Origin of the sequence: Pseudomonas sp. NMI542_15, from assembly GCF_021283425.1 — a bacterium.
Classification (GTDB): domain Bacteria; phylum Pseudomonadota; class Gammaproteobacteria; order Pseudomonadales; family Pseudomonadaceae; genus Aquipseudomonas; species Aquipseudomonas fortuita.
Map to the genome: position 1 here is coordinate 1 of NZ_JAJSRO010000029.1, position 57,472 is coordinate 57,472.

The 57,472-nt window shown below is 62.3% G+C and carries 48 protein-coding genes, 1 tRNA gene and 1 pseudogene (1 of these 50 cut by a window edge); 20 read left to right on the forward strand and 30 right to left on the reverse strand.

Features of this window, described 5'->3' with window-relative positions; all coding sequences use genetic code 11:
- From LU684_RS27220 to LU684_RS27265, 10 genes are all read right to left on the reverse strand, one after another.
- Window positions 1-532 (reverse strand): hypothetical protein (locus LU684_RS27220; protein ID WP_232895244.1); only part of this gene is annotated, 532 nt, incomplete at its 3' end.
- A gap of 159 nt (window positions 533-691) precedes the next feature.
- Window positions 692-2,530, reverse strand: coding sequence for a S9 family peptidase (locus tag LU684_RS27225; protein ID WP_232895245.1), 1,839 nt, complete (start codon window positions 2,528-2,530; stop codon window positions 692-694).
- Window positions 2,496-3,656: a pyrroloquinoline quinone biosynthesis protein PqqE gene (gene pqqE, locus LU684_RS27230; protein WP_023047100.1), complete on the reverse strand. Its 1,161-nt coding sequence runs from the start codon at window positions 3,654-3,656 to the stop codon at window positions 2,496-2,498. The genes LU684_RS27225 and pqqE overlap by 35 nt, the downstream gene beginning before the upstream one ends.
- Window positions 3,628-3,903 (reverse strand): pyrroloquinoline quinone biosynthesis peptide chaperone PqqD, encoded by a 276-nt coding sequence (gene pqqD / locus LU684_RS27235; protein ID WP_232895246.1) that lies wholly within the window; start codon window positions 3,901-3,903, stop codon window positions 3,628-3,630. Before pqqD ends, pqqE begins: the two co-directional genes overlap by 29 nt.
- A complete protein-coding gene (gene pqqC / locus LU684_RS27240) occupies window positions 3,900-4,655 on the reverse strand; it encodes a pyrroloquinoline-quinone synthase PqqC (RefSeq protein WP_012270176.1) in 756 nt (251 codons plus the stop codon). Before pqqC ends, pqqD begins: the two co-directional genes overlap by 4 nt.
- 73 nt (window positions 4,656-4,728) lie before the next feature.
- Entirely contained in the window at window positions 4,729-5,640 is a 912-nt protein-coding gene (pqqB, locus tag LU684_RS27245; protein ID WP_232895247.1) for a pyrroloquinoline quinone biosynthesis protein PqqB, read from the reverse strand.
- 79 nt (window positions 5,641-5,719) lie between these two features.
- Entirely contained in the window at window positions 5,720-5,791 is a 72-nt protein-coding gene (gene pqqA / locus LU684_RS27250; RefSeq protein WP_008365141.1) for a pyrroloquinoline quinone precursor peptide PqqA, read from the reverse strand.
- 171 nt (window positions 5,792-5,962) lie between these two features.
- Window positions 5,963-8,251: a pyrroloquinoline quinone biosynthesis protein PqqF gene (gene pqqF / locus LU684_RS27255; RefSeq protein ID WP_232895249.1), complete on the reverse strand. Its 2,289-nt coding sequence runs from the start codon at window positions 8,249-8,251 to the stop codon at window positions 5,963-5,965.
- Window positions 8,252-8,308: 57 nt separating this feature from the next.
- Complete coding sequence (locus LU684_RS27260) at window positions 8,309-9,103, reverse strand: carbon-nitrogen hydrolase family protein (RefSeq protein WP_232895250.1); 795 nt, start codon at window positions 9,101-9,103, stop codon at window positions 8,309-8,311.
- Window positions 9,104-9,117: 14 nt separating this feature from the next.
- Window positions 9,118-10,800, reverse strand: a complete 1,683-nt coding sequence (locus LU684_RS27265) for a flavin monoamine oxidase family protein (protein ID WP_060517982.1) — start codon at window positions 10,798-10,800, stop codon at window positions 9,118-9,120.
- Between the two features lie 635 nt (window positions 10,801-11,435).
- Here LU684_RS27265 and LU684_RS27270 point away from each other — a divergent pair.
- Window positions 11,436-11,726 (forward strand): hypothetical protein, encoded by a 291-nt coding sequence (locus LU684_RS27270; protein ID WP_016484596.1) that lies wholly within the window; start codon window positions 11,436-11,438, stop codon window positions 11,724-11,726.
- 4 nt (window positions 11,727-11,730) lie between these two features.
- On the opposite strand, the gene LU684_RS27275 is transcribed toward LU684_RS27270, so the two are convergent.
- Window positions 11,731-12,192 carry an Lrp/AsnC family transcriptional regulator gene (locus tag LU684_RS27275; protein ID WP_016484597.1) on the reverse strand — a complete coding sequence of 154 codons (462 nt, stop codon included), beginning with the start codon at window positions 12,190-12,192 and terminating at the stop codon, window positions 11,731-11,733.
- 174 nt (window positions 12,193-12,366) lie between these two features.
- On the opposite strand from LU684_RS27275, the pseudogene LU684_RS27280 reads away from it, so the two are divergent.
- Window positions 12,367-12,548 (forward strand): annotated as a pseudogene (locus tag LU684_RS27280) (serine acetyltransferase); the annotation flags it as partial.
- A 92-nt stretch (window positions 12,549-12,640) separates the two neighbouring features.
- On the opposite strand, the gene LU684_RS27285 reads toward LU684_RS27280, so the two are convergent.
- The 5 genes from LU684_RS27285 to rpsU all read right to left on the reverse strand — a co-directional run bounded on the left by LU684_RS27285 (window position 12,641) and on the right by rpsU (window position 21,129).
- Window positions 12,641-12,717 (reverse strand) — tRNA-Ile (locus LU684_RS27285).
- A gap of 16 nt (window positions 12,718-12,733) precedes the next feature.
- Window positions 12,734-16,477, reverse strand: coding sequence for a bifunctional diguanylate cyclase/phosphodiesterase (locus tag LU684_RS27290; protein ID WP_145913442.1), 3,744 nt, complete (start codon window positions 16,475-16,477; stop codon window positions 12,734-12,736).
- Between the two features lie 229 nt (window positions 16,478-16,706).
- Complete coding sequence (rpoD, locus tag LU684_RS27295; RefSeq protein WP_016484599.1) at window positions 16,707-18,557, reverse strand: RNA polymerase sigma factor RpoD; 1,851 nt, start codon at window positions 18,555-18,557, stop codon at window positions 16,707-16,709.
- A gap of 67 nt (window positions 18,558-18,624) precedes the next feature.
- The gene (dnaG, locus tag LU684_RS27300) at window positions 18,625-20,610 is read right to left on the reverse strand and encodes a DNA primase (protein ID WP_016484600.1); all 1,986 of its coding nucleotides are present in this window, start codon (window positions 20,608-20,610) and stop codon (window positions 18,625-18,627) included.
- 303 nt (window positions 20,611-20,913) lie between these two features.
- Complete coding sequence (gene rpsU / locus LU684_RS27305) at window positions 20,914-21,129, reverse strand: 30S ribosomal protein S21 (RefSeq protein WP_003255575.1); 216 nt, start codon at window positions 21,127-21,129, stop codon at window positions 20,914-20,916.
- 204 nt (window positions 21,130-21,333) lie between these two features.
- On the opposite strand from rpsU, the gene tsaD reads away from it, so the two are divergent.
- Window positions 21,334-22,359 carry a tRNA (adenosine(37)-N6)-threonylcarbamoyltransferase complex transferase subunit TsaD gene (gene tsaD, locus LU684_RS27310; RefSeq protein ID WP_016484601.1) on the forward strand — a complete coding sequence of 342 codons (1,026 nt, stop codon included), beginning with the start codon at window positions 21,334-21,336 and terminating at the stop codon, window positions 22,357-22,359.
- A gap of 17 nt (window positions 22,360-22,376) precedes the next feature.
- Here the strand turns inward: tsaD and plsY are convergent, their stop codons facing one another.
- On the reverse strand, window positions 22,377-22,946 hold the full coding sequence (gene plsY / locus LU684_RS27315; RefSeq protein ID WP_016484602.1) for a glycerol-3-phosphate 1-O-acyltransferase PlsY: 570 nt from the start codon (window positions 22,944-22,946) through the stop codon (window positions 22,377-22,379).
- A 74-nt stretch (window positions 22,947-23,020) separates the two neighbouring features.
- Between plsY and folB the strand changes: the two genes are divergently transcribed.
- A complete protein-coding gene (gene folB / locus LU684_RS27320) occupies window positions 23,021-23,377 on the forward strand; it encodes a dihydroneopterin aldolase (protein ID WP_016484603.1) in 357 nt (118 codons plus the stop codon).
- Window positions 23,368-23,877 (forward strand): 2-amino-4-hydroxy-6-hydroxymethyldihydropteridine diphosphokinase, encoded by a 510-nt coding sequence (gene folK, locus LU684_RS27325; protein ID WP_016484604.1) that lies wholly within the window; start codon window positions 23,368-23,370, stop codon window positions 23,875-23,877. The genes folB and folK overlap by 10 nt, the downstream gene beginning before the upstream one ends.
- Before the next feature lie 39 nt (window positions 23,878-23,916).
- Here the strand turns inward: folK and LU684_RS27330 are convergent, their stop codons facing one another.
- The 11 genes from LU684_RS27330 to LU684_RS27380 all read right to left on the reverse strand — a co-directional run bounded on the left by LU684_RS27330 (window position 23,917) and on the right by LU684_RS27380 (window position 37,956).
- Complete coding sequence (locus LU684_RS27330; RefSeq protein ID WP_016484605.1) at window positions 23,917-25,023, reverse strand: multifunctional CCA addition/repair protein; 1,107 nt, start codon at window positions 25,021-25,023, stop codon at window positions 23,917-23,919.
- 55 nt (window positions 25,024-25,078) lie between these two features.
- Window positions 25,079-26,647 (reverse strand): SpoVR family protein, encoded by a 1,569-nt coding sequence (locus LU684_RS27335; protein ID WP_016484606.1) that lies wholly within the window; start codon window positions 26,645-26,647, stop codon window positions 25,079-25,081.
- Window positions 26,644-27,918, reverse strand: coding sequence for a YeaH/YhbH family protein (locus LU684_RS27340; protein ID WP_016484607.1), 1,275 nt, complete (start codon window positions 27,916-27,918; stop codon window positions 26,644-26,646). Before LU684_RS27340 ends, LU684_RS27335 begins: the two co-directional genes overlap by 4 nt.
- A gap of 141 nt (window positions 27,919-28,059) precedes the next feature.
- A complete protein-coding gene (locus LU684_RS27345; protein WP_016484608.1) occupies window positions 28,060-29,982 on the reverse strand; it encodes a PrkA family serine protein kinase in 1,923 nt (640 codons plus the stop codon).
- 284 nt (window positions 29,983-30,266) lie between these two features.
- Entirely contained in the window at window positions 30,267-30,599 is a 333-nt protein-coding gene (gene glpE, locus LU684_RS27350; protein WP_049273771.1) for a thiosulfate sulfurtransferase GlpE, read from the reverse strand.
- Between the two features lie 5 nt (window positions 30,600-30,604).
- Window positions 30,605-31,480, reverse strand: a complete 876-nt coding sequence (locus LU684_RS27355) for a symmetrical bis(5'-nucleosyl)-tetraphosphatase (protein ID WP_016484610.1) — start codon at window positions 31,478-31,480, stop codon at window positions 30,605-30,607.
- Window positions 31,480-31,860, reverse strand: coding sequence for a Co2+/Mg2+ efflux protein ApaG (gene apaG / locus LU684_RS27360; protein ID WP_016484611.1), 381 nt, complete (start codon window positions 31,858-31,860; stop codon window positions 31,480-31,482). Before apaG ends, LU684_RS27355 begins: the two co-directional genes overlap by 1 nt.
- Window positions 31,861-32,065: 205 nt before the next feature.
- Window positions 32,066-32,866 carry a 16S rRNA (adenine(1518)-N(6)/adenine(1519)-N(6))-dimethyltransferase RsmA gene (gene rsmA / locus LU684_RS27365; protein WP_016484612.1) on the reverse strand — a complete coding sequence of 267 codons (801 nt, stop codon included), beginning with the start codon at window positions 32,864-32,866 and terminating at the stop codon, window positions 32,066-32,068.
- The gene (gene pdxA / locus LU684_RS27370; protein ID WP_016484613.1) at window positions 32,863-33,852 is read right to left on the reverse strand and encodes a 4-hydroxythreonine-4-phosphate dehydrogenase PdxA; all 990 of its coding nucleotides are present in this window, start codon (window positions 33,850-33,852) and stop codon (window positions 32,863-32,865) included. The genes rsmA and pdxA overlap by 4 nt, the downstream gene beginning before the upstream one ends.
- Window positions 33,849-35,168, reverse strand: a complete 1,320-nt coding sequence (gene surA, locus LU684_RS27375; protein ID WP_033731906.1) for a peptidylprolyl isomerase SurA — start codon at window positions 35,166-35,168, stop codon at window positions 33,849-33,851. The genes pdxA and surA overlap by 4 nt, the downstream gene beginning before the upstream one ends.
- Window positions 35,149-37,956, reverse strand: a complete 2,808-nt coding sequence (locus LU684_RS27380) for an LPS-assembly protein LptD (protein ID WP_060517971.1) — start codon at window positions 37,954-37,956, stop codon at window positions 35,149-35,151. The genes surA and LU684_RS27380 overlap by 20 nt, the downstream gene beginning before the upstream one ends.
- A gap of 130 nt (window positions 37,957-38,086) precedes the next feature.
- On the opposite strand from LU684_RS27380, the gene LU684_RS27385 reads away from it, so the two are divergent.
- The 3 genes from LU684_RS27385 to LU684_RS27395 are packed head-to-tail and all read left to right on the forward strand — an operon-like array spanning window position 38,087 to window position 40,543.
- Window positions 38,087-39,106, forward strand: a complete 1,020-nt coding sequence (locus LU684_RS27385) for an aminoglycoside phosphotransferase family protein (RefSeq protein WP_016484616.1) — start codon at window positions 38,087-38,089, stop codon at window positions 39,104-39,106.
- Window positions 39,103-39,774, forward strand: coding sequence for an N-acetylmuramate alpha-1-phosphate uridylyltransferase MurU (gene murU / locus LU684_RS27390; RefSeq protein WP_232895251.1), 672 nt, complete (start codon window positions 39,103-39,105; stop codon window positions 39,772-39,774). Before LU684_RS27385 ends, murU begins: the two co-directional genes overlap by 4 nt.
- Before the next feature lies 1 nt (window position 39,775).
- On the forward strand, window positions 39,776-40,543 hold the full coding sequence (locus tag LU684_RS27395; protein ID WP_016484618.1) for a TerB family tellurite resistance protein: 768 nt from the start codon (window positions 39,776-39,778) through the stop codon (window positions 40,541-40,543).
- 134 nt (window positions 40,544-40,677) lie between these two features.
- On the opposite strand, the gene LU684_RS27400 is transcribed toward LU684_RS27395, so the two are convergent.
- Window positions 40,678-41,673, reverse strand: a complete 996-nt coding sequence (locus LU684_RS27400) for an alpha/beta hydrolase family protein (protein WP_016484619.1) — start codon at window positions 41,671-41,673, stop codon at window positions 40,678-40,680.
- A 95-nt stretch (window positions 41,674-41,768) separates the two neighbouring features.
- Here LU684_RS27400 and LU684_RS27405 point away from each other — a divergent pair, with 95 nt between their 5' ends.
- From LU684_RS27405 to trpE, 9 genes are all read left to right on the forward strand, one after another.
- Window positions 41,769-44,156, forward strand: a complete 2,388-nt coding sequence (locus LU684_RS27405; RefSeq protein WP_023048198.1) for a PAS domain-containing sensor histidine kinase — start codon at window positions 41,769-41,771, stop codon at window positions 44,154-44,156.
- Between the two features lie 7 nt (window positions 44,157-44,163).
- On the forward strand, window positions 44,164-44,796 hold the full coding sequence (locus LU684_RS27410) for a response regulator (protein WP_172455960.1): 633 nt from the start codon (window positions 44,164-44,166) through the stop codon (window positions 44,794-44,796).
- 295 nt (window positions 44,797-45,091) lie between these two features.
- Window positions 45,092-46,216, forward strand: a complete 1,125-nt coding sequence (locus LU684_RS27415) for an ABC transporter ATP-binding protein (protein ID WP_016484622.1) — start codon at window positions 45,092-45,094, stop codon at window positions 46,214-46,216.
- A gap of 40 nt (window positions 46,217-46,256) precedes the next feature.
- A complete protein-coding gene (locus LU684_RS27420) occupies window positions 46,257-47,291 on the forward strand; it encodes an ABC transporter substrate-binding protein (protein ID WP_016484623.1) in 1,035 nt (344 codons plus the stop codon).
- Window positions 47,292-47,493: 202 nt separating this feature from the next.
- Entirely contained in the window at window positions 47,494-48,741 is a 1,248-nt protein-coding gene (locus tag LU684_RS27425) for an ABC transporter permease (protein ID WP_016484624.1), read from the forward strand.
- 11 nt (window positions 48,742-48,752) lie between these two features.
- A complete protein-coding gene (locus LU684_RS27430) occupies window positions 48,753-49,580 on the forward strand; it encodes an ABC transporter permease (RefSeq protein ID WP_003260880.1) in 828 nt (275 codons plus the stop codon).
- Between the two features lie 240 nt (window positions 49,581-49,820).
- Entirely contained in the window at window positions 49,821-50,495 is a 675-nt protein-coding gene (gene rpe / locus LU684_RS27435; RefSeq protein WP_016484625.1) for a ribulose-phosphate 3-epimerase, read from the forward strand.
- Entirely contained in the window at window positions 50,492-51,310 is an 819-nt protein-coding gene (locus tag LU684_RS27440; protein ID WP_016484626.1) for a phosphoglycolate phosphatase, read from the forward strand. Before rpe ends, LU684_RS27440 begins: the two co-directional genes overlap by 4 nt.
- A gap of 69 nt (window positions 51,311-51,379) precedes the next feature.
- Complete coding sequence (gene trpE / locus LU684_RS27445) at window positions 51,380-52,861, forward strand: anthranilate synthase component I (RefSeq protein ID WP_016484627.1); 1,482 nt, start codon at window positions 51,380-51,382, stop codon at window positions 52,859-52,861.
- A 32-nt stretch (window positions 52,862-52,893) separates the two neighbouring features.
- Here the strand turns inward: trpE and estP are convergent, their stop codons facing one another.
- Window positions 52,894-54,783 (reverse strand): esterase EstP, encoded by a 1,890-nt coding sequence (gene estP, locus LU684_RS27450; RefSeq protein ID WP_232895252.1) that lies wholly within the window; start codon window positions 54,781-54,783, stop codon window positions 52,894-52,896.
- Window positions 54,784-55,151: 368 nt separating this feature from the next.
- Between estP and LU684_RS27455 the strand changes: the two genes are divergently transcribed.
- The 3 genes in view from LU684_RS27455 to trpC are tightly spaced (at most 9 nt apart) and all read left to right on the forward strand, a layout consistent with a single transcriptional unit that may run on beyond the window.
- Window positions 55,152-55,745, forward strand: coding sequence for an aminodeoxychorismate/anthranilate synthase component II (locus LU684_RS27455; RefSeq protein WP_016484629.1), 594 nt, complete (start codon window positions 55,152-55,154; stop codon window positions 55,743-55,745).
- 9 nt (window positions 55,746-55,754) lie between these two features.
- Window positions 55,755-56,804, forward strand: coding sequence for an anthranilate phosphoribosyltransferase (gene trpD / locus LU684_RS27460; protein ID WP_023048031.1), 1,050 nt, complete (start codon window positions 55,755-55,757; stop codon window positions 56,802-56,804).
- A protein-coding gene (trpC, locus tag LU684_RS27465; RefSeq protein WP_016484631.1) for an indole-3-glycerol phosphate synthase TrpC crosses the window boundary here: on the forward strand, window positions 56,801-57,472 show its 5' portion. 162 nt of this gene lie beyond the right edge of the window; 672 of the gene's 834 nt are visible here — the first part of the coding sequence; its start codon is at window positions 56,801-56,803; the stop codon falls past the right edge of the window. The genes trpD and trpC overlap by 4 nt, the downstream gene beginning before the upstream one ends.

The following is a 57,472-nucleotide window of genomic DNA, read 5'->3' on the forward strand; positions in this document are numbered from 1 at the left end:
TTCGATGGTCAAGTGGGTGTAGTGAGTAGTCATGCAGCACCTTACCTCGGGTGTTGCACTTGGTCACTGAGACCGCCAAGTCGTAAATCTGATTTTCTTCCCAGCCTTCATAGACCTCGTAGGGTGCCACATTCACTTTGATGGAGTTTGACTCGCACCGGTAATTGGTCGGGTGGGCGGGTTTGTCAAACAGCCAGACTTTCCCTCGCTCGGTATCGTGGACTACCTTGAGGCTGGCACCCGTGTCCGCATCGCCTGTTTCGACCATTCTGAACAGGTCATTGGGTGATTTCTGCTCATCTTCCTGGGTGCGGTCGAGGGGTGTGGTTGACCCGACCCACATCAGAAAGTTGTCAGGGACACTGGGTGGGCAGCGCTCCTCTTTAACTTCCGGCTGGTTCTTTTCAAGGATTGCACCTTGGGTTTTATACGGTGATAACCATTGCAGCCATAGCGCCCATGCCCGCATTACAAAAGGCTTATGGCCATTTTTTTGATCTTTGAGGAGTGCTTCGTGTTCGTCTTTTTCCATCATGGCGGCCCATTGTCAATTTACAATAGCCGCCGCCCTGATAGCGCATCCATTCAGATTCAAGGGCGGCGCGAATACCGCGACGTTAGGGCCTGAACCAAGACACGTCTACTGACAGAATTGCCAGGTAATCGTGGGTTTGCCGAATGCAAAGCACACTTAAACTTTATTGTGTTGAGGGTTGATCACGTTGCTAAAGAACAGCCACTCCTGTTCCAGCGCATGCGCCAGGTTACTTGCCTGCCGGAAGCCGTGCCGTTCGAGTGCATAGAAATGCCCCTCTGCCTGAACACCCTTGGCCTGGAGTGCTGCGAGCATTTTTCGGGTCTGCTCCGGTACCACTACCGCATCCAGTTCACCCTGGAAGAAAATCACTGGCGCCCTGATGCTGTCTGCATGCAGAAGAGGGGTGCGTTGGCGATAGCGTTCGGCATCCTGCTGCGGGTCGCCGATCAGCCAGTCCAGGTAATCCCCTTCGAACTTGTGGGTAGCACGGCCCAGGGCAACCGGGTCGCTGACCCCATAGAGGCTGGCGCCGGCGCGGAACACGTCATGGAACGCCAAGGCGCACAGGGTGGTGTAGCCCCCAGCACTGCCGCCGCGGATGAACGCCTTGTGCTGGTCGACCAAGCCCTGAGCAGCCAGGTATTCGACCGCCGCGCAAGCATCGGCCACATCGCTCTCACCCCAGCGCAGGTGCAGTGCCTGGCGGTAGTCACGGCCATAGCCGGTGCTGCCCCGGTAGTTCAGGTCGGCCACGGCAAAGCCGCGTTGAGTCCAGTACTGGATGCGTGGGTCCAGCACGGGATAGCAGGCTGACGTCGGCCCGCCATGGATGAACACCACCAGCGGTGCAGCGCCCTGCGACTGTGATGGCGGGTAGAAGAAACCATGCGCCTGCTCGCCTTCACTGCCGTAGTGGAAAGACTGCGGCAGGCTGATCTGTTCCGCCGGCAGTATTTCGGCACCACCGGCCAGCACGCGTACCTCGTGGTTGCGGCGGTCAATGGCAATCACTGCCGGCGGGCTGATGGGCGAGGCGGCGATGGCATACAGGTGTTCGCTGTCCATGGCCAGGCTGCGAAAGCGTGTGTAGGCACTGGCGTAACGCGCCATGCGGCCATCTTCAGCACGCAGCCCCAATTGCCCGAAGCCGTCTTTGAACCAGCTGGCCAGGTAGCTTTGCGGCCCCAGCGCCAACCAGGTGCAGGTGCCCATTTGCCAAGGCGCTGCCGCGTGGTCGGCAAGCTCCGCAGGCAACACCTGCCAGTGGCCATCGACTTCGCCCCAGGGCTGCCAGAAGCCGTTGCGGTCGGACAGACAGTAGAGACGGCCTTCGTCATCGAAGCGCGGCTGCTGCAGCGATTCGTCATCGCCGGCCACGCACTGCGCGGGCCCCCAATGGCCACTGCTGTCGCGGACGCGGCACATCAGCCGGGTGACGGTCCAAGGCTGTGCCGGGCGGTCCCATTCGACCCATGCCAGTCGTTGGCCATCGGCACTCACAGTGGGTGAGGCATAGAAATCGGCGCCCTCGGCCAACACCTCGCGGCTGCTGTCACCCAACGCAACCAGACGATGCTCCACCTGCTCGGCATGGCGTTCCTCGACGGCCAGCACCTGGCCACCGTGCCACTGCACATCGCCGTAGCGGCAGCTGCCGTCCTGGGTGAGCGCACGCGGTGGCAAATCGTCCAGCGGCTGGGTGTAGACCTGCTGGTCCTTTTCGTTGACGAACACCAGCCCGTCGCCACCCAGGCAGAAGCTGCCCCCGCCATACTCGTAGACCCGGCTGCGCACGCTGAAGCCATCCGGGGTCAGGCATCTAGCCTGGTGGTACAGCCAGTGCCAGATACGGCAAGCACCATCGGCCGGGCGAAATTCAATCCAGAACAGCCCGTCGGCACTGACTTTGAGTTCCGTGAAGTCGGTGCCGGCGGCAACCGCCTGGGCCGCGCTGAATTCAGCCGCGGGCGATGACACGGGAGTTTCGATCATTGCGGAAGGTCATCTGTTCAATGGCGAGCTGGGCGGTTTCCGCCTCCTCGCGGGCCTTGAGGATGATGCCGTGGTCGGCCGACTTGGCGCACACAGGGTCGGCGTTGCTGGCATCGCCGGTCAGCATGAAGGCCTGGCAGCGACAGCCGCCGAAGTCCTTTTCTTTTTCGTCGCAGGAGCGGCATGGTTCGCGCATCCACTCATAACCACGGAAGCGGTTGAAGCCAAACGACTCATACCAGATATGGTGCAGGTCGTGGTCGCGTACATTGGGGAACTGCACCGGCAGTTGGCGGGCGCCGTGGCAGGGCAGCGCGGTGCCGTCCGGGGTGATGGTGAGGAACAGGTTGCCCCAGCCATTCATGCAGGCCTTGGGGCGCTCTTCGTAGTAATCCGGGGTGACGAAAATCAGCTTGCACGGGCTGCCCTCGGCTTTGAGCTTGTCCCGGTACTCATTGGTGATGCGTTCGGCCCGCTCCAGCTGTGCGCGGGTCGGCAGCAGCCCCAGGCGGTTGAGGTGCGCCCAGCCGTAGAACTGGCAGGTGGCAAGCTCGACGAAGTCGGCTTCCAGGGCAATGCACAGCTCGATGATGCGGTCGATCTTGTCGATGTTGTGCCGATGGGTGACAAAGTTGAGCACCATCGGGTAGCCGTGGGCCTTTACCGCACGGGCCATCTCCAGCTTTTGCGCAAAGGCCTTCTTCGAACCGGCCAGCAGGTTGTTGACCTGCTCGTCGCTGGCCTGGAAGCTGATCTGGATATGGTCCAGGCCGGCCTTCTTGAAGTCGGCGATGCGCGCTTCGGTCAGGCCGATACCCGAGGTGATCAGGTTGGTGTAGTAACCCAGGCGGCGGGCTTCGCCGATCAAGTCGGCTAGGTCCTGGCGCACCAGCGGTTCACCGCCGGAAAAACCGATTTGCGCGGCGCCCATTTCCCGCGCTTCGGCCATCACCTTGAACCACTGTTCGGTGCTCAGCTCCTGGCCCTGGGCGGCGAAGTCCAGCGGGTTGGAGCAGTACGGGCACTGCAGTGGGCAGCGGTAGGTGAGCTCGGCCAGCAACCACAGCGGCAGCCCGACCTCGGGCGTGGGCGGTAACTCAGGCGAGGACGATCCAGTGTTCGGCACGGGCCACCTCCATGAACTGCTCGATGTCTTCGGCTACGTCCGGAGCATCGGGGAATTGCTGTTCGAGTTCGCTGATGATTGCTGCCACGTCACGCTGGCCGTCGATCAGGCCACCGATCAGGCTGGCGCTTTCGTTGAGCTTGATCATGCCCTCGGGGTAAAGCAACACATGGCCCTTTTGCGCTGGCTCGTACTGGAAGCGGTAGCCAGGGCGCCAGTTCGGCACCTGCTTGCGATCAAAATTCATAGGGTGATCCCCTTGTGCCACACCCGGTCCTGGGTGACGGAGTGATAAGGCGGGCGGTTCAGCTCGTAGGCCATGCTCATGGCGTCGAGCATGCTCCAGAGGATATCCAGCTTGAACTGCAGGATCTCCAGCATACGCTCCTGGCCCGCGCGGGTGGTGTAGTGCTGCAGGGTAATCGCCAGGCCGTGCTCCACGTCACGGCGGGCCTGGCCCAGGCGGGTGCGGAAGTACTCGTAGCCGGCCGGGTCGATCCACGGGTAGTGCTGCGGCCAGCTGTCCAGGCGCGACTGGTGGATTTGCGGGGCGAACAGTTCAGTCAGCGAGCTGCTGGCTGCTTCCTGCCAGCTGGCGCGGCGGGCGAAGTTGACGTAGGCGTCCACGGCAAAGCGTACGCCTGGCAGTACCAGCTCCTGGGAGCGTAACTGGTCCGGGTCGAGGCCGACGGCCTGGCCCAGGCGCAGCCAGGCTTCGATGCCACCGTCCTCGCCGGGTGCGCCGTCGTGGTCGAGCAGGCGCTGGATCCACTCGCGGCGTACTTCGCGGTCCGGGCAGTTGGCCAGGATCGCGGCATCCTTCATCGGGATGTTGACCTGGTAGTAGAAGCGGTTGGCTACCCAGCCCTGGATCTGCTCGCGGGTGGCGCGCCCCTGGTACATCGCCACGTGGTACGGGTGATGAATGTGGTAATAGGCGCCCTTGGCGCGCAGGGCCTGCTCGAATTCGGCAGGTGACATTGGCAGTGCGTCGCTCATTCGGCTGGCTCCTGTAAAGCTGAGTCTCGGCTCGATCCCACAGGGGAACTAAGTTGCTTGTGCGAGCTGTTTGTTACAACTCGATGCTCATGCCATCGAAGGCAACTTCGACGCCCCGGCGCAGGACTTCGGCGCGCTGGGGTGAGTCTTCGTCGAGAATCGGGTTGGTGTTGTTGATGTGGATAAGTACCTTGCGCTGGCGCGGGAAGCCGTCGAGGACTTCCAGCATGCCACCGGCCCCGTTCTGCGCCAGGTGACCCATTTCGCGGCCGGTGCGGGTGCCCACACCGCGGCGCTGCATCTCGTCGTCTTCCCACAGGGTGCCGTCGACCAGCAGGCAGTCGGCACCGTGCATCATCGTCAGCAGCTTGTCGTCTACCTGCCCCAGGCCTGGGGCATAGAACAGCTTGCCGCCGGTGCGAGTGTCCTCGACCAGCAGGCCCAGGTTATCGCCCGGGTGCGGGTCGAAGCGGTGTGGTGAGTAGGGCGGCGCGGCGCTGCGCAGGGGGAACGGAGTGAAGCGCAGGTTGGGGCAGGCGTCGATCACGAAGCTGCCTTCCAGCTCGATGCGGTTCCACTGCAGGCCACCGTTCCAGTGGCTGAGCATGTTGAACAGCGGGAAACCGGTGGTCAGGTCCTGGTGGACCATGTCGGTGCACCACACCTGGTGTGGGCAGCCCTCACGCAGGCTCAGCAGGCCGGTGGTGTGGTCGATCTGGCTGTCCAGCAGGACGATGGCGTTGATGCCGGTGTCGCGCAGGGCCCGGGCCGGCTGCATTGGCGCAAAGCCTTGCAGTTGGGCGCGGATGTCGGGCGAGGCATTGCATAACACCCAGTGCACGCCGTCGTCGGACAGGGCGATGGATGATTGAGTGCGCGCCGTTGCCCGCAGGGTGCCGTCACGGTAGCCCTTGCAGTTGACGCAGTTGCAGTTCCACTGCGGGAACCCACCACCGGCGGCGGAGCCGAGAACCTGGATGTACATGGCCACTCTCTATGCAGAAAACCGTATCGTAAAAACGAAAACGCCCCGGCGGGCCGAGGCGTTGAGGCGCAAGCCTGGCTTAGCGGCTTGCGAAGTACATGGTGACTTCGAAACCGATACGCAGGTCAGTGTAAGCAGGTTTGGTCCACATGGAATTACTCCTTCCGAATGAGGGTTGGGTTGCTCAGCTACTACTTGGGTACCGCCATGGCTCGGCAGTTCCCTGAAACTGGGATTGCGCTATCTTACAAGAAAAATTTGTACTGAAAGGTTAATTATTCGAAAAGCGCCGTTGCGATTGGCGTAACAATCGAGAGGTTGTTCACGGCCATTCGAGGGCTGGCGCGGCAGCGTTGGCCAAGCAGAGCCAAGGGCAATCCTTATCGAGCAAGGTGCCCAGCAGCTGGTCCAGATCCGTCTGCCGCGTCTTCAAGATAGCCTTGCGCAGCTCATCCAGCCTGCCAGGTTGTGTAGCCAGGTGTGTCTGCCATGCCCATTCGGCGACGTCGGCGTTGGCCATGGCGGGCTCGTCGAATTGCCCGGCCAAGGCCAGGCGAGCGCCCGGATCCAGCGTTATGCCTTGGCGCAGGAGGGTAAACAGGTGGTCGAGGATCTGCGCCTGGCGGGTATGCGGCGACTGCACGCCAAACAGCAGGCCGCCGACGCCCTCGACCTGACGAAAGGTACTGAATACCGCGTAGCCCAGTTGCAGCTCTACCCGCAGCCTTTGGTAAACCGGGCCTTGCAGCAGTTGTGCGAGCAGCCGCCCGCTGGCTTCGCTGGCCGCAGGTAGCGGGCAGAACAGCAGCAGGGCGTGTTCACTTCCCGGTACTTCTGCGTGCTGCCAACGGTGTCTGGCCCATTTCGGCAAGGGGCCAGGCAGCGAGCCTTGCCCAGGGCACTGCTGCAACGCGGTGCCCAAGGCGCCCAGAGCGACATCGTCGAACCCTGTGGCAAGGCCATGCCAGTGTGTGTGCTGCCACAGGCTGTCGAGTTGCGGCTGTGCCGGCGTGCAGGCAGGCATACTGGCGGGGTGGGCGCCCAGTACCGCATCGGGCAGTTGCTTGAGCAAGGCCCTGATGGGGATCAGTGGCGGTGCCGTTGCCGCGTAGGGCCGCCAGCAGTTTTCTCCTGGCATGAGCATGAGTGCCAGGGCCTGCTCCACAGCCCGAAGCACTGCTGCTGGTTGCCCTGCGCAGCGCAATTGCCAGTATTCGCCAACAGCACTGAACAGCAGTTGCACCGAGGCGCGCTCGCAACGCTCCTGCAATGGGGCCAGCGCTTGTTCCAGCACCGCCTGCATGCGCTGGCGCAAGGGCGAAGGCACGTGCCAGCGCAGGTACAGCGCAGCGCACTGACGAGTACCAGGCAGCACGTCGCTGGTTTTCAGGGCCGGCGGTAGAGGTTGCGCTGGGGCATTGGGCACATCTGCCATGAGCAAGGGGTCGACCGGGGGCAGCTGCCATTGCCCGTGCGCTTGGCTCGGCAGGCCCTTCAGCAGTGCACTGAGGGCCAGCAGACCTTGCGCGTCCAGTTTGGCGAACGGCTGGCCCGTGCTGTCCCGGCGGGCCAGCTCAAGCGCGCCGGCGCTGCGTGCGCGGCTGCGCTGCAGCAGGCCGAATGCGTGGTTGATCTGCTCAAGGTCGGCCTGGCGGATGAAGCCGAACCAACCTTGCAGCAGGGCATCTGCTTCCTCCTGGTTGGCGCTTGCGCTCAGTTGCAAGTCAATGCGCCAAAGTAACTGCCCGGCGAAGTTGTACAGCATCTCGGCCTTGAAGCTTTGCAGCCAGCCACGTTGGCGCAGCGCATCCAGCCAGGAACCTGGGCGGTTGTCACCGAGGCAGCTGATCAGTAATTCCAGCGCCTGCTCGGCACCTGCCGGGAGCTGTTCATGGGTAAAGACCAGGCGCGCGCGCGTTGGCGACAATGACGGTGGCAGCGTTTGTGGCACCGGCGTGCCCGTTGCGAACAGGCTGGCATGCTGCCTGCCCAGCTGCTCCAGCTCATCCAGAGACTGTGGGCCACACAGGCTCAAGGTTATCTGGCCGCCTTGGTAATACCGTTGGTGAAAACCTTCGAGGGCTTGCTGGAAGGCAGGGTTCTGCAAGGCCAGGGTGTGCCGGTTACCGGCGTGAAAAGCGCCTAGCGGATGGCCCTGCGACACCGATTGCAGCAAGGCGAACTGCTGCTGAGCCTGCGGGTCGCGCGACCAGGCAATGAACTCGGCGTGGATCACTTCGCGTTCACGGCGTTGGCGCTCGATGCCCAGGTCGGGCTCGGCCAGCATCTGGCACAGGCGCTCAAGCCCTCCGGCCAAGGCATTGGTCGGGACTTCGAAGAAAAAGTCTGTGGCGCGCTCCCGGGTGCTGGCGTTGACCTGGCCGCCGAGAGCCTGGACGTAGCGCATCAGGCCGTCGTCCAAGGGGAACCGCGCGGTGCCGAGGAAGAAAAGGTGTTCGAGGAAGTGGGCCAGGCCGGGCCACCTGGCGGGCGCGTCGTGGCTGCCCGCGTGCACCCGCAATGCGGCAGCCGAGCGCTTCAGGCGCGGGGCGTGGCGCAGGGTCAGCTGCAGGCCGTTGGCGAGGGTGAGATGGCGAGTGGTGTCAGGCATGGGAACTCCGGTAACTGGGGTCCATGCTAACCCATTTGTTTGCAGGCCCGGCCCCAGTCAGCTTTTACGCAAGTGCAGTTCCTGGCGCAGGTCTGTCAGGTAAGGAAACGCCTCCCGCCCCTGCACCACCCGTTCATGCTCCAGCTCCGCCAGCAGCAGGCCTTCATCCCGCCCGGCCATGGCCAGCAGGCTGCCATCCGGGCCGATGATGCTGCTCTGCCCGCAATACTGGATCGGGTCTTCCGAGCCGCAATAGTTGGCATACACCAGGTAGCACTGGTTTTCCTGCGCCCGCGCCCTCACGGTCACCTGGCAGATGAAGTCGTACGGGGTCATGTTCGCCGTCGGCACCAGGATCAGTTCGGCACCGTCCAGCGCCACGCGTCGGGCGTTCTCCGGGAACTCGATGTCGTAACAGATCAGCAGCCCGACTTTCCAGCCGTCCAGTTCCACCACCGGGAAGTGGTCGGGGCCTGCGCTGAACATCGAGCGGTCCAGATCCCCGAACAGATGGGTCTTGCGGTAGTTGCTCAGGCTGCGGCCGTGCGCATCAATCAACTGCACACTGTTGTAGATCGCACCATCATCGCCGCGCTCGGGATAGCCGTAGACAATAGCGATACGGTGCGCCTGGGCAATCTCCACCACGCCCATCGCCGCCGGTCCATCGCTGGCTTCGGCCAGCCGCTCTACCTGGGCCAGGCCGATGTTGTAGCCGGTCAGGAACATTTCCGGGCACACCAGCAGTTGCGCGCCGCGCTCGGCAGCCAGCTGGGCCTGGTGGTGCAGCCGTTGCAGGTTACCGGGCACGTCCAGTGGCTTGGGAGCGCCCTGGAACAGAGCAATGCGCATGGTGCCTCCTTGTGTCAGTCTGCCAGGGCGATCGGGCCGATCTCGTCAAACACATCGCCCGGGCCGGGGTTGTCCGGGTGGGTCTGGCCACCGAAGTGGTTCATGATACCCCACACCGCATTCAGCGATGTCTGCACCGCGCCTTCCACCCACGCCGGGGTCCACGACACGTCGTCACCGGCGATGAACATGCCGCGCTGCTCGGCAGGCATGTCTTGCTGCATGAAGTGCGCGTACATGCGCTGGTTGTAGCGGTAGTGGCCCGGCAGTGCGCCTTTGAAGGCGCCGAGGAAGTGCGGGTCTGCCTCCCAGGAAATAGTGATTGGGTCGCCGATGATGTGCCCGGCGATATCGGTCTTGGGGTAGATCTTCTTCAGCGCATCCAGGGCCAGCTGGACGCGCTTTTCCACGGGGTGCGGCAACATTTTCAGCGCGTCGCTCATCCAGGCGTAGGACAGGCAGATCACACCCGGCTTGTCGTCGCCGTTGTCGAACAGGTAGGTGCCGCGGGTGAGGCGATCGGTGAGGGTCATGCTCATCAGGTCGCGGCCGGTTTGCGGGTCCTTGTCCTTCCAGAACGGCCGGTCGACCATGACGAAGGTCTTCGACGACTGCATGTAGCGGGTGCGGTCCAGCGCCATCCACATCTTTTGCGAAAACAGCGATTCCTCGCAGTCGATCTGGGTGGTCAGCAGCCAGGTCTGGCAGGTGGCGAGCACGGCGCCGTAGTGGCGGGTGTCGCCCCAGTTGTCGGTGACCGCCAGGCGGCCATCAGCGGCACGGGCAATGCGCTTGACCCCGGTGCGCGGCGCACCGCCGTGCAGGCCACTCAGGCTGGTGCCCTCCGGCCAGTGGGCGCAGCGCTCAGGCACATGGCGCCAGATACCTTGCGGCACCTGCTCCACTCCGCCCACGACCAGGTGTTGGTGATCGTCGCAGTTGGTCATCACCACGCGGAAAATTTCCAGCATCGAGTTGGGGAAGTCCGAGTCCCACCCGCCGGTGCCGAAGCCGACCTGGCCAAACACTTCGCGATGCTGGAAGCTCAGTTTGGCGAACGAGCGCGAGGTGGCGACAAAGTCGTAGAAGGTGCGGTCATCCCACAGTGGGACCAGCTTGTTCCACAGTTCCTTCAGGCGCGGTACATCCCGGTCGCGGATGGCCTGCTGGATGTCGGCGAACTGGGCGCCGCTTTCCAGCGCATCGGCCCAGGCGTCGGCTACTTCGTGGAACAGCTTGGGCAGGTCGGTGGTTTTTTCGGCGTAGTAGGTCTGGCCTTCCAGGTCGATCACTGTGCTGCCCGAGGCCGGGGTCAGCGGGTTGGGGAAGGGCTTGGTTTCCAGGCCCAGCTTGTCCACGTAGTGGTAAAAGGCAGTGGACGACACCGGAAAGCGCATGCCACCGAGTTCGGCGATGATCCCGTCGGTGCCGTTGAAGGCTTGCGAACGCAGCCTGCCACCCAGCTTGGAGGCCTCGTACACCACCGGCTTCAAGCCCAGTTTCATCAGCTCATAGGCCGCCACCAGGCCGGCGATACCAGCACCCACGATTGCCACTTCCTCACCGTGACGCTCAGCTGGGATGCTGCCCAGGCCTGCGGGGTGTTCCAGCCAGTCGTCGAAAGCGAAGGGGAAGTCCGGGCCGAAGATGGTGATCGGCTTCTTGCCGTCGGCGGGGTGGCGGTTTTTCTTGTTCATGAAGTGACCTTGCCAGAGAGGCTGCGCGGGTGGCGGAGCCTGAGTATAGGAGATGGCTGGAGGTCATTTTAAGGCGTGGGGGAATCGTAATTAAGGTGCATATTGGCGTCTTAATGTATTACTTTTCGTCGAAAAAGTAAGTTTAAAATTATTTATGACGAAGTGCTTGTAGTGCGATTTGCTGTGCCTATCAGATCGAGCGCCGCCCGCGATGCGCCGCGCGGGCGGCGCTCGATCTGATAGGCGCAGTAAATTGCAAGGCAAGCACCTGGTGGCCTCATGCGGCCTCTCTGGCGGGCATAAGTACACTTTGGACGGGGTCTGATCAGCCAATTCCTACACCCAACGCTCGAAATAAAGAATTACCCTACGCTCGCTATCGCCTCAGTCTGGCATCGCGGGAACGGCTTCATCGTTAACTTCACCGGGTCGCCGGAAATTCGGTGATCGGGCGTGAGAACCCGCTGATCTTTCTAGAGGCGCACTGTTATGGCAGCTGTGCGCGGGCAGGCTTTGCCTGGCCGGGTATGCGCCTCCAAGTTCGCCGGTTCTCACCTCGCGCATGGCTGCCACCCAATTCCCGTGAGAAGGAAGCGATTGGCCGCCAGTCATCCCTGTGATCTGGAGGCTATACCATGACTGACCGTTTGCCCGATCAACCTGTAAAACTGCAACCCACCGCTGAAAAGCCCTTCTGCAACTGCGAATCCAGCCACCCGCCGCTATTCGCCATCCGTCCTGGCATCGACGCCGCCGACGCTCTAGTCCACGCCTGCCTGCTGGCCCGTGGCCTCAACCAGATTGCCACTGACTACGCCCAGCACCACGCCCCCGAGCGTAGCCGAGACATCGTCTGGTCGATGCAGCATTCTGCCGAGAGCCTTTCGGCGATTCTGGAGGGGCTGCTCGACGGCCAGGAGGCCTGATTGATCAGAGCGGCTGACCGCGATCCACCTTGCTGCTGAGAATGATCGACGTGGTGGTCTTCTCCACCCCGTCGACACTGCCGATCTGGTCGAGCAACTGGTCCAGTTGCTCAGGTGAGTCCGTAAGCAGCCAGGCCACATAGTCGAACTCGCCGCTTACCGCGCACAGCTGCTGCACCTGTCCCATGGCACTCAAGCGCCGCACCACTTCCTTGCCGGAGCGCGGCTGCACCTTGATCCCCACATACGCCTGCAGCCCGCCACCCAGCACCCGCTGACCCAGACGTACGCCATAACCGGAGATGACCTTGTTCTTCTCCAGACGCTCCAGGCGCGAATTGACGGTGGTGCGGGCGATACCCAGCTGGCGGGCGAGGGTGGCGACACTTTCGCGGGCGTTGATTTGCAGCAGGGCGATCAGTTGGCGATCGATTTCATCCAGCGTGATGGAGCGGGAATCCGACATGGCGAGCCTCTTCGGTTGGCCTGCTAGCCTAGCCAGCGAGTGGCAATCAGGGCAAGGCCGGGCACAGCTGGCAAATCTGACGCGGTCCCACAGAGGAATCGCGGGTGTGGTGGAGGCTGCGTCTTTTGCACTAATTCGGCATGATGAAGCCCCCAGTTCATCGCGAACCTCAGCGTGAGCTTCAACCACCTGCTCGAATGCTGGCGACTGGAAGTCTCCAACAAGAAAAGGCCCGGACGCCGTACCAGCCTGCTGCTGAATGTGCTGTGCCGTGTACTCAAGGACAACAAGCTGCGCTTTCTCTTGACGCCCGCGGCGGCCTGGCCCGGCGTCATGCCCGGCACATGCAGCAGCGACCCGGGGCAGGGCGTGCACGGAAAAAGTGAGCGTGTTTGCGCAGTTGGTCTACAGGCAAAAAAAAGCCGCGCATTTGCGCGGCTTTCGTATGTGGTGGGCCCACACGGACTCGAACCGTGGACCAAAGGATTATGAGTCCTCTGCTCTAACCAACTGAGCTATAGGCCCTCAGTAAGTGGCCGGATTATAACGGGGGTTTCGCACCTGTGCCATCTGAAAGATCCGATAGTGCTATGCGAAGAAACGCTGTCGCGAACTCCTCGGGCGGCAGTGGCAGGCTGACGATGTAGCCTTGGATCTGCTCGCAGCCCTCGGCCGCCAGGAAGCGTTGCTGGGCCTGGTTTTCCACACCTTCGGCAATGATGGTCAGTTGCATGCTGCGGCCCAGGGCAATGATTGCACGGGCGATGGCGGCATCGTGCGGGTCGTCGGGCAGGCCGCGGATGAACGACTTGTCGATCTTCAGAATGTCCAGCGGCAGGCGCTTGAGATAGCTCAGCGATGAATAGCCGGTGCCAAAGTCGTCGATGGCCAGTTGCACGCCCAGTTTTTTCAACTGGTACAGCACGGCCAAGGCCTCTTCAGCTTGGCTCATGATGAAGTTTTCGGTGATCTCCAGCTGCAAGTCACCTGCCTTGAGTTGGTGATGCTTGAGCAACTGTTCGATGCGCCGTGCCAGGTGCGGCTGGCGTAGCTGGGCGCCCGCGAGGTTGATCGACAAGGGGCCGAAGGGTTCGTAGTGCTGCTTCCAGGCCTGCATCTGCTGGCAGGCCTGTTCCAATACCCAGTCGCCGAGCTGGAGGATGGTGCCGTTCTCCTCCGCCAGGTGGATGAAGTGCTCCGGGGGCACTTCACCAAAGGTCGGGTGGCTCCAGCGGATCAGCGCCTCGGCGCCGACCAGGCTCTGGGTCTTGAGGCTGAGCTTGGGCTGGAAGCACAGGCTCATTTCGTTGCGTTCGACGGCACGGCGCAGTTCGTGTTCCAGAGCAATGCGTTCGCTGGCCTGGGCGGTGAGGTCGCGGGTGTAGGCTTCGACGCGGTTGCGGCCCTTGGCTTTGGAGCGGTACATGGCAGCATCGGCGTTGCGGATCAGTGTGGCAACGTCGCTGCCATCCTGTGGATAAAGGCTGATGCCGATGCTGGCGCTGGTGAAAAACTCATGCTCACCGGCCTGGAACGGTGCGATGAAGCAGGCCAGCAGCTTGTTGGCGATGGTACTGGCGTCACTGGGTTTGTGCAGGCCGGGCAGCAGGATGATGAACTCGTCGCCGCCCAGGCGGGCCACGGTGTCGACGTCACGCACCTGCTCCTTGAGGCGCTGGGCAATGCCCTTGAGCAGCAAGTCGCCGACCGGGTGGCCGAGGCTATCGTTGATGTGCTTGAAGCGGTCGAGGTCGAGGAACAGCACCGCACCCTGGCGGTTGGACACCTGCGCGCAGGTGAGCACGGCCTGCAGGCGGTTCTCGAACAAGGCACGGTTGGGCAGGCCGGTCAGCGGGTCGTGGTGGGCCTGGTAGTCGAGCTTGGCCTGGGCATGCTTGAGGCTGGAAATGTCGGCGAACACAGCAACGAAGTGAGTGATCTCGCGTTCGCTGTTGCGCACGGCGCTGATGGTCAGCCAGCCGGGGTACAGTTCGCCGTTCTTGCGCTTGTTGTAGATCTCGCCTTGCCAGTGACCCTCGGCGGTAAGCTGGTGCCACATGGCGGCATAGAAGGCGCTGTCGTGCTGGCCGGAGGCAAGCAGGCGCGGGGTCTGGCCGAGGGCTTCGATTTCGCTGTAGCCGGTGATTTCGCTGAAGGCACGGTTGACGGCACTGATGCGCTGGTCGATGTCGGTGATCAGCACGCCTTCGGCAGTGTTCTCGAACACGGTGGCGGCCAGTTGCAGTTTTTCCTGCATCAGGTGGCGCTCGGTGATGTCGCGGGCGATGGTCAGCATGCAGTCGACGCCGGCAATCGGCAGGGGCCTGGCGGACAGCTCGCACAGGCGGACCTGCCCGTCGCTGCGGCGGATGTGGCAGGTGAAGTCACGCACGAAACCGTCGCGGTTGAGCTGGTCGACCAGGCGTTTGCGTTCGTTGAGGTCGACCCAGATACCCAGGTCCAGCGAGGTCTGGTCGATAGTCGGGTTCAGGTCATAGCCAGTCAGACGGCAGAAGCCTTCGTTCACCTCAAGCAGCAAACCGTCGCTCTGGCGCGACAGCAGCAGGCCGTCGGGCGAGGCGTGGAAGGCCTTGGCGAACTTTTCTTCTGAAGTTTGCAGCTGCTGCTGGGTCTCCTTGAGCTGGCTGATGTCGCGAACTGCCACAACCAGCGCGGGGGTGCCGTCCAGTTCGAAGGTTTCGGCCGAAGTCAGGCCGGTGAAGAGTTGGCCATTACTGCGGCGAAAGCTCATCTCCAGGTTGCGGATGCCACCTTGGTGCAGGCGCTCAAGCAGCGGCGGGCCGGAGCCTTCGACGCCCCACAGGTTCAGGTCGGTGGCGCTGCGGCCAAGCACCTGGTCCGGGTTCAGGCCAATCTGCTCTTCGAAGGCTTCGTTCACCTCCAGCAGGCAGCCGTCGCTGTGGCGGGCAATCAGTAGAATGTCGGGGCACTGCTGGAACACCGAGGCAAACTTTTGCTCGGAAAGACGCAGGGCGTCCTCGGTGCGCTTGGTTTCGCTGATGTCGATCATCAGCCCGCGCATCACCGGCTGGTGCCCGTGCTCGATCATGCTGACAATGTTGCGTATCCACAATGGCTGACCGTCGGCCCGTATCACCCGATAGTCCAGGCTGTGGTCGCGTCCGGCTGCGGTTTCGCTGTCGCAGTATGCCTGCGCCCAGAGCGCGTCCTCCGGGTGCAGGATGCTGCGCCAGAAGCCCGGTTTGAGCCAGTCGCCAAGCGGGTAACCCAGCAAGTCTTCGGCGTGCGGTGAGACATAGCTGTAGGTGAAGTCGTTGGCGTCGGCTTCCCAGGCGATGGCTGACAGGCTCTCGACCAGGCCGCGGTAGTGGTACTCACTGCTGCGCAGCTCCTGCTCCAGCGCGATGCGCCGGGAAATTTCCGAGCTGAGGCGGCGGTTGATACGGATGACCACGGCCAGAACGGCCATCAGCAAAAGGACTGTTGGCAAGCCATATACCAGCAGGTCGGACCAGAACATCCGTTGGTCGACCACGTTACCCACCCAGCGCTGCTGGATCTGGCTGACTTCGCCGCTGCTCATATCAGCCATGACTTTGTCCAGAATGCCCACCAGCACTTTGTTGTCACGTGGTGCGGCCATGGCGAGCTGATAGCGGTAGGGCGTTTCACCACTGACGTAGAGGCCGTCGAGCTTGAGCTGTCGCAGGCTCCAGATGCTTGACGCCAGGTCGCCGACCACCGCGTCCACTTGATCGGTAGCCAAGGCCTGCAGTGTGGAGCTGACATTGGGCAGCGCCACCAGGTTGAGGTCGGGGTGATGGGTACGCAGCAGTTCATGCGGGGCGTAATTTTCGACTACGGCAATCTTCAGGCCATACAGGTCGTCCAGTTTGCGCGGTTGGACACCGCCTTTGTGGGCGAGGATGACGATCGGGAAGTCGAGGTACGGACGGGTGAAGGCCAGGTAGCCTTGGCGTTCGGGCGTGGACATGATGCCTGGCAGCAGGTCGATGCGGTTATCCCGTGCCTGCGCCAGTACCTCGGTCCAGCTGCTGGGCTCGACCGGTTTGAGCGTCACGCCCAGGCGTTGCTGGATCGCAGCGATGTAATCGGCGGCCAATCCCTGGTACCGGCCCTCCTGGTCGCGAAACTCGAACGGTGGCCAAGAGGCGTCTACACCCAGGCTCAGCTGCGGGTGGGCAGCCAACCAGGCTTTTTCCTCGTCTGTCAGGGTCAGGGCGCCGGCCGTCGTGTTCCACAGAATCAGGAGCAGCAACAGAATGGCCGGCATAAGTGGCATAGCAGCCTCGCATTCTTGGGGTCTGACGTCGAGTGTAGACGGGCATTGCGCAAGCGTGGGGTAAGCGAGAGACGTGTAGGTGCAGCCTTGTGCTGCGAAAGGGCCGGTATGGGCGGAGGTGTTCGGTGACCCGGATGGCCTCTTCGCAGCACAAGGCTGCTTCTACAGGGACCGCGAGCGCTTCAAAAGGCAGAAAAGAAAAACCCCGGCCTGGGCCGGGGTTTTGTCATCACTCGTCGAGGAAGGAGCGCAGGTGCTCGCTGCGAGTCGGGTGGCGCAGTTTTCGCAACGCCTTCGCTTCGATCTGACGGATCCGCTCACGCGTTACGTCAAACTGCTTGCCCACCTCTTCGAGGGTGTGGTCGGTGTTCATGTCGATACCGAAACGCATGCGCAGCACTTTGGCTTCGCGTGCAGTCAGGCCCGAGAGCACGTCACGGGTGGCTTCCTTGAGGCTTTCGACCGTGGCCACATCAATCGGGGACTGCATGGTCGAGTCCTCGATGAAGTCGCCCAGGTGCGAATCTTCGTCGTCACCGATCGGGGTTTCCATGGAGATCGGCTCTTTGGCGATCTTCAGTACCTTGCGGATCTTGTCCTCAGGCATTTCCATGCGCTCGCCCAGCTCTTCCGGGGTCGGTTCGCGACCCATTTCCTGCAGCATCTGGCGGGAAATACGGTTGAGCTTGTTGATCGTCTCGATCATGTGCACCGGAATACGGATGGTGCGTGCCTGGTCGGCGATCGAGCGGGTAATCGCCTGCCGGATCCACCAGGTGGCGTAGGTCGAGAACTTGTAGCCGCGACGGTATTCGAACTTGTCCACCGCCTTCATCAAGCCGATGTTGCCTTCCTGGATCAGGTCAAGGAACTGCAGGCCACGGTTGGTGTACTTCTTGGCGATGGAAATCACCAGACGCAGGTTCGCCTCGACCATTTCTTTCTTGGCGCGGCGGGCCTTGGCTTCGCCGATCGACATGCGACGGTTGATGTCCTTGATCTCGGCAACGGTCAGGCCGGTTTCGGTCTCAAGGTCGATCAGCTTCTGCTGGCAAGCAACGATGGCGGCGTCCTTTTCACCCAGGGCGGCAGCCCATTTGGTGTTGCGCTTGGCCAGGTCACCGCTCCAGGTCTGGTCGGTTTCGTTGCTGGGGAACATGCGCAGGAAGTCGGCACGCGGCATGCGGGCATCACGCACACACAGCTGCATGATGGCGCGTTCTTGCTGACGCAGACGGTTCAGTGCATCACGAACACGTTCTACCAGCACCTCGAACTGCTTGGGTACCAGCTTGATCGGCATGAACAGGTCGGCGAGGGCTTGCAGGGCCTCGATGCTTTCCTTGTGGGCACGACCGTTCTTCTTCACGACCTTGACAGTCGCCTGAAGCTGGTCGGATACCGCACCGAAACGCTGGGCTGCGACTACCGGGTCCGGACCGCTCTCGGTCTCTTCCTCGTCGTCACTGCCTTCGGACTCTTCCTCTTCGTCGTCGGACTCTTCCTTCGCGGCTGCGGCCTTGGCGCCAGGGATCGGCACCTCTTCGGTCGGCGCGGCGATGTTGTCGTCAGGGTCGATGTAGCCGCTGAGCACGTCGGACAGGCGGCCACCCTCGGTGGTGACGCGGTCATATTCGCTGAGAATGTAATCGACAGTACCCGGGAAGTGGGCGATGGCGCCCATCACTTCACGGATGCCTTCCTCGATACGCTTGGCGATTTCGATCTCGCCTTCGCGGGTCAGCAGCTCGACGGTACCCATTTCGCGCATGTACATGCGCACCGGGTCAGTCGTGCGGCCGATATCGGTTTCAACTGCCGCCAACGCAGCAGCGGCTTCTTCGGCCGCGGCTTCGTCGGTGTCGGCTTCCGCCAACAGAAGGGCATCCGCATCCGGAGCACTCTCGAATACGTTGATCCCCATGTCGTTGATCATGCGGATGATGTCTTCCACCTGTTCAGGATCTGAAATATCCTCAGGCAGGTGGTCGTTGACCTCCGCGTAAGTCAGGTAGCCCTGCTCACGACCGCGGGTGATCAACTCTTTGATACGAGACTGCTGTTGCGCTTTTCCGGACATAACACCCTATCCACTGAAGGTCTTGGCGGGCAAAAAACAAGCCGAGGATTATACCCGAGCATGGGCCTCACGCGCCAGATGAGGTCGGCGTTTGTGCGGGAACTTTCCGGCTCAGCAAGGCGAGGAGCTGGGTTTTTTCCTCGCTGGTCAATTCACTTTGACGTGATTTCCTGAGCAGTTGTTCCAGGCTGCGCTCGCGTTGGCGGGCGGACAAGCTAGTTATAGTGTCGAAAAACTGTTGTTCAAGGTTGTCGGCCACGATCAGCCATTCCTTTTCCGCCAGGGCCCGCAGCAGGCGGCCCTGTTCGGTGCCATGCCAACGTGCAATCAGCTGCATTGAGCTTAGCCCAGGATTTTTCTGTGCGGCTTCGATCAATGCCACCAACAGCTGGCTGTACAGGTGTTCTTCGTCGGCAAAGTGGCTGGCATCTTCGACCTTTCCGGCCAGCAACGGGTGGTGCAGCAGGGTGCGCAGGGCCGCCAGGGTAGGTGGTTCGACCGGTGCTGGCACGCGCGGTGGCGCTTCGTCACGTTGCTGCCAGGGCTTGCCGCCCTTGCGGTTCTTGTCCCAGGGTTTGTCGCTCCACTGCTTTTTACCGCCGCCCTTGTTCGGCTTCCATGCCGGTTCCTGCTGAGCGGGGGCGAAGTCGTGCTGCGGCGGCATGTCGCCGAAATCAGGGGTGTAGCTGGCCATGGCATCGTAGTCGTAGCCAGGGTCGTAGTCCGGCACGCTACTGGCTGGCGGAGCTTGTTGCGCCAGTTGCTCGACCTGTTGTGGGTCCAGGCCGGTGATTTCTTTCAGGCGGTTGCGCATCAGTTGGCGCAGGTTGGCCCCGGGGATCTTTTCGATCAACGGTGCGGCCAGGGTCGCCATGTGCGCCTTGCCTTCCAGTGATCGCGGGTCGGCTTCAGCGCCCAGTTGCTCGAAGAAGTAATCGGCCAGCGGCTGGGCGTGCTGGTTGATGCGGGCCTTGAAGGCATCGGTGCCTTCGGCACGCACCAGGCTGTCTGGGTCTTCGCCCTCGGGCAGGAACAGGAAGCGCGCGCGGCGGCCGTCCTGCAGGTTCGACAGGGTTGACTCCAACGCACGCCAGGCGGCCTTGCGCCCGGCCTGGTCGCCGTCGAAGCAGAACAGCACGCTGGGCACTACCCGGAACAAACGCTTGAGGTGCTCTTCGCTGGTGGCGGTGCCAAGGGTGGCCACGGCGTTGCGCAGGCCCTGCTGAGCCAGCGCGATGACGTCCATGTAACCCTCGACGACGATGATTTCGTCGAGGTTGCGGTTGTGCTTGCGCGCCTCGTACAGCCCGTACAGTTCCTGGCCCTTGTGGAACACCGGGGTTTCCGGGGAGTTCAGGTACTTGGGTTTGTCGTCGCCCAGTACCCGGCCGCCGAAGGCGATGATGCGCCCGCGGCTATCACGGATGGGGAACATTACCCGGTCGCGGAAGCGGTCGTAGCGCTTGCCGCTTTCGGCGTTCTCGATCAGCAGGCCGGCATCGATCATCACCTTTTGCTGCAGGGTGTCGGCCCCCAGGTGCTTGAGCAGGTTGTCCCAGCCGGGCGGTGCGAAACCCAGGCAGAAATCGCGGGCGATCTCTCCGGACAGGCCGCGGCCTTTGAGGTAGTCCACTGCGGCCTTGCGGGTCGGGTGGCTGCGCAGGGCCTGGCGATAGAACTCCGAGGCGGCGTCCAGCAGCGGGTACAGTGGCGAGTCGGTTGGCTGGCGAGGCTTCTGGTCGCGGCGCCCTTGCTCGCGGGGCACTTCCATGCCTGCGGCGCGGGCCAGTTCTTCGACAGCCTGGGGGAAGTCCAGGTTGTCGTGGTCCATGACGAAGCCCAAGGCGTTGCCGCCGGCGCCGCAGCCGAAGCAGTAGTAGAACTGCTTGTCGGGGCTGACCGTGAAGGAAGGGGTCTTCTCCTTGTGGAATGGGCAGCAGGCGGAGTAGTTTTTGCCGGTTTTTTTCAGCTGGACGCGCGAACTCACCACGTCGACGATGTCGAGGCGGTTGATCAGGTCGTCAATGAAGCTCTGGGGAATCAGCCCGGCCATGGCAGTCTCGTCATCTGGCAACTGGCAAGTCTAATCGCTCACGCGCCGAATAGGGCGAGTGCTGATTGGGGAAGTGTGAGGGAGTGTGTGCTCGTCGCCAGCCCCTAAGGGCCCGTCAGTCGGACGTGCACGTCTGGTCATACAACAAGAAAGACCAGCTCTGACGTTTCAGGCAGGTTGCCCCGTATGCAGTTCGCATGAGCTTGTGCAGGGCCTTGAGCTAGCTGCTCAAGTTTGAAGCGACCGCTGCCATCGCCCGGTGGTTAACCGGGCAGGGCAGAAGCTTTGCGTAGAACGCCTGTATTAGTACAGACGAACGGCGCGGCGCTGTTCGCGCTGAACTTTCTTGGCGTGACGCTTAACAGCAGCAGCTGCTTTGCGCTTACGCTCTGCGGTCGGCTTCTCGTAAAACTCGCGGCTACGAACTTCAGCCAGTACACCGGCTTTTTCGCAGGAGCGCTTGAAACGACGCAGAGCTACGTCGAAGGGTTCGTTCTCTTTAACTTTGACGGCTGGCATCCAGGGCTACCTTAATTCATTACCGGGGTAGACGTGCTCCTGGCAAAACAAAGGTGTGCTGGAGAACGTCGGTTTTCAAGGGTTGCGGATGTTAACCCTTAGCAAGCCGGAATGCAAAGCCTCTGATCGAAAACCGCTGGTCGGCGTCCGACACGGGGACTATCATGCGCGCCTTCGAATTCAGCCCCCACAAGGGACGAGCCCATGCTAGTACTGGGATTGGAAACATCCTGCGACGAAACTGGCGTCGCATTATACGACAGCGAGCGCGGCCTGCTGGCCGACGCACTGTTCAGCCAGATTGACCTGCACCGCGTGTTTGGCGGTGTGGTGCCCGAACTGGCCTCGCGTGACCACGTAAAGCGCATGTTGCCGCTTATCCGCCAGGTGCTGGAGGAGGCGGGTTGCGTCGCCACCGAGATCGACGCCATCGCCTACACCGCGGGTCCTGGCCTGGTCGGGGCATTGCTGGTGGGCGCCTCATGCGCCCAGGCGCTGGCCTTTGCGTGGGACATTCCGGCGATTGGCGTGCACCACATGGAAGGCCACTTGCTGGCGCCCATGCTGGAACAAAACCCACCTGAGTTTCCGTTCGTCGCTTTGTTGGTTTCGGGCGGCCACACCCAGCTGGTACGCGTCGATGGCATCGGCCAGTACGAGCTGCTGGGCGAGAGCCTGGACGATGCCGCCGGCGAAGCGTTCGACAAGACCGCCAAGCTGATCGGCCTTAACTACCCCGGCGGCCCGGAAATCGCGCGCCTGGCCGAGCAGGGCGTACCTGGGCGCTTCGTGTTCCCGCGGCCGATGACTGACCGCCCGGGGCTGGAATTCAGCTTCAGCGGCCTCAAGACCTTTGCCCTCAACACCTGGCAGCAATGCAAGAATGCTGGCGACGACAGTGAGCAAACCCGTTGCGACCTGTCCCTGGCATTCCAGCAGGCGGTGGTGGAGACTTTGACCATCAAGTGCAAGCGGGCGCTCAAGCAGACTGGCCTCAAACGCCTGGTCATCGCGGGTGGCGTGAGTGCCAACAAGGCCTTGCGTGCGTCGCTCGAGGACATGCTCGGCAGCATCAAGGGCAACGTGTACTACGCGCGCCCGCAGTTCTGTACCGACAACGGCGCGATGATCGCTTACGCCGGTTGCCAGCGCCTGTTGGCCGGGCAGCAGCAGGACCTGGCGATCAGCGTGCAGGCACGCTGGCCGATGGAGCAGTTACCGCCGCTGTAGTGTTTGATGGCGAACGTTCAGAAGTGCCGTTCGCGGCCCGCGAACAGGTCGCGCAGGTTTTTGCGGTGGCGCCATACGATCAACACGGTCAGCACGGTGATCGGCAGCAAGGCTTCGGGCTCGCGCCAGGCCAGCAATGGCAAGGTCAATGGCGTGGCAATCAGCGCCGCCAGCGAGCTGGTACGGGTGAGGTAGAAGGTCAGCAGCCAGGCGCCGATCGCCAGCAGCGCGGCCGGAAAATACAGGCCCATGAGCATGCCGGCAGCCGTCGCCACGCCCTTGCCGCCCTGGAAACGGAAGTACAGGGGGAACAGGTGGCCCAGTACCGCGCATACGCCCACCCAGGCCTGCGCGTGCAGGTCCAGCCCGGCAAGGCGGGCGAGCAATACCGGCAAAAGGCCCTTGCACAGGTCGCCAAGCAGGGTCAGGATCGCCATTTTGCGGCCCGCCAGGCGTAGCATGTTGGTGGCGCCGGCATTGCCTGAGCCGCTGGAACGCGGGTCCGGGCTGCCCGAAAGGCGGCTGAGGAGAATGGCGAAGGACAGCGAGCCGAGCAGGTAGGCGAGCAACGCCAGTAACCAAAACATGCTAACTATTCCGGGCGAGGACGCCCTGATTCTAACGGCGCCAGTCGCCCTTGTCGTGCTGTGGAGAGAAGTGCTTGGACAGAGTGTTCATCGAAGGCCTGGAAGTCGATACCGTCATCGGTGCCTATGACTGGGAGCGGGATATTCGCCAGTGCTTGCGCCTGGACCTGAGCTTTGCCTGGGACAACCGCCCGGCCGCAGCGGGTGATGAGCTGAGCCTGGCGCTGGACTATGCCAGTGTGTCGGCGCGCATCCAGGCGTTTGCCGAGCAGGCGCGTTTCGAGTTGGTGGAAACCTTTGCCGAGCGCCTGGTGGCAACGCTCATGGAAGAATTCCATATCCCTTGGGTGCGGCTGAAGCTGACCAAGCCGGGTGCGGTACCAGCGGCCCGTGGCGGTGTTGGCGTGGAGATCGAGCGCGGATGTCTCTGAGCACGGTTTACCTGGGCCTTGGCAGCAACATCGACCGTGAGGCGCATTTGTGCGCCGGGCTCGATGCGTTGGCGGGCATCCTCACAGACATGCGCTGCTCGCCGGTGTTCGAAAGCCAGGCGGTGGGGATCAAGAGCGGGCCGTTCATCAATTTCGTGGTGACCGGGCAAACCGCGCTGCCGCTGATCGAACTGGACCGTCGATTGAAGTTCATCGAGGCCGAGAATGGCCGTTACGCGCCGGACCGCAAAGGGCTGCCGCTGGATATCGACGTGCTGATGTATGACGATCTGCACGGCACGTTCGATGGGCTGGTGTTGCCTCGGGCCGAGATCCTGAAGAACGCTTTTGTGCTGTGGCCGCTGTCGTTACTGGCCCCTCAGCTGATGCATCCGGGCGCGGGCAAGACCATGGCCCGGTTGTGGCAAGAGGCACAGATTGACCAGGTACTGGCCCCGGTCGCCTTCGAGTGGCGCGGTTTGCAGCTGACCCCCGCTTAAGCCTGTTTCGGCCCTTTCGCGGCTAAAGGGCCGGGAAGGTCAGACGAGTTGGTAAGCCTCAAGCGCTTTCAGCCGCTCGGCTTTGAGCGCTTCGCCCAGGGCCTGGCCAGTCAGCCCGGCCTGTACCAGTGGTTTCACATCCACCGCTCGCGCCGCCGCTGCTGCGCCTCGCAGGTAATCGGCCTGTGGGTAACCTTGCTCGCCATCGCCCAGCGCCGCCATCTCGCAGACCACCACAAAGTCCTCGAACCGCTGCGGCCTCCTGTAAACATCGAACTTCTGCAACAGTTCCAGCAGTGCCGTGGCAGGCAGCTCCAGCGCCTGATTCGCCTGCGCCAGGCATTCGCCTGTCAGCAGGGCCAGTTCCTGGCACTCACGCGGTGCCTTCAGACGCTGGTTGACGGCTTTTATCGAGGCCGGTGCCAGCCCGCGCAACAGGCAGGCCCAGCGCACGTGCAGGGGCTGTTCATGCGCTGCTGCCTGCTCCAGCGCCGCCAAGGCCTGTGCATCGTCAACAAGCTCAGGCAGCATGGCCGGCAGGGCGTCGCAATCGCGCAGCACCTGGAAGAAAACCTGGGGTTTTGCCTCCATCAGCGCCCGCTCGATCTCCTTCCAGCTGCGCTCGGCAGTCAGCGCCTGCAGTTCGCCAGAGGCACTGATCTGGCGCATCAGTGCAAGCGTTTCTTCGGCAACCCGGAAACCCAGCGGTGCATACCGGGCAGCAAAGCGCGCAACGCGCAGAACGCGCAAGGGATCTTCGGCAAATGCCGGAGAAACGTGGCGTAAAATTCGATTTTCCAGATCGTCTTTGCCATGGTGGGGGTCGTACACCGTCCCCGCTTCGTCCTCGGCCATCGCGTTGATGGTCAAATCACGGCGGATCAGGTCTTCTTCCAGGGTGACGTCAGGGCTGGCGTGAAAAGTGAACCCGCCATAACCGCGCCCGCTCTTGCGCTCGGTACGGGCCAGGGCATATTCCTCGCCGGTTTTCGGGTGCAGGAACACCGGAAAGTCGGCGCCTACCGGCCTATAGCCTTTGGCGTGCATTTCTTCGACGGTGGCGCCTACCACCAGCCAGTCGATATCGCTGACGGGGCGGCCGAGCAGGCGGTCGCGCACGGCGCCGCCGACTTTGTAGATGTGCATGTGCAACTCTCCATAACGGCCGACAGGATAACCCGTCGGCCGTTATGGCGGTGCACTAGAGATGGTGAATGACTGCCAGGTCCATGCGCCCGTAGTCCGCGCTTTCGCCATGCTCGCCACGGGGTGGCATGTGGTGGGTTTTCATCACTTGCTCGCCCTGCACGGTCTCCAGGTGGATATCGAAGCCCCACAGGCGATGCAGGTGCTTGAGCACTTCCTCGGTAGAGTCGCCCAGCGGTTTGCGGTTGTGTTGCTGGTGGCGCAGGGTCAGCGAGCGGTCACCGCGACGGTCGACGCTCCAGATCTGCACGTTCGGTTCACGGTTGCCCAGGTTGTACTGCGCGGCCAGCAGCTCACGAATCACCCGATAGCCGGCTTCATCGTGAATGGCTGGCACCAGCAGGTCGTCGCGCTGGTCGTCATCAAGGATGCTGAACAGCTTGAGGTCGCGCATCACCTTGGGTGACAGGTACTGCAGGATGAAGCTCTCGTCCTTGAAACTGCTCATGGCGAACTTGATGGTAGAAAGCCAATCACTGCCTGCAATGTCGGGGAACCAGTGGCGATCTTCCTCGGTCGGGTTCTCGCACATGCGGCGGATGTCGGTGTACATCGCAAAGCCCAGCGCGTAGGGGTTGATGCCGCTGTAATAGGGGCTGTCGAAGCCGGGCTGGAACACCACGCTGGTGTGCGACTGCAAGAACTCCATCATGAAGCCTTCGGTGATCAGCCCTTCGTCGTACAGGTCGTTCATCAGCGTGTAGTGCCAGAAGGTTGCCCAACCTTCGTTCATTACCTGGGTCTGGCGCTGCGGGTAGAAGTACTGGGCGATCTTGCGCACGATGCGCACCACCTCACGCTGCCAGGGTTCGAGTAGCGGGGCGTTCTTCTCGATGAAATAGAGGATGTTTTCCTGTGGTTCGGCGGGGAAGCGCGCATCATCGCGTTCATTACCCCGCTCGGCGCTTTTCGGGATGGTGCGCCACAGGTCGTTGATCTGGCGCTGCAAGTGCTCCTCGCGTTCTTTCTGTCGGCGCCGTTCCTCTTCTGCGGAGATAGGGTAGGGCCGCTTGTAGCGGTCCACGCCATAGTTCATCAGGGCATGGCAGGAGTCGATCAGGTCTTCCACAGCGTCGATGCCGTGGCGCTCTTCGCACTGGGCGATGTACTGCTTGGCAAACACCAGGTAGTCGATGATCGAGCTGGCGTCGGTCCAGGTGCGGAACAGGTAGTTGCCTTTGAAAAAGCTGTTGTGGCCGTAGCAGGCGTGGGCAATCACCAGTGCCTGCATGCACATGGTGTTTTCTTCCATCAGGTACGCGATGCACGGGTCGGAGTTGATCACGATCTCGTAGGCAAGGCCCATCTGGCCGCGGCTGTAGGACTTCTCTGTGCTGAGGAACTGCTTGCCGTAGGACCAGTGGTGGTAACCCAGCGGCATCCCGACCGAGGCATAGGCGTCCATCATCTGCTCGGCCGTGATGACCTCGATCTGGTTGGGGTAAGTGTCCAGGGCGTAACGCTCGGCCAGGCGGCTGATTTCCCGGTCGTAGGTCTGGATCAGCTCGAACGTCCACTCGGACCCGGTGGAAATGGGTTGGCGTCTCTGTGCTCTGGCGGTCATGTGGCTAACCTGCGCTGAAAGAGTTCACGGAAGACCGGGTAGATGTCGCCGGCCGATACCAACTGCTGCTGGGCGAACGTGTCGGGGAATGCTTCGCCGATGCGCTCGTATTCATACCACAGCGCCTGGTGCTCACGGGGAGTGATCTCAACGTAAGTGTAGTACTGCACGTGCGGCATGATCTGCTTGGAGAGGATGTCGCGGCAGATTGGCGAGTCGTCATTCCAGTTGTCGCCGTCCGACGCTTGGGCGGCGTAGATGTTCCAGTCGCTGGCCGGGTAGCGTTCGGCCATGATCTCCTGCATCAGCTTGAGCGCGCTGGAGACGATGGTGCCGCCGGTTTCCCGTGAGTAGAAGAACTCTTCCTCGTCGACTTCCCGGGCGCTGGTGTGGTGGCGGATGAACACCACTTCGATGCGGTCGTAGTTACGCTTGAGGAACAGGTACAGGAGGATGAAGAAGCGCTTGGCGATGTCCTTGGTGGCCTGGGTCATGGAGCCGGAGACGTCCATCAGGCAGAACATCACCGCCTTGGAACTGGGGTTGGGCTGCTTGACCAGCAGGTTGTATTTGAGATCGAAGGTGTCGAGGAAGGGCAGGCGGTTAATGCGTGCCTTCAGGCGCTCGATTTCCTGTTCGATTTCCTGGATATCGGTGAAGTTGTCCGGCTCCTCGACCCGCAGGCGGTCGAGTTCCTTTTGTGCTTCGCGCAGCAGTGCGCGGCTGCTGCCGGTCAGGGCAATACGCCGGGCATGCGCCGAGCGCAGGGTGCGCACGATGTTGATGCGTGACGGATTGCCCTCGTTGGCTATACCTGCGCGTACGGTCTTGAAGGTGTCGGTGCCGGTAAGGTGACGTTTGACCAGGTTGGGCAGTTCGAGATCCTCGAACATGAACTCGAGAAACTCTTCCTGGGTGATCTGGAAGACGAAGTCATCCATGCCGTCGCCGGAGTTGCCCGCCTTGCCGCGGCCGCCGCCACCCCCGCCGCCACCTTGCGGCCTGGGGATATGTTCGCCGGCAGTGAATTCCTTGTTGCCGGGGTGCACAACGGTCTGTTTACCCCCACGACCGTGGTGGAGCACGGGTTCGTCGATGTCGCGGCCCGGAATGCTGATCTGCTCGCCATGTTCCATGTCCATGATGGAACGGCGGCTTACCGCCTCTTCGACGGCTTTCTTGATGTGTTCACGGTACCGCCGCAGGAAGCGCTGGCGGTTGACCGTGCTCTTGTTCTTGCCGTTCAGGCGTCGGTCTATAACGTAGCTCATGGTCCCTCCGGTGACTGGATGCAGCTGCAAGCCACGAGCTTCAAGCTGCAAGAAAGAGCAGCCACCGCGGCTGCAAGCTGTGGCGTAGACAGAAGCGCCGACGCCGGGCAGCTTGCAGCTTGCGGCTAGAAGCTTGCCGCTTTATTGCGATTTCCTGACCCGCAGGTACCATTCCGACAGCAGGCGAACCTGTTTGTCGGTGTAGCCACGCTCCACCATGCGCGTGACGAAGTCGTTGTGTTTCTGTTGGTCTTCCTTGCTGGCCTTGGCGTTGAAGCTGATGACCGGCAGCAGGTCTTCGGTGTTGGAGAACATTTTCTTCTCGATCACCACCCGCAGCTTTTCATAGCTCAGCCAGCTCGGGTTCTTCCCGTTGTTGTTGGCACGGGCACGCAGCACGAAGTTGACGATTTCGTTGCGGAAATCTTTCGGGTTGCTGATACCGGCCGGTTTCTCGATCTTCTCCAGCTCTTCGTTGAGGGCGATGCGGTTGAGGATTTCGCCGGTCTCCGGATCGCGGTACTCCTGGTCCTGGATCCAGAAGTCGGCGTACAGCACGTAGCGGTCGAAAATGTTCTGGCCGTATTCGCTGTAGGACTCCAGGTAGGCGGTCTGGATTTCCTTGCCGATAAATTCGATATAGCGCGGTGCCAGGTACTCCTTCAGGTAGCGCAGGTAGCGTTCGCGCACTTCGGCAGGGAACTGTTCCTGTTCGATCTGCTGTTCAAGCACATACAGCAGGTGAACCGGGTTGGCCGCAATTTCGTGTGGGTCGAAGTTGAAGACTTTGGAAAGGATCTTGAAGGCGAAGCGGGTCGACAGGCCGTTCATGCCCTCGTCGACGCCTGCCGAGTCCCGGTACTCCTGGATCGACTTGGCCTTGGGGTCGGTGTCCTTGAGGTTCTCGCCGTCGTAGACGCGCATCTTCGAGTAGATGTTGGAGTTCTCTGGCTCCTTGAGGCGCGAAAGTACCGTGAACTGGGCGAGCATCTTGAGGGTGTCTGGCGCGCAATGGGCCTTGGCCAGCGAGCTGTTGATCAGCAACTTGTCGTAGATCTTGATCTCATCGCTGACGCGCAGGCAGTACGGCACCTTGACGATGTAGATCCGGTCGATGAACGCCTCGTTGTTCTTGTTGTTGCGGAAGGTGTGCCACTCCGATTCGTTGGAGTGGGCCAACAGGATGCCGGTGTACGGAATGGCACCCAGCCCCTCGGTACTGTTGTAGTTACCTTCCTGGGTGGCCGTGAGCAGTGGGTGCAGGACCTTGATCGGGGCCTTGAACATCTCGACGAATTCCATCAGGCCCTGGTTGGCCCGGCACAGCGCGCCCGAATAGCTGTAGGCATCGGCGTCGTTCTGCGGGAATTCCTCAAGCTTGCGAATATCGACCTTGCCGACCAGGGCGGAAATGTCCTGGTTGTTCTCGTCGCCCGGCTCGGTCTTGGCGATGGCGATCTGGTTGAGGATCGATGGGTACAGCTTGACCACTTTGAACTTGCTGATGTCGCCGCCGAACTCCTGCAGGCGTTTGGTGGCCCAGGGCGACATGATGGTGTTCAGGTAGCGCCGCGAGATGCCGTACTCTTCCTCGAGGATGGCCCCGTCTTCGGTAGCGTTGAACAGCCCCAGGGGCGACTCGAATACCGGCGAGCCCTTGATGGCATAGAACGGTACCTTTTCCATCAGCTGCTTGAGTTTTTCGGCCAGCGACGATTTACCGCCGCCCACCGGGCCCAGCAGATAGAGGATTTGTTTCTTTTCTTCCAGGCCTTGGGCGGCGTGGCGGAAATAAGACACGATCTGGTCGATGCACTCTTCCATGCCATGGAAGTCGGCAAAGGCCGGATAGCGGCGGATAACCTTGTTGGAGAAGATGCGCGACAGCCTGGAGTTGGTAGAGGTGTCGATCAGCTCTGGCTCACCGATGGCCAGCAACAGCCGTTCGGCCGCCGATGCGTAGGCACTGCGATCCTCTTTGCACAGCTCGAGGTACTCCTGCAGCGAGAGTTCTTCCTGGCGCGTGGACTCGAAACGTTGTTGGAAGTGGCTAAAAATACTCATGACGTCACCTCGCTCGATACGTGGAGACGACGCCGGATCAGTCAGCTGATGCTGGCATGCAACCGGTTTTGCCGGCTGCTGTATACCCCCCAGAACACCCTGTAACGCTACCGATGACCCGCACGCCGGTGTACCGGCTCTCCCCTTTTTCTGGATGGCCTGCGCTTAAGAATAGTTGGTTATCGGCAAGTTCAAGGGGGAGGGGCGGAGAAGTTGCGAACTACCGTTCGTCAGATAAGCCGCAAGCCCGCACAGGGCGCGGGCTGCAGTAGAAATGAAAATTTTTATTCGGCGGTGCCTTGGGCGGTCTCGGCCGGGTAGGTGGCGCGCCACAGTTCAAAGCCGCCGTCCACGCTGTACACGTCGGAAAAGCCCTGGCCGACCAGGTAGGCGGCAGCGCTCTGGCTGGAATTGCCGTGATAGCAGACCACCAGGGTAGGTGCATCGAGGTCGGCGTTGCGGATGAAATCGGCAACCGAATGGTTATCCAGGTGCCGGGCACCGGTGATATGACCGGCGGCGAAGGCTTGGGAGTCGCGAATGTCGATGACGACCGCACCTTCTTGCTTGCGAAGCTCCAAGGCCTGCTCGGGAGGGATGCGCTTGAATTCGCTCATGGGTACTACTTCCTTCGGGTGTGGTCGTTGAGTGTAGTGGGTTGTGCCGGCTGGCGCAGGGTGCCGTCGTCGGCGCAGTCACAACGGTGGTATTCGCCGCTGTCGACGTTGTACAAGGTCATGGCGCCGCCCCACACGCAGCCGGTGTCCAGGGCGATGACGCCTGGCTCGTTGACCCGGCCTTCGAGGGCAGCCCAGTGGCCGAAAATGATCTTCACATGCCGCGAGCGGCGGTCCTTGTGGGCAAACCAGGGCTTGTAGCCCTTGGGCGCGGTGCCCAGGCCTTCCTTGCTCTTGAGGTCAAGTTTCCCCTCGGCGGTGCAGAAGCGCATGCGCGTGAAGTAATTGGTAATGACCCGCAGGCGTTCGATGCCGGAGAGGTTCTTGCTCCACTTGTTCGGCTCGTTGCCGTACATGCCGTCGAGGTATAGCTTCAGGCGGCCGTCGTCGCGCAATACTTCTTCCACCTCAGCCGCAAGACCAAGGGCCTGGCCGAGCGTCCACTGCGGCGGGATGCCGGCGTGCGACATGGCGATACCCCTTGCCTCGTCGTAATGCAGCAGTTTTTGCTGGCGCAGCCAGTGGAACAGCTGGTCGGCATCCGGTGCTTCGATGATCTCGCGCAGCGTGTCGCTTTTCTTCAGGCGCTCGACGTTGTACCAGGCGGCCAGCAGGTGCAGGTCATGGTTGCCGAGCACGCACACCAGCGACTGGCGTATCGAATACAGAAAACGCAGGGTTTCCAGTGATTCGGGGCCGCGGTTGACCAGGTCACCGACCAGCCACAGGCGGTCAACGGCCGGGTTGAAACTGACACGTTCCAGCAGGCACTTGAGGGGCTGCAGGCAGCCCTGCAGATCACCGACGGCGTAGGTTGCCATCAGTGCAACGCCCCGGGCACTGCGAGGCGGAAGGGGGCGATCTCGGCGTCGAAGCGCTTACCGTCTTCGGCGAACATCTGATAACTGCCTTGCATGGTGCCCACCCGGGTGGTGATCACCGCACCGCTGCTGTAAGTATGGCTCTGGCCCGGGTCGATGTTGGGCTGTTGGCCCACCACGCCTGAGCCCCGTACTTCCTCGACCTCGCCGTCACCATTGGTGATCAGCCAGTGGCGTGACAGCAGCTTGGCTTTCAGCGAGCCTTTGTTCTGGACGGTGATGGTGTAGGCGAAAGCGAAACGACTGTTTTCCGGGTCGGATTGTTCTTTCAGGTAGCGAGTCACGACGTTGACGTCGATTTGATAGCGGGGGTCGGACATGCAAGGGCCTTGGGCGAGCTGACGCAATAATGCAGTCTAGGCCATTGGGAGGGGGGAGGGCCAGCGGTGTGGGGCTTGTGGTCTTTGCTGTCAGCGCCGGCCTCTTCGCGGGTGAACCCGCTCCCACAGGAATTGCACAGTATTCGAAGGCTGTGGCGTACCTGTGGGAGCGGGTTTACCCGCGAAGAGGCCGGTACAAGCGATATCAGGCTTGCTGATCAGCCAACTGGTCAGCCAGGCGCACAAAGGCCGCCAGGTCCAGCTGTTCGGGACGCAAGCTGCCATCCACGCCGGCTGCCTCGATGGCCGCGCTGTCGAGCAGGCCTTTGAGGGTATTGCGCAGTGTCTTGCGACGCTGGTTGAACGCTTCGCGAACGACGCGCTCCAGCAGCAGGTGGTCCTTGGCCGGGAACGGCAGCACCTCGTGCGGCACCAGGCGCACGATGGCCGAGTCCACTTTTGGCGGCGGGTTGAAGGCACCAGGGCCCACGTTGAACAGGTGCTCGACGCGGCAGTGGTACTGCACCATGATCGACAAGCGCCCCCAGTCACCACCGCCTGGGCCTGCGGCCATGCGCTCGACCACTTCCTTTTGCAGCATGAAGTGCATGTCGCGGATCAGCCCGGCATGGCTGAGCAGGTGGAAGATCAGTGGGGTGGAAATGTTGTAGGGCAGGTTGCCTACCACCTTGAGGCTGCGCGGCGGTACGCCCAACTGGTTGAAGTCGAACTTCAGGGCGTCGCCCTGGTGCAGGCGGAAGTTAGTGCGGCCAGCGAACTTGTGCTGCAGGATCGGCACCAGGTCCTTGTCCAGCTCCACCACGTCCAGTTGTGCACCGCTGCCCAGCAGGCCTTCGGTCAGGGCGCCCTGGCCTGGGCCGATTTCCAGCAGGTGTTCGCCGGCCTTGGCGTTGATGGCACGCAGGATGCGGTCGATGATGCCGGCGTCGTGCAGGAAGTTCTGGCCGAAGCGCTTGCGCGCCCGGTGTTGGTATTGCTCGTTCATGGTCGGTTCTCGGCCATCTGGTAGGCGGTTTCCAGCGCGACGCGCAGGCTGCCGGTGTCGACGTTGCCGGTGCCGGCGAGGTCCAGGGCGGTGCCGTGGTCGACCGACGTACGGATGATCGGCAGGCCCAGGGTCACGTTGACTGCAGCGCCGAAGCCTTTGTACTTGAGTACAGGCAGGCCTTGGTCGTGGTACATCGCCAGCACCGCGTCGCAGTGCTCCAGATATTTGGGGGTAAACAGGGTATCGGCCGGCAGCGGCCCGCGCAGGTCCATGCCTTCGGTGCGCAGGCGGGCCAGGGTCGGCTCGATGATGTCGATTTCCTCGCGGCCCAGGTGGCCGCCCTCGCCCGCGTGCGGGTTAAGGCCACATACCAGTATGCGCGGGTTGGCAATGCCGAACTTGTCGCGCATGTCGGCATGCAGGATACGGGTTACACGTTCGACGCGCTCGGCAGTGATGGCGTCGGCAATATCACGCAGCGGCAGGTGGGTGGTCACCAGGGCCACGCGCAGGCCGCGGGTGGCCAGCATCATTACCACCTGCGCGGTGTGGGTCAGCTCGGCAAGGAATTCGGTATGCCCTGAGAAGGCGATACCGCTTTCGTTTATCACGCCCTTGTGGACAGGGGCGGTGATCATCCCGGCAAAATGCCCATCCAGGCAGCCTTGCCCGGCGCGGGACAGTGTTTCCAGCACGAACGCCGCGTTGGCTTTGTCGAGCTGGCCTGGCACCACCGGGGCGGCGAGAGGGGTATCCCACACGTACAGGCTGCCCGCCGGTGCCGGTCGGTCGGGCCATTGGCCCGGGACGACTGGCAGCAGGCTGACAGCCAGCCCCAGCTGCGTGGCCCGCTCGGCGAGCAGGTCACGGCTGGTGATGGCGATCAGGGGGTGGGGCTGGGCGTCTGCGGCAAGCAGCAGGCACAGGTCAGGGCCTATGCCGGCCGGCTCGCCGGGGGTGACGGCGAAGCGCAGGGGCTTCACTGGGCGGCCTGGTCAGCGCCAGGCAGCTTGATTTCAACGTAGGCTTCGTCGCGAATCTGGCGCAGCCAGGTTTGCAGCTCTTCGTCGTACTTGCGGTTGCGCAGGACGCTCTGGGCCTGTTGCTCACGTGCCTGTTCGGTGCTGTCGGTGGCGCGGCGGCCCAGCACTTCCAGAACGTGCCAGCCGTACTGGGTCTTGAACGGTTTGGTGACTACGCCTTGCTGGGCGTTGGCCATCTGTTCGCGGAATTCCGGTACCAGGCTGTTCGGGTCTACCCAGTTGAGGTCGCCGCCGTTGAGCGCCGAACCCGGGTCTTCCGAGAAGCTTTTCGCCAGCTCGCCGAAGTCTTCGCCGTTCTTGATGCGGTCGTACAGGCGCTCGGCCAGTTGCTCGGTGGCCGCTTCGCTGCGGATTTCGCTTGGCTTGATCAGGATGTGGCGTACATGCACTTCGTCACGCAGCACGTTCTCGCTCCCGCCGCGCTTCTCCTCGAGCTTGAGGATGATGAAGCCGTTAGGGATGCGAATAGGCTGGGTAATTTCACCGACCGGCATGCTGCTGAGCATCTTGGCGAAGTCGGGTGGCAGCTGGCCGGCTTTACGCCAGCCCATCTCGCCGCCTTCCAGGGCGTTTTCGCTGGCGGAGTTGGCAATCGCCATCTGGCCGAAGTCGGCGCCCTGGCGCAGCTGCTGGTACACGTCACCCACCTTGCGCGCTGCCTTCTGGATATCATCCGAGCTGGCGGCTTCCGGGGTCGGGATGAGGATGTTGGCCAGGCGGTACTCTTCCGACATCTGCATCTTGCCCATGTCGGAATTGAGGAAGTTTTTCACTTCCTGCTCCGACACCTGAATGCGTTCGGCCACACGGCGCTGACGCACGCGGCTGATGATCATCTCGCGCTTGACCTGCTCGCGAGCGTCATCGAACGACAGGCCGTCACGGGCCAGGGCGGCGCGGAACTGGTCCAGCGACATGCCATTGCGCTGGGCGATGGTGCTGATGGCCTGGTTCAGCTCTTCGTCGGTAATGCGGATGCCAGAGCGCTCGCCGATCTGCAGCTGCAGGTTTTCGACGATCAGGCGTTCCAGTACCTGCTGTTCAAGGGCGCTGGTCGGCGGCACGCCGCCGCCGCGCTTGGCGATGGTTTGCTGTACCTCATGGACGCGTTGGTCCAGCTGGCTTTGCATGACCACGTCGTTGTCGACGATGGCCACCACGCGATCAAGAGGTTGTACCGCGGCATGCACCGCGCCACTCAGCAAAGCGGCGCCCAGCAACACTGGGCGCAGACGATCAATAAGCTTGGTCTTCACGTTCACGGTAACCTTGAATGCCTTGGTCGAGGAAAGATTCGACCTTGTTGCCCACTACGCCACCGAGGCCTTTCAGAACGATCTGAAGGAAGATGCCGTGGTCGCCTTTTTCGTTCTGCGGAAGCGCCTGGCTGAAGTCGTCGTAATCGATCCAGTAACGGTTGATCAGGCGCAGCTTCCAGCAGCAGTTGTCGTACTCGAAACCACCCATGGCTTCCAGGGTGCGGTTGCGGTTGTAGTCATGCTGCCAGCGGGCGATGACGCTCCACTGCGGAACGATCGGCCAGATGACCGAGAAGTCATGCTGCTGGATCTTGTAGTAGTCCTTGATGTAGTTCGGATCGCCCGGGTTACCATAGTCGCCGCCGTCCACCCTCCACGAGCCCGTCGAGGAGTCATAGGCAATGGTGTCATTTCGATAGCGGTAACCAACGTTTACCACCTTGTTCGGATTGTCTTCAGGCTGGTAATGGAACATCGCGCTACCCGAACGGGTGCTGTGGCTGTCCGGGTCCCAGTTGAAGTCCGAATTGAAGCGCCAGTCGCGGTTGAAGTAGTAGTTGTATACCAGCGCATACGGCGACACATCAGACTGCGCGTAGTCACGTTTGCGATAATCGATGCCCGGCAACTGGACCTTGCGGTCCTTGAAGTAGTAAGCCTGGCCGATGCTGAAGTTCTGGCGCTCGAAACCGTTGTCTTCGATCCAGCGGGTGGTCACACCCAGCGAAAGCTTGTTCTCGTCGCCAATACGGTCGGTACCGCTGAAACGGTTGTCCCGGAACAGCGAGTCGTAGCTGAACAGTGTTTCGCTGGTATCGAACAGCGGAATGTCCTTCTGGTCCTTGTACGGGACGTAGAGGTAGAACATGCGCGGCTCGAGGGTCTGCTTGTAATTGGTACCGAACAGCGATGTGTTGCGGTCGAAATACAGGCCGCTGTCGACGCTGAAGATCGGCACATCGCGGCTCACGGTGCTGTCGTAGCTCCCATAGGCGCTTGGGTTCTCGCTGTGCAAGGCGATTGCGTCGGCTTTGCCTTTGCTGTCCAGGTCTAGATCGTACTGGGTGTAGGCATACTTCAGCTTGGGCGTAAGGAAGCCGTAGCTGGCTGTCATCGGGTAGCTGATTGACGGTGCGACGTTCAAACGTGTTCCGTTGGCGCGTTCAATACCCAGAATGTTCTGGTCGAGCCGGCGCCCATCGGGGCCTGCCGTGAGGTCCAGGTTGCCATCCTTGTCGAATACGGTGTCGTTCTTCAAGTCGCGTTCGAAGCGCGCGGCCTCGGTTTCGTAAGCGAAGTTCAAACCACCCGGCTGAGAGGGCAGTACACCATTGAAGGTAATCTGCGGCAGGCGATCATAAGGCGTGATCTGCGAAATGGTCGCCGCCTCGTAGGCGTGCACGTTCAACCGCGCGGTGTAGCTGTCGCCGCGGTAGGTCAACGCACCTTGCTGGTCAAGGAAGTCCTTGCTTTCAACGCCGATCTGGTCGGATTCCAGGTCCTGGAAGTAGAACGGGTCGCTGATGTCGGTGTAGTTCACCTCGGTCATCAGGCGCTCGTCCAAACCGCCTTTGTGCTGCCAGTTGACCATCCAGCGCTGTTCTTTGTAGTCAGTCTGGTCTTTGCGGTCGTCGTCTTTGTCGTTCAGGTAGGCGCCGCCGAACTGGCCTTCGCTCGAAGGTGTCAGGTAGCGGAACTCGCCTTCCATCAGCAAGCCGCGTTTGGTCATGTAACGCGGGTACAACGTGGCGTCGTAGTTGGGCGCCAGGTTGAAATAGTACGGCGTGACCAGCATGAAGCCGGTGTCGCTGCTGCTGCTGAACGATGGCGGCAAGAAGCCGGACTGGCGACGGTCGTCGATCGGGAAGTAGATGTACGGTGTATAGAACACCGGGAAATCCTTGACCCGCAGCGTAACGTTGGTCGCGGTACCGAAACCGGTGGCCGGGTTCAGGGTGATGTTGTTGCCCTTCAGCTGCCAGGCGTTGCTGCCTGGTTCGCAGGTGGTGTACGTACCGTCCTTGAGGCGGATGATGGCGTTTTCACCACGCTTGGCATACAGCGCACTGCCGCGGATGTGCGACTTGTGCATCACGTATTCGGCGTTGTCGACCTGGGCTTCGCCGGTGTCGAGCTGGATCTGTGCCTGGTCACCGACCACCAGCGAACCGTTGTCACGAATCTTGACGTTACCCTTGAGCTCGCCACGGTTTTCGGTCTGGTAGAGGTTGGCCTCGTCGGCTTCGGCCTGCATGCTGCCCTGGCGCATCACCACGTCACCGGCGAGGGTAGCAATCTGCTGCTCCTGCTGGTACTTGGACACCTTGGCGTTGATGTAGGTCGGCGACTCGTCCTTCGGCGTGGTATCAGCCATGCCCGGGCGGGTTGGCTCGACATACGCGCCACCGCAGTACGGCCCGGTTTCGGCCAGCTGCGCGGCGGTGAGCTTTTCACGCGGTACCCAGTCCAGGTGGCTGTAGTCTTCGCTGCGCGACTTCAGGCCGCGGCCTTTGGCCTCGGTGACCAGCATCGGCCGGTCTGCGGTGTCGGCTTCGCTCGCGGCTTCTGTGCCGGAGCTGACGGCCGCACCCTCGTGCACCGGGCGCGGTGGCAGGTTGTTGACTGGCGCTTTGGGCTTGCAGTCCCAACCACCGGAGGCGGACACTTGGCAGTCGAATTGTTCGGCTGCCACTGCATATGAGGTGGCCAGAGGTTGCAGGGCCAGCAGACCGCCGGTTACCAGCAACGGAAACTTTCTACGAAACGCGGGGGATTTCAATGCCATCTTATTAGTCCGGGCTTCCTGCGTGCCATCTGCCCGCGTGTGGGGCCGCACGCCTCTCGATGGTCTGAAAAAGATGCTGGATAATAAAGCATGACCCGCTTGACGGCTAGGGCCGTCGGAGACCCTTGTAATGCCTGAACACGATGTACGCCTGCAACAACTGACGGTCTGGCTCGATGAGCAGCTCAATGATCTTTTCCGGAACAACGCCTGGGGCGAAGTGCCTGCAGGCAGCCTGACCGCCGCCAGCAGTGACGCCAGCTTCCGCCGCTACTTCCGTTGGCAGGGTGCGGGCCATAGCTTCGTGGTCATGGATGCACCCCCGCCGCAGGAAAACTGCCGACCGTTCGTCGCCATCGATCACCTGCTGGCCACCGCTGGTGTACATGTGCCGCTGATCCATGCCCAGGACCTGGAGCGCGGCTTCCTGCTGCTTGGCGATCTGGGTACCGAGACATACCTCGACATTATCAATGCCGACAACGCCGACGGATTGTTCGCCGATGCCATCGAGGCCTTGCTTGCCTTCCAGCGCCTGCCAATGGGCGCGCCGCTGCCCAGCTACGACGATGCCCTACTGCGCCGTGAAGTCGAGCTGTTCCCCGAGTGGTACGTGGGGCGGGAGCTTGGCGTAGCTTTGAGCGAAGCACAGAAAGCCACCTGGCAGCGCGTCAGCCAGTTGCTGATCGACAGCGCCCTGGCCCAGCCCCAAGTGCTGGTGCACCGCGACTACATGCCGCGCAACCTGATGCAAAGCACCCCTAACCCCGGTGTACTGGACTTCCAGGACGCGGTGTACGGCCCCGTCACCTACGACATCACCTGCCTGTTCAAGGACGCCTTCCTCAGCTGGCCGCAAGCACGGGTCGAAGGCTGGCTGCGAGACTACTGGCAGCGGGCGAAGGCAGCCGGCATACCGGTGCAGGGTGACTTTGAAGCATTCCAGCGTGCCAGCGACCTGATGGGGGTGCAGCGCCACCTGAAGGTCATCGGCATTTTCGCCCGCATTTGCCACCGTGATGGCAAGCCACGCTACCTGGGCGACGTGCCGCGTTTCTTCGCCTATATAGAAGAAGTGATCGGCCGCCGGCCCGAATTGGCGGAGCTGGGTGAGCTGATTGCCGAGTTGCAGGCCGGAGCGCGTGCATGAAGGCAATGATCCTGGCAGCGGGCAAAGGCGAGCGCATGCGCCCGTTGACCCTGCATACCCCCAAACCGCTGATCCCGGTCGCCGGCCAGCCGCTGATCGAGTACCACCTGCACGCCCTGGCCGCGGCGGGCGTTACCGAGGTGGTGATCAACCATGCCTGGCTCGGCCAGCAGATCGAAGACCACCTGGGCGATGGCAGCCGCTTCGGGCTGAGCGTCCGTTATTCACCCGAGGGCGAGCCGCTGGAAACCGGTGGCGGCATCTTCAAGGCCTTGCCATTGCTGGGTGACGCGCCGTTCCTGCTGGTTAACGGCGATGTCTGGAGCGACTACGATTTCAAAGGCCTGCAGGCCCCCTTGCGAGGCCTTGCTCACCTGGTACTGGTCGACAACCCTGGCCATCACGGGCGCGGTGACTTCTGCCTGGTAGGCGAGCAGGTCGTCGATGGTGATGCCGCATCGGGCACGCTGACCTTCAGTGGCCTTTCGGTGCTGCACCCGGCGCTGTTCGACGGTTGTCGGCCGGGTGCCTTCAAGCTGGCGCCGCTGCTGCGTCAGGCCATGGCGCAGGGCAAGGTCACTGGCGAGCACTTCCGTGGACACTGGGTAGATGTTGGCACGCCTGAGCGCCTGGCCGAGGCTGAGCGTTTGATTGGCGAGCGCGCCTGACATGTGGTGGCCAGGCACGGTGATTGGAATGGGTGCCGGTTTTGCTGTTGCCAGCATTCCGGGGGCCTTGCTCGGGGGGCTGTTAGGGCAAGCCATGGACCGCCGCCTGCGCTTGCAAGGCTGGGAAGACATGCGCGAACGCCTGGGCGGTCGCTCGGCGTTGCGCGACGACGAGCTGCTGTTCGTGATGCTCGGGCGCCTGGCCAAGTGCGATGGCCGGGTGGTCGAGCAGCATATCCGGCAGGCGCGCCAAGAAATGGTGCGCCTGGACCTGGCCGAAGCGGCCCGGCTACGCGCGATAGCCGCGTTCAATCGCGGCAAGGCAGGCAAGGACCGGCTGGGCAGCCATTTGCGCCGCATTCGCCAGCAGCCGCATGCGGCTGAAGGCACCCTGCGTGCGTGTTGGCGCATGGTCTGGGCCGACGGCAAGATGGGCAACAAGGAACGTGAGTTGCTGCTGGATTGGGGGCAGAAGCTGGGCCTCAGCCGGCGCCAGGTGCAGGCGATGTCGCTGGAGTACGAGCCGCGCAAGGTAGCCGGAACGGAAGGGGTAGCCATGACCTATGCCGCAGCGTTGCGCTTGCTGGCAGTTGAGGCGGACACGGATGTGGACAAGGTCAAGCAGGCGTATCGCCGGCTGGTCAGCCGGCATCACCCGGACAAGCTGGCGGGTACCGGTGCCAGCGAGGTGCAGGTGCGTGAGGCGACCGAGCGTACCCGTGAGTTGCATCAGGCCTACGCCATGATCCGTAAGCGCCGGGGCCTGTGAAAATGGGGCCGCTGTGCGGCCCATCGCGACACAAGGCCGCTCCCACAAGTTCGCGCAAAGCCCGAGGGGGCGCAGTACTTGTGGGAACGGCCTTGTGTCGCGATGGGGGTGCACGGCACCCCATCGGTTTCAGCTCAACCCTGCGGGCTCATCCACCCCCGCACCCGGCGGAACAACTGCTCCTGTTCCGCAGCCTTGTTCCCCGGCATGGCAATCAACGACAACTGCCGGTACTGGCTGTCCTTCTGCCGCTTGCTGGCTTGCAGACGCTGCGCGGCCGCGTTGCGGTCGCTGCTGCGGGTGACGTAATAGATATCGGCCGTCGGCACCTTCAAGGTCGGCGCCAGGCTTTCCAGGTCATGCTCAACCCGCGCCGGTGTCTGTGCGGCCACCATCACCAGTTTTTGTACCTGGGGTGGCTGCTTCTCACTCAGATAGCGGGCCGCCCAATACGCACCGCTACCATGGCCGATCAGCACGATGCTGCGAGCGTTGTGTTGCTGGGCGTACGCCACGGCGGCATCCAGGCGGGCGAAGATACGCTCGGCATCTGCAGGGTCCGCCTGCTCGCTGGCCTGTTCGGCGTCAGTGCTTTCTGCCGCATCGGCATCGGCCGCCGTGGCCTGGGCGACGTTGGCATTGGCATCGGCCGGCACGTCCTTGGCCGGGGCGCTTTCGCCTTGGTCTTTCGCAGGCTCGGCAGGCGGGGTGGCCTCGACCCGCGCTTGCGGGCTGTCGGCGAGCAGGTCGGGCAGGCTGACGCTCAGGCTGTGCCAGCCGACATCAGGGAATTTCTGCCGCAGCGGGCCGACCGCATTGGGCCAGTCGGCGGTCTCGCCTGCACCTGGGATGATGATGACGGCCCCTTGCGGGTCGTTGTCGTTAGCCGGTTTCCACAGGGCCAGAAAGCTGTCGGCACCGGCCTGCAGGGTCTGCTGCTCAGCCTTTGGCACCAGCCGCTCCAGCGCCTGGGCATCTTCCTGGCTGCGCTCCAGCAGGGGCGGGCGCGGGGCTTCGGCGGCTGGAGCCTCGGTGGTAGTGGTTTTTTCGGCATCGGCGGCCAAGGCGCCGAGTGGAAGGATCGAGGCCAGGCAGCACATTGCCAGCGTCGTGCGATAAAGTGTGGACATGAGTCAACCCAGGGCCAGAATGATACCGGCAGCCTAATAGTATTTGCCCGTGACGGCCATGCTGCATGGCCGCCTTTGCCAAGACGAGCGTTTAGATGAAGCGAGTACGTCGCCTGTTGGTTATCGGCTGCTTGTGGCTGCCCTTGATTGCATTGGCCAGGCCCGAGGCGGTGCCCACCGTTACGCTGGAGCCTGCGCAGCAGCAGTGGCTGGATGCGCACCGCAACGTGCGCGTCGGCCTGGTGCTGCAGGCACCCTACGCCCAGTTCGACCGGCGCCTGCAGCAACTGTACGGGGCCAACGTAGAACTGGTGAACAGCCTGGCGCAGGCACTGCACCTGGACCTCACCTGGCGCAACTTCAACGACCAGGCCAGCCTTGAACACGCCCTGCAGAGCGGTGAAATCGACTTCGCCCCTGGCCTTACCCAGACGCCGGCCAGCCTGCGCCTATGGTTGTTCAGCGACCCGTACATGCGCGTGCCGCAGCTGGTGGTGGGGCCGCGCACCGGCGCCATGGCGGTGGAGCTGGAAAAGCTTGAAGCCGAGCAGCGGGTGGCCGTGCGCATGCCAAGCCAGCTGGCCGATTACCTGCGCGGCAACTACAGCAACCTCAACCTGCAGGGGGTGCCCAACGAGCGCGAGGCCTTGCAACTGGTGGTGGGTGGCCAGGCCAGTTTTGCGGTGCTGGATGAAGCCCAGCTCAGCCGCTTGTCACGCGAGAGTGAGTTCAGCGAGCTGGCGGTAGTCGGCGATATCGGCCTGCCGCAGCTGCTGCGCATCGGCTCTCGACGCGACTGGCCGCTGCTGGCCGATGTGCTCGAACGTGGCCTGCAGGCGCTGCCGGCGAAAGAGCTGGAGCAGCTGCACCAACGTTGGCTACAGCCGAAATACCCACGCCTGAGTGAGTCGCCGGGCTTCTGGCAGAACCTGGCGTTGCTGTTCGGTTTGTTGCTGTTGTGTGCCTTGGCCACCTTGGTGTGGCAACGCCGGCAGCAGCGTCAGCTGGAGCGCAGCCTGCTGGCCACGCGGGAAAGCCTGGCGGAGCGACAGGTGCGTGAAGAGGCCTTGCGCCTGAGCCAGTTCGCCATCGACCAGAGCACGGTGGGCATCCTCTGGGTCAACTGGGACAGCCACGTACGCTACGCCAACCATGCCGCCGAGCGCATGCTGGGTTATGGCGACGGCGAGCTGCTGGAGCGGCCGCTGAGCGCCTTTGAGCCAAGCCTGACCATGGACCGTTGGCTGGAGTTGTGGAAAGGCGCTCGCACGGGGGAGGGCGGTGTCGGCCAGTTCGAGGCGCAGTGCCGGCGGGCCGACCACAGCCTGTTGCCGGTCGAGCTGTCCCTGAGCTTTCTGCGCTTTCGTGATTCCGAATATCTGGTGGTCTACCTTGCCGATGTCACCGAGCGCCACCGCGCCCTGGCGGCACTGCGAGAAAGCGAGGCGCGGCTCAAGGGCATTGCCGGCAACGTGCCGGGGCTGGTGTTTCGCCTGGAGCGTGACCCGGCCGAGGGCGAGCTGGAATTCCCCTACATCAGTGAGGGCAGCGAGGCGCTGGTGGGGTATGCGCCGGCCGAGATCCAACACCCACAGATGGGCCTGCGCAACCTGGTTCACCCCGAAGACCGCGCCGATTACCACCGCGTCCAGGACCTGGCCTTGGCCAGCGACCAGGACTGGTCCTGGCAGGGGCGCATCCTGACTCGCCAGGGTGAACAACGCTGGGCGGACATCAAGGCCAGTACCCGGCGACTGGCCAACGGCCAGGTGGTATGGGACGGTGTGGTATGGGACATCACTCAGGGCAAACGGGCAGAACTGGCACTGGCCCGTTCCCAGGAACAGTTGCGCGAGCTGTCGGCCCACCTGGAGAGCGTGCGCGAGGAAGAAAAAGCCCGCATCGCCCGGGAAGTGCATGACGAGCTGGGGCAGATGCTGACTGTGCTCAAGCTGGAGGTGTCGATGTGCGAGCTGGCGTTTGCCGAGTTGGACGCCGGCCTGAATGAGCGCCTGGCAAGCATGAAGCGCTTGATCGCCCAGCTGTTCCAGCTGGTACGTGATGTTGCCACTGCCTTGCGTCCGCCGATCCTCGACGCCGGCATTGCTTCGGCCATCGAATGGCAGGCACGGCGCTTCGAAGCCCGCACGCAGATCCCCTGCCTGGTACAAGTGCCGGATAATCTGCCAGCATTGAGCGATGCCAAGGCCACCGGCCTGTTTCGTATCCTGCAGGAGGCGCTGACGAACGTGATGCGTCACGCTCAGGCGCACAGCGTGGAGATCGAACTGGTGCGTGAAGAGGGGCGGCTGCGTATGACGGTCAGCGATGATGGCCGAGGCTTTTGCCGCGAGCAGACCCGGCCCACTTCATTTGGCCTGGTGGGTGTTCGCGAGCGGGTGCTGATGCTGGGGGGCAGCATGGTGCTGGACAGTGAACCAGGCGAAGGCACCAGCCTGAGTGTGGCCATTCCGTTGGAGTAGGAGAGCAATCGTGATTCGAGTACTGGTGGCCGAAGACCACACCATTGTCCGTGAAGGCATCAAGCAGTTGATTGGCCTGGCCAAGGACATGCAGGTGGTAGGGGAGGCCGGGAATGGCGAGCAACTGCTCGAAACCCTGCGCTACACACCGTGCGAGGTGGTGCTGCTGGATATCTCGATGCCAGGTGTGAACGGCCTGGAGGCGATCCCGCGGATCCGTGCATTGCACGATGCCCCGGCAATCCTGATGCTGTCGATGCACGACGAGGCCCAGATGGCGGCGCGGGCGCTTAAAGCCGGTGCAGCGGGCTATGCCACCAAGGACAGTGACCCGGCGCTGCTACTGACTGCAATTCGCCGGGTAGCGGGGGGTGGGCGTTACATCGACCCGTCGCTGGCCGACCGCATGGTGTTCGAAGTGGGCCTGACCGAGTCCCGACCATTGCACACGCTGTTGTCGGAGCGGGAGTTCTCGGTGTTCGAGCGCCTGGCCCAAGGGGCCAACGTCAACGACATTGCCCAGCAGCTGGCGCTGTCGAGCAAGACCATCAGCACCCACAAGGCGCGCTTGATGCAAAAGCTGAAAGTGAACTCGCTGGCGGAGTTGGTGAAGTACGCCATGGAACACAAGCTGGTCTGATTGCGACATCCCCGTGCCCGAAGCTTGCCGAACCCTCCGTGGGAGCGGGCATGCCCGCGAAAGGGCCTGGCCTGCTGATCTCTATGGCTGAGCCGGCCTCTTCGCGGGCATGCCCGCTCCCACAGGTTTAGTGGTTGGCTCGCAAGGGCATTCCAATCCCGCCATCTTTGTAGGGCAATCCCTACAACAAATCTTCCATCCGGATGATGGCATTCTCTCAGTGCCCCCGATTTCCGGGCGCTTGCGCCTCTTCTACGCTTTGGCCTACGCAGTCATCCAACAAGAAGGTGCAGGCATGAGCGAGGCGAAGTCGAACGCTGCAACCAGCGAAACGCTGGTCAGCTTCCGTGGTGTGCAGAAGAGCTACGACGGCGAGTCGCTGATCGTCAAAGACCTCAACCTGGACATCCGCAAGGGCGAGTTCCTCACCCTGCTTGGCCCGTCCGGCTCCGGCAAGACCACCAGCCTTATGATGCTGGCCGGCTTCGAAACCCCTACCGCCGGTGAAATCCAGCTGGCCGGGCGCTCGATCAACAACGTGCCGCCGCACAAGCGCGACATCGGCATGGTGTTCCAGAACTACGCGCTGTTCCCGCACATGACCGTGGCCGAGAACCTGGCCTTTCCGCTGACCGTACGCAACCTGAGCAAGACCGACGTCAGCGAGCGGGTCAAACGCGTGCTGAACATGGTCCAGCTTGATGCTTTCGCCAAGCGCTACCCCGGCCAGCTTTCCGGTGGCCAGCAGCAGCGGGTGGCCTTGGCCCGTGCGCTGGTGTTCGAGCCGCAACTGGTGCTGATGGACGAACCGCTCGGCGCGTTGGACAAGCAACTGCGTGAACACATGCAGATGGAGATCAAGCACATCCACCAGCGCCTCGGTGTGACCGTGGTGTACGTGACCCACGATCAGGGCGAAGCGCTGACCATGTCCGACCGCGTGGCGGTGTTCCACCAGGGCGAGATCCAGCAGATCGCCGACCCGCGCACGCTGTACGAAGAACCCTGCAATACCTTCGTTGCAAACTTCATCGGCGAGAACAACCGCATCAACGGCACCCTGCTGGCCAGCGATGGCAAGCGCTGCCAGGTGCAGCTGCCGCGTGGCGAGCGGGTCGAGGCGCTGGCGGTGAACGTCGGCCAGGCCGGCGAGCCGGTCACCCTGTCGATCCGCCCGGAGCGTGTGCGCCTGAATGGCCACAGCGAGAGCTGCGTCAACCGCTTCTCTGGCCGGGTGGCCGAATTCATTTACCTGGGCGACCACGTGCGGGTGCGTCTGGAAGTTTGCGGCAAGGCCGATTTCTTCGTGAAACAGCCGATTGCCGAGCTCGACCCGGCCCTGGCCGTGGGCGATGTGGTACCGCTGGGCTGGGAGGTGGAGCACGCCCGCGCGCTCGATCCGATTGCCGAAGCCCATTGATGGATTGCTTCACCAACCCTGTACTGTGGAGAGAATAAGAATGCGCAAGCAGTTGAAATTGACCGCCCTGGCCCTGGGGCTGTTCGCCGCTGGCCAGGCCATGGCCGCAGACCTTACCGTGATCTCGTTCGGAGGCGCCAACAAGGCCGCCCAGGTCAAAGCGTTCTACGAGCCATGGGAGAAGGCGGGTAACGGCAAGATCGTCGCCGGTGAATACAACGGCGAAATGGCCAAGGTCAAGGCCATGGTCGACACCAAGAGCGTGTCGTGGAACCTGGTAGAGGTTGAGTCGCCAGAGCTGGCGCGCGGTTGCGATGAGGGCATGTTCGAAGAGCTCGACCCCGCCCTGTTCGGCAACGAGGCCGATTATGTACCGGGTGCCATCCAGCCTTGCGGCGTTGGCTTCTTCGTCTGGTCCACGGTCATGGCCTACAACGCCGACAAACTCAAGACCGCACCTACCAGTTGGGCCGATTTCTGGGACACCAAGCAGTTCCCAGGTAAGCGTGGCCTGCGCAAGGGCGCCAAATACACGATGGAATTCGCATTGATGGCCGATGGCGTTGCGCCCAAGGACGTCTACAAAGTGCTGGCGACCAAGGAAGGCCAAGACCGCGCGTTCAAGAAGCTCGATGAACTCAAGCCCAGCATCCAGTGGTGGGAAGCTGGCGCACAGCCACCGCAGTTCCTGGCTTCAGGCGACGTGGTCATGAGCTCTGCCTACAACGGCCGTATTGCCGCTGTGCAGAAAGAGAGCAACCTCAAGGTGGTGTGGAACGGCGGCATCTACGACTTTGACGCCTGGGCAATTCCTAAAGGTGCCAAAAACGTCGAAGAGGCGAAGAAATTCATCGCCTACAGCGTCAAGCCCGAGCAGCAGAAGATCTACTCCGAGAACATCGCCTATGGCCCGGCCAATTCCAAGGCCGTGAGCCTGCTGTCGGACGAGGTGAAGAAGGACATGCCGACCACGCCTGAAAACATCGCCAATCAGGTGCAGATCGACGTGGCCTTCTGGGCCGACAACAGCGAGCAGCTGGAGCAACGCTTCAACGCCTGGGCGGCGAAGAAGTAACAAACCGCAAAGCAGGGCCGCCATGCGGCCCATCGCCGGCAAGCCAGCGCCCACAGGGAGCGCGTAATCCCGCAAGCCAATGCAGTACCTGTAAGGGACAGGGATCAGAAGTCTTGAAGCCGGTGCAGTACCTGTGGGCGCTGGCTTGCCGGCGATGGGCTGCACAGCAGCCCCATTTTCAGTTCGTATCGCGGAGTTCGCCATGGCCATTGCAGTGCCCCTCAACGAAGGCGCAGGTCCAAGTCTCAAGCAGCGCCTGAAACACGCCGAGCGGGTCAACCGCTGGAAGGCGCAGGCGTTGATCGCGCCGCTGGCGCTGTTTCTTCTGCTGGTGTTCCTGGTGCCGATTGCGGCGCTGCTGTACAAGAGTGTCGGCAACCCGGAAGTGGTGGGCGGCCTGCCACGCACGGTAGACATCATCACCCAGTGGGATGGCAAGAGCCTGCCGGGCGAGGATGTGTACAAGGCGCTGAGCCAGGACCTGGCCGAGTCACGCAAGAACCAGACCCTTGGCGACCTGTCCAAACGCTTGAACATGGAACTGGCCGGCTACCGCAGCTTGTTGACCAAGACAGCCCGGGCACTGCCATTCAAGGCAGAACCTGCCTCTTATAAAGACGCTTTGCAGGCCGTCGACGAACGTTGGGGCGACCCGGCCTATTGGCAGGCGATACGCCGCAACACCAGTACCGTGACCTCCTTCTACCTGCTGGCTTCGGTGGACCATCGCATCGACGACCTGGGCGAGCTGGCCAAGGCCACCCCGGACCAGGCCATTTACCTGGATATCTTTGCCCGCACCCTGTGGATGGGTGTGGTGATTACCGCCATCTGCCTGGTGCTGGCTTACCCGCTGGCCTACCTCCTGGCCAACCTGCCGACCCGGCAAAGCAACCTGCTGATGATTCTGGTGCTGCTGCCCTTCTGGACCTCGATCCTGGTGCGGGTGGCGGCGTGGATCGTGCTGTTGCAATCGGGTGGCCTGATCAACAGTGCACTGATGGCCATGGGTATCATCGATCAGCCGCTGGAACTGGTGTTCAACCGCACCGGTGTGTACATCTCCATGGTGCACATTCTGCTGCCATTCATGATCCTGCCGCTGTACAGCGTGATGAAGGGCATTTCGCCGAGCTACATGCGTGCCGCGATCTCGCTGGGCTGCCACCCGTTCGCCAGCTTCTGGCGGGTGTACTTCCCGCAGACCTATGCCGGTGTTGGCGCGGGTTGCCTGCTGGTGTTCATCCTGGCAATCGGCTACTACATCACCCCGGCGCTGCTGGGTAGCCCGAACGACCAGATGGTCAGCTACTTCGTTGCCTTCTACACCAACACCAGCATCAACTGGGGCATGGCCACCGCACTGGGCGGGCTGTTGCTGCTGGCTACCGTGCTGTTGTACCTGATCTATAGCTGGCTGGTCGGCGCCAGCCGCCTGCGCCTGAGCTGAGGAGCCTTGTCATGCTGAGCCCATACATGTCGCCCGTGGAGCGGGTCTGGTTCTACAGCCTGCGCATTCTTTGCGGTCTGATCCTGCTGTTCCTCATCTTGCCAGTGCTGGTGATCGTGCCGCTGTCGTTCAACAGTGGCAGCTTCCTGGTGTACCCGCTGCAGGGCTTTTCGCTGCAGTGGTACCAGGACTTCTTCGGCTCGGCCGAGTGGATGCGGGCGCTGAAGAACAGCATCATCGTCGCCCCGGCGGCCACGGTCTTGGCCATGGTGTTTGGCACCCTGGCAGCCATTGGCCTGACCCGTGGTGATTTTCCCGGCAAGTCGCTGGTGATGGCGCTGGTGATTTCACCGATGGTGGTGCCGGTGGTGATCATCGGTGTGGCCAGCTACCTGTTCTTCGCCCCGCTGGGCATGGGCAACAGCTTTACCTCGCTGATTCTGGTGCATGCGGTGCTGGGTGTGCCGTTTGTCATCATTACCGTGTCGGCAACCTTGCAGGGCTTCAACTACAACCTGGTGCGGGCGGCTGCCAGCCTGGGTGCGTCGCCGCTGTTGACCTTCCGCCGCGTGACCTTGCCGCTGATTGCACCCGGGGTGATCTCAGGGGCGCTGTTCGCCTTTGCGACGTCGTTTGACGAGGTGGTGGTGACGCTGTTCCTGGCCGGGCCGGAGCAGGCAACCCTGCCGAGGCAGATGTTCAGTGGTATCCGCGAAAACCTGAGCCCGACCATTGCTGCGGCGGCGACCTTGCTGATTGCTTTCTCGGTGGTGTTGCTGCTGACCCTGGAGTGGTTGCGTGGGCGCAGCGAGAAGCTGAGAACCCAGCAGCCGGCCTGATTTTCAGGCGTCTGCGCTGGCCTCATCGCCGGCAAGCCAGCTCCCACAGAGATCTCAACAGGACCCTGCATCTCATAAGGCCTGTGGAGAACCCTGTGGGAGCTGGCTTGCCGGCGATGAGGCCAGCTCAGGCAGTGCAAGGCTCTTGGGTATCGGTCGGGATCATGTGATACCAATCAGCCCTCATCCGTTCGCCTGGGTTACAATGCGCGCCACCGTGATTCTGCCAACAGGTGCGCCATGCAGCCCTACGCTATTGCCCCCTCCATCCTCTCTGCCGATTTCGCCCGCCTGGGTGAAGACGTCGACAAGGTATTGGCTGCGGGTGCCGACATCGTCCACTTCGATGTCATGGACAACCACTACGTTCCCAACCTGACCATTGGCCCGATGGTCTGCACTGCCCTGCGCAAGTACGGTGTTACCGCACCGATCGACGTGCACCTGATGGTCAGCCCGGTCGACCGCATCATCGGCGACTTCATCGAAGCCGGCGCCACTTACATCACGTTTCACCCGGAAGCCACGCAGCACATCGACCGTTCGTTGCAACTGATCAAGGACGGCGGTTGCAAGGCCGGCCTCGTGTTCAACCCGGCCACCAGCCTGGATGCCCTGAAGTACGTGATGGACAAGATCGACATGGTGCTGCTGATGAGCGTCAACCCAGGCTTTGGCGGGCAGAAGTTCATCCCTGGCACCCTCGACAAGCTGCGCGAGGCGCGTGCGCTGATCGACGCCAGCGGCCGTGATATCCGCCTGGAAATCGACGGTGGCGTCAACGTCAATAACATCCGCGAGATCGCTGCCGCTGGCGCTGACACCTTCGTGGCCGGTTCGGCGATCTTCAACGCCCCGGACTACCAGGAAGTCATCGCCAAGATGCGCGCCGAACTGGCTCAGGCCCGCCCATGAGTGGCTTCGAGCAGCTGTTCCCGGGGACGCTGCCCAGGCTGGTGATGTTCGATCTGGACGGTACCCTGATCGATTCCGTGCCAGACCTGGCTGCCGCCGTGGACCGCATGCTGCTCGAACTGGGGCGCCCGCCCGCAGGCCTTGAGGCAGTCCGCCACTGGGTCGGCAACGGCGCCCAGGTGCTGGTGCGCCGGGCGCTTGCAGGTGGCATCGACCACGCCGCGGTGGACGATGCGCTGGCCGACCAGGCGCTGGCGCTGTTCATGGACGCTTATGCTGAAAGCCACGAGCTGACGGTGGTCTATCCCGGTGTGCAGGACACCCTGCGCTGGCTGCGCAAACAGGGCGTGGAAATGGCGCTGATCACCAACAAGCCCGAGCGCTTCGTCGGCCCGCTGCTGGACCAGATGAAAATCGGCCGCTACTTCCGCTGGATCATTGGCGGCGACACCCTGCCGCAGAAAAAGCCCGACCCGGCGGCTTTGCTCTTCGTCATGCAGATGGCCAGCGTTACCCCGCAGCAGTCGCTGTTTGTCGGCGATTCGCGCAGCGACGTGCTGGCGGCCAAGGCGGCTGGCGTGCAGTGCGTAGGGCTGACCTATGGCTACAACCATGGCCGGCCGATCCAGGACGAATCTCCCAACCTGGTGATCGACGACCTGCGCGCACTGCTGCCCGGTTGCGCAGACCCGGCCACTGGGATAACGTTGGCCAACCTTCAAGCCTCACAAGACAGAGAGCCCACCGTGGTGGTTACTGGCAAATTCTGGATGAAAGTCATCAAGGCCCTGGCCCGTTGGCGTTGGCGCGCCTGACTTCAGCCTGCCGGCGCGTGCCGGCCCGTCCGTTTGCCTGACCTATTGCTGCTTGCCACGAGGCTACTCATGAACCGCGAAGAATTCCTGCGCCTGGCCGCTGCCGGCTACAACCGCATTCCACTGGCCTGCGAAACCCTGGCCGACTTCGACACGCCGCTGTCGATCTACCTGAAACTGGCTGACCAGCCCAACTCGTACCTGCTCGAATCGGTGCAAGGCGGCGAGAAGTGGGGCCGCTACTCGATGATCGGCCTGCCATCGCGCACGGTGATGCGGGTGCACGGCTATCACGTCAGTATCCTGCAGGATGGCGTCGAGGTGGAAAGCCATGATGTCGAAGACCCGCTGGCCTTTGTCGAAAGTTTCAAGGACCGTTACAAGGTCGCTGACATCCCTGGTCTGCCGCGCTTCAACGGCGGCCTGGTCGGCTACTTTGGCTATGATTGTGTGCGTTACGTGGAAAAGCGCCTTGGCGCCAGCCCCAACCCAGACCCGTTGGGCGTGCCGGATATCCTGCTGATGGTGTCCGATGCGGTGGTGGTGTTCGACAACCTGGCAGGCAAGATGCACGCGATTGTGCTGGTCGACCCGGCTGAAGATCAGGCCTTTGAACAGGGCCAGGCACGCCTGCAAGGCCTGCTGGAAACGCTGCGCCAGCCGATCACCCCGCGCCGAGGCCTGGACCTGAGTGGCCCGCAGGCCGCCGAGCCGGAATTCCGCTCCAGCTATACCCGCGACGACTACGAGAACGCGGTCGGCCGTATCAAGGAGTACATCCTGGCCGGCGACTGCATGCAGGTGGTGCCGTCGCAACGCATGTCGATCGACTTCAAGGCTGCGCCCATCGACCTGTATCGTGCGCTGCGCTGCTTCAACCCGACGCCGTACATGTACTTCTTCAACTTCGGCGACTTCCATGTGGTCGGCAGCTCGCCCGAGGTGCTGGTGCGGGTCGAGGACAACCTGGTCACCGTGCGCCCGATTGCCGGTACCCGCCCGCGTGGCGCGACTGAAGAAGCCGACCGCGCGCTGGAAGACGACCTGCTGTCGGACGACAAGGAAATCGCCGAACACCTGATGCTGATCGACCTGGGCCGCAACGACGTTGGCCGTGTGTCCTCGACCGGCAGCGTGCGCCTGACCGAGAAGATGGTCATCGAGCGTTACTCCAACGTGATGCACATTGTCTCCAACGTCACCGGCCAGCTGCGTGAAGGGCTGACGGCGATGGATGCGCTGCGGGCGATCCTGCCGGCTGGCACCCTGTCGGGTGCGCCGAAGATCCGTGCAATGGAAATCATCGACGAACTGGAGCCGGTCAAACGTGGGGTCTACGGTGGTGCAGTCGGCTATTTTGCCTGGAACGGCAACATGGACACCGCGATCGCCATCCGTACTGCCGTGATCAAGGACGGTGAACTGCATGTGCAGGCCGGTGGTGGCATCGTTGCCGACTCGGTGCCGGCGCTGGAGTGGGAAGAAACCATCAACAAGCGCCGGGCGATGTTCCGTGCCGTGGCGCTTGCAGAGCAGACGTTGGCTAAATAAACAGATTGGGGCTGCCAAGCAGCCCCATCAATTCAGAAGTCCACGCTCACCCCCAGGCTCACCCCCTGCTGCGTCAACTCATCACTCTTGCGCCAGTTGTAGTTCCCGCGCAAATGCACCCCTGCGACCACTTCATGGCTCACCCCCAGGCTCGCACGGGTCAGGTCGCTGTGCGGCGTATAACCGGTCAGGGTGAAGTCATTGGCGGGCAAGCTGGTCAGGTGCATCGTCACATCCTGCTGGTCATCCTCGAACTCATGCTCCTGTGCCACCTCGGCGAACAGCCGGGTACCTGGCAGCACCTGCACGCTGCCCAGCAACCCCAGGCCCAAGCGGCGTGACGTGCGTTCCTGGTCATCGAAGCCCAGTGCTGTCGAACGCCCGCTCTTCTCGTTGTACCCATCCACTTTCACGCGCGCATAGTCGGCACTGATGAATGGCGCCAGCTGCCAATTGCTGCTGTCTGCCGCCAGGTTGTAGCCCAGCCGCCCGGACATCGCCCAGGCCTCGCCGTCGGTGTCGCCCTTTTCGCTGCGCTCGTTCACGCCAAGGGCGAAGGTGCGCTTGAGGTCGCTGTAGTCCAGATGCCCGGCGGTCAGCGCAGCATCGGCCCACCAGCGGTCCTGGCGGTATTGGGCGAAGGCGCTGGCCAAGTAGCTGTTCAGTTTGTAGTCCGAATCATTGGCGCCGGCCTCCAGCTTTTGCCGGTACGCGCCGCCGGCCAGGCCCAGGCGCCAGGCGTCGTTCAACCGGTAGCTGCCGCCCAGTGTCAGGTTATAGCCGCGGCCATCGCCGCTGGCCGCGCTGTGCTGGCCGTCGAAGTCCAGGTCCTGGGCACCGGTGGCGACGAAGGCCTGCCATTGGCCAACTGCTTGCCAGGGTGTCTGCCATTGGTTGCGCAGCTCATCCTGATGGGCGCGCAGGCTGGCATGTGCCATTTCGGGGAGCAGGGTAAGCTCCCAGGGGGCGGAGATGATCGAATAGGCGTAGTCGGCAATCAGTTGCTGGCCGGCGATGGTCGGGTGCACCGAGTCGTTGAACAGCAGTTTAGTCGGGTCCGGGGTTGTGCCATTGATACCGTACACCGGGTTTTCCACGCAGCTGTTGCCGCTGTAGCAGGTGCCGACCAGGTTCTGGTCGCTGGCCAGGCCGAACTGGTTGGGGCTGGCCAGTGCCTCGCTCAGCAGCACAGGGATGTTCAGCGGGATGATCTCGGCATCGATCTGCCGCAGTTGGCTGAGCAGCGACTGGTTGAATGCGCCAGACAGCAGTGAAAGCGGGTTTTGTTGCGGCGTGCCGCTGAAGTTGGGCGTTTGGCCGAGGTCGGGCAGCAGCCAGACCATGATGTAGCGGGCGCCACCTTGTTGCAGTGCCTGGGCGCTGGCCGCAAGGCGGGCGCCGGCGGCCACGGCGTCGGCCGGGCTGTTTACCAGGCCTTGGAGGAAGTCGTTGCCGCCGCCCGTCACGTAGTAAAGCGCGTTGGGGTCGGCACGCAGGCCGTTGGCCAGGTAGCCCGCCTTTTCACGCAGCACCAGGCCGGCGCCGGGGTTTCCTGGCGGGATGACAGTCTCGGAAGTTGTCGTGATCGAATCCAGGATCTGCTGGGTGGTATAGCCACCGACAGCCCAGTTGTTGCCATCGGGCCGGATGCCTGTCGATGTCGACGGGTTCAGGTCATCGGGTGCAACGCCCAGTCGGCCACCGAGGATCATCGGTGACACCGGGGCAAAGTTACCGTCGGCATCGCGGTTGGTAAACCGGGCGCCTGGGGTACCGCCAGTCAGATCGGGAAATTGCCCGGCGTCGGCGAGGCTGTCGCCAAACACGATCAGCGTGGAATAAGGTGAGGGACCTGCGAATACCTGGCTGCAGGCCAGGGCCAATGAAGCGAGGGTAAAGCGCATTAACGGGGCTTTTCGCATCAGGGAACATCCTTTTCTTTGTTTTTATCAAGGACTGCCTGATCGACCTTAGCAAATCGCAGTGCATCCCTCCCAAGTCCATTCGTTTCCCCGTGTTTGCAGGCATATTGCGCCCGCCGCCCCGGTAGGCTACTGTGCCGGAACGTATGAGCGAGACCTATCCTGTGTTGATCGTCAGTAAACTCTTGATGCGCGTAATCAAGGCCCACGCCCGTTGGCGTTGGCGCGCCTGACTTTATCCCCTGCCGGCCCGCCCGGCTCGCCCCCGTTTGCCTTCTTCTTTACTGCCCTGTGTGGCGAAGCCGTGCCTGTGGCGGTGGCAAGAAGGTTCGAATTCTGAAGTCAGTAAATTCAAGAGGTTTAACACCATGTTACTGATGATCGACAATTACGACTCATTCACTTACAACGTCGTCCAGTACCTTGGCGAGCTGGGTGCCGAGGTCAAGGTCATTCGCAATGACGAAATGACCATTGCCCAGATTGAAGCCCTCAACCCCGAGCGGATCGTGGTATCCCCAGGCCCTTGCACGCCGAGCGAGGCGGGTGTGTCCATCGAGGCCATCCTGCATTTTGCTGGCAAGCTGCCGATTCTGGGCGTGTGCCTGGGGCATCAGTCCATCGGCCAGGCCTTTGGCGGTGACGTGGTGCGCGCCCGCCAGGTGATGCACGGCAAGACCAGCCCGGTACACCACCGCGACCTGGGCGTGTTCACCGGCCTCAACAACCCGCTGACCGTTACCCGCTACCACTCGCTGGTGGTCAAGCGCGAAACCTTGCCCGATTGCCTGGAAGTGACTGCCTGGACCGCCCATGAAGACGGCTCGGTGGACGAAATCATGGGCCTTCGCCACAAAACCCTGAATATCGAAGGGGTGCAGTTCCACCCCGAGTCGATCCTGACCGAGCAGGGCCACGAGCTGTTCGCCAACTTTCTCCAGCAGACCGGCGGCCGCCGCTAAGGATCGAACATGGATATCAAGAGCGCATTGAGCCGTATCGTCGGCCACCTGGACCTGTCTACCGAAGAAATGCGCGATGTCATGCGCCAGATCATGACCGGCCAGTGCAGCGAGGCGCAGATCGGCGCCTTTCTGATGGGCATGCGCATGAAGAGTGAAAGCATCGACGAAATCGTCGGCGCGGTGTCGGTGATGCGTGAGCTGGCCGACAAGGTTGAGCTGAAAAGCCTGGATGGCGTGGTCGATATCGTCGGCACCGGCGGTGATGGCGCCAATATATTCAACGTGTCCACCGCGTCGTCGTTCGTCCTGGCGGCGGCGGGCTGTACTGTTGCCAAGCATGGTAACCGCGCGGTTTCCGGCAAGAGCGGCAGTGCCGACCTGCTGGAAGCTGCCGGCATCTATCTTAACCTGACGCCAACCCAGGTGGCTCGCTGCATTGACAGCCTGGGCATCGGCTTCATGTTCGCGCAAAGCCATCACTCGGCCATGAAGCATGCCGCCGGTCCGCGTCGTGAGCTGGGGTTGCGTACCCTGTTCAACATGCTCGGCCCGCTTACGAATCCGGCCGGAGTGAAGCATCAGGTGGTTGGCGTTTTCGCCCAGACCCTGTGCCGCCCGTTGGCCGAGGTGCTGCAACGCCTGGGTAGCAAGCATGTGCTGGTGGTGCATTCGAAGGACGGCCTGGATGAGTTCAGCCTGGCTGCCCCCACCTTTGTTGCCGAACTGAAGAACGACACAATTACTGAATACTGGGTCGAACCGGAAGACCTCGGCATGAAAAGCCAGAGCTTGCATGGCCTTGCCGTCGAAAACCCACAGGCCTCGCTGGAGCTGATTCGCGATGCTCTGGGCCGTCGCAAGACCGAAAACGGCCAGAAGGCTGCGGAAATGATCGTGCTCAATGCGGGCGCGGCACTGTATGCCGCCGATCATGCGATGAGCCTGGCTCAAGGTGTGGAACTGGCCCACGACGTACTGCACACCGGGCTGGCCTGGGAGAAGCTGCAGGAACTGGGTGCCTTTACTGCAGTATTCAAGGTGGAGAACGAAGCATGAGTGTGCCGACGGTGCTGGAAAGGATCATTGCCCGCAAGTTCCAGGAAGTGGCCGAGCGCAGTGCGCGCGTCAGCCTCGCCGAGCTGGAAGGCCTGGCCAAGGCCGCCGATGCCCCGCGTGGTTTCGCCAACGCGCTGATCGAACAGGCCAGGCGCAAGCAGCCAGCGGTGATCGCCGAGATCAAGAAGGCTTCGCCGAGCAAGGGCGTGATCCGCGAGCACTTCGTGCCGGCGGAAATCGCTGTCAGCTACGAGAAGGGCGGTGCTACCTGCCTGTCGGTGCTGACCGATGTCGATTACTTCCAGGGTGCCGATGAGTACCTGCAGCAGGCCCGCGCGGCAGTTTCGCTGCCGGTGATCCGCAAAGACTTCATGGTCGACCCTTACCAGATCGTCGAAGCCCGGGCCTTGGGCGCGGATTGCGTGCTGCTGATCGTCTCGGCACTGGATGACGTGAAGATGGCCGAGCTGGCCGCGACTGCAAAAGACGTCGGCCTGGACGTGCTGGTGGAAGTGCACGATGGCGATGAGCTGGAGCGCGCGCTGAAAACCCTGGATACGCCGCTGGTGGGGGTGAATAACCGCAACCTGCACACCTTCGAGGTCAGCCTGGAAACCACCCTTGACCTGCTGCCGCGCATTCCGCGTGATCGCCTGGCGATTACCGAG

Excerpts from the sequence above, each read along its gene's own strand:
- LU684_RS27260 (WP_232895250.1), bottom strand. The coding sequence starts at position 9,103 with ATGCGCATTGCTCTGTTCCAGGGCGCTCCCAAGCCACTGGACGTGCCC.
- pqqB (WP_232895247.1), bottom strand. The coding sequence starts at position 5,640 with ATGTACATCCAGGTTCTCGGCTCCGCCGCCGGTGGTGGGTTCCCGCAG.
- LU684_RS27330 (WP_016484605.1), bottom strand. The coding sequence starts at position 25,023 with ATGCACATCTACAAAGTCGGCGGCGCCGTGCGCGACCGCCTGCTCGGC.
- tsaD (WP_016484601.1), top strand. The coding sequence starts at position 21,334 with ATGCTAGTACTGGGATTGGAAACATCCTGCGACGAAACTGGCGTCGCA.
- LU684_RS27345 (WP_016484608.1), bottom strand. The coding sequence starts at position 29,982 with ATGAGTATTTTTAGCCACTTCCAACAACGTTTCGAGTCCACGCGCCAG.
- estP (WP_232895252.1), bottom strand. The coding sequence starts at position 54,783 with ATGCGAAAAGCCCCGTTAATGCGCTTTACCCTCGCTTCATTGGCCCTG.
- LU684_RS27270 (WP_016484596.1), top strand. The coding sequence starts at position 11,436 with ATGACTGACCGTTTGCCCGATCAACCTGTAAAACTGCAACCCACCGCT.
- rpsU (WP_003255575.1), bottom strand. The coding sequence starts at position 21,129 with ATGCCAGCCGTCAAAGTTAAAGAGAACGAACCCTTCGACGTAGCTCTG.
- folK (WP_016484604.1), top strand. The coding sequence starts at position 23,368 with ATGTCTCTGAGCACGGTTTACCTGGGCCTTGGCAGCAACATCGACCGT.
- LU684_RS27275 (WP_016484597.1), bottom strand. The coding sequence starts at position 12,192 with ATGTCGGATTCCCGCTCCATCACGCTGGATGAAATCGATCGCCAACTG.
- LU684_RS27425 (WP_016484624.1), top strand. The coding sequence starts at position 47,494 with ATGGCCATTGCAGTGCCCCTCAACGAAGGCGCAGGTCCAAGTCTCAAG.
- LU684_RS27380 (WP_060517971.1), bottom strand. The coding sequence starts at position 37,956 with ATGGCATTGAAATCCCCCGCGTTTCGTAGAAAGTTTCCGTTGCTGGTA.
- rsmA (WP_016484612.1), bottom strand. The coding sequence starts at position 32,866 with ATGAACGAGCAATACCAACACCGGGCGCGCAAGCGCTTCGGCCAGAAC.
- trpD (WP_023048031.1), top strand. The coding sequence starts at position 55,755 with ATGGATATCAAGAGCGCATTGAGCCGTATCGTCGGCCACCTGGACCTG.
- pqqD (WP_232895246.1), bottom strand. The coding sequence starts at position 3,903 with ATGAATTTTGATCGCAAGCAGGTGCCGAACTGGCGCCCTGGCTACCGC.
- LU684_RS27340 (WP_016484607.1), bottom strand. The coding sequence starts at position 27,918 with ATGAGCTACGTTATAGACCGACGCCTGAACGGCAAGAACAAGAGCACG.
- trpE (WP_016484627.1), top strand. The coding sequence starts at position 51,380 with ATGAACCGCGAAGAATTCCTGCGCCTGGCCGCTGCCGGCTACAACCGC.
- LU684_RS27355 (WP_016484610.1), bottom strand. The coding sequence starts at position 31,480 with ATGGCAACCTACGCCGTCGGTGATCTGCAGGGCTGCCTGCAGCCCCTC.
- LU684_RS27395 (WP_016484618.1), top strand. The coding sequence starts at position 39,776 with ATGTGGTGGCCAGGCACGGTGATTGGAATGGGTGCCGGTTTTGCTGTT.
- LU684_RS27405 (WP_023048198.1), top strand. The coding sequence starts at position 41,769 with ATGAAGCGAGTACGTCGCCTGTTGGTTATCGGCTGCTTGTGGCTGCCC.
- dnaG (WP_016484600.1), bottom strand. The coding sequence starts at position 20,610 with ATGGCCGGGCTGATTCCCCAGAGCTTCATTGACGACCTGATCAACCGC.
- LU684_RS27290 (WP_145913442.1), bottom strand. The coding sequence starts at position 16,477 with ATGCCACTTATGCCGGCCATTCTGTTGCTGCTCCTGATTCTGTGGAAC.
- LU684_RS27225 (WP_232895245.1), bottom strand. The coding sequence starts at position 2,530 with ATGATCGAAACTCCCGTGTCATCGCCCGCGGCTGAATTCAGCGCGGCC.
- LU684_RS27415 (WP_016484622.1), top strand. The coding sequence starts at position 45,092 with ATGAGCGAGGCGAAGTCGAACGCTGCAACCAGCGAAACGCTGGTCAGC.
- LU684_RS27440 (WP_016484626.1), top strand. The coding sequence starts at position 50,492 with ATGAGTGGCTTCGAGCAGCTGTTCCCGGGGACGCTGCCCAGGCTGGTG.
- pqqC (WP_012270176.1), bottom strand. The coding sequence starts at position 4,655 with ATGAGCGACGCACTGCCAATGTCACCTGCCGAATTCGAGCAGGCCCTG.
- LU684_RS27455 (WP_016484629.1), top strand. The coding sequence starts at position 55,152 with ATGTTACTGATGATCGACAATTACGACTCATTCACTTACAACGTCGTC.
- pqqF (WP_232895249.1), bottom strand. The coding sequence starts at position 8,251 with ATGCCTGACACCACTCGCCATCTCACCCTCGCCAACGGCCTGCAGCTG.
- LU684_RS27335 (WP_016484606.1), bottom strand. The coding sequence starts at position 26,647 with ATGACCGCCAGAGCACAGAGACGCCAACCCATTTCCACCGGGTCCGAG.
- apaG (WP_016484611.1), bottom strand. The coding sequence starts at position 31,860 with ATGTCCGACCCCCGCTATCAAATCGACGTCAACGTCGTGACTCGCTAC.
- glpE (WP_049273771.1), bottom strand. The coding sequence starts at position 30,599 with ATGAGCGAATTCAAGCGCATCCCTCCCGAGCAGGCCTTGGAGCTTCGC.
- LU684_RS27385 (WP_016484616.1), top strand. The coding sequence starts at position 38,087 with ATGCCTGAACACGATGTACGCCTGCAACAACTGACGGTCTGGCTCGAT.
- LU684_RS27430 (WP_003260880.1), top strand. The coding sequence starts at position 48,753 with ATGCTGAGCCCATACATGTCGCCCGTGGAGCGGGTCTGGTTCTACAGC.
- plsY (WP_016484602.1), bottom strand. The coding sequence starts at position 22,946 with ATGTTTTGGTTACTGGCGTTGCTCGCCTACCTGCTCGGCTCGCTGTCC.
- rpoD (WP_016484599.1), bottom strand. The coding sequence starts at position 18,557 with ATGTCCGGAAAAGCGCAACAGCAGTCTCGTATCAAAGAGTTGATCACC.
- LU684_RS27265 (WP_060517982.1), bottom strand. The coding sequence starts at position 10,800 with ATGAACAAGAAAAACCGCCACCCCGCCGACGGCAAGAAGCCGATCACC.
- LU684_RS27400 (WP_016484619.1), bottom strand. The coding sequence starts at position 41,673 with ATGTCCACACTTTATCGCACGACGCTGGCAATGTGCTGCCTGGCCTCG.
- rpe (WP_016484625.1), top strand. The coding sequence starts at position 49,821 with ATGCAGCCCTACGCTATTGCCCCCTCCATCCTCTCTGCCGATTTCGCC.
- murU (WP_232895251.1), top strand. The coding sequence starts at position 39,103 with ATGAAGGCAATGATCCTGGCAGCGGGCAAAGGCGAGCGCATGCGCCCG.
- LU684_RS27420 (WP_016484623.1), top strand. The coding sequence starts at position 46,257 with ATGCGCAAGCAGTTGAAATTGACCGCCCTGGCCCTGGGGCTGTTCGCC.